The sequence below is a fragment of the Methanoregula sp. genome, assembly GCF_041645475.1.
Classification (GTDB): domain Archaea; phylum Halobacteriota; class Methanomicrobia; order Methanomicrobiales; family Methanospirillaceae; genus Methanoregula.
Genome location: NZ_JBAZQA010000005.1, coordinates 1 through 56,651 on the forward strand (window position 1 = coordinate 1; position 56,651 = coordinate 56,651).

The following is a 56,651-nucleotide window of genomic DNA, read 5'->3' on the forward strand; positions in this document are numbered from 1 at the left end:
TGAGTCAAAACGCTCGATCCATCGATCAGCTACTTCTCGCTTTATTGCTTCTCCGGCGTTCTAAACAGATTCTTTTTAGCAATTATGAAGTGATGATTCTCTCTTGAACCGGATTCAACCGCGTAAGTCCTAAATTGATTACAATTTCCTCTGTCGCCTCTGAAAAGACGCTCCCGCGGCGGCTTCAACAACGAAAAAACCACCCTACCCTGCCGAACTCCTGAGTGGCCAGGAGGTGGGGACCCCTCCCAACGAATTGCCATTTCACCTTTTTTGATTACTGGAATTATGAACCAATTCTTATCAGATTTTGGGAAATCCATTCCACGAAAATCATGTTCCAACCCACTCAAAAAAAATCGCGATCGCTCTTGCGCCAAAAAATTTTCAATCGACCCCTCACCCCCTGCCTGAAATTTTTCAATCGACCCTTGGTGGTGATTTACGGCCCCTCACACCGGAGAACCAGAAATTTTGTCGCTTGTACATACATTTTGTCGGATAATTATCCGATAATCGCCTCATCAACTGACACCTCAGGATCGCGATTGAAATTTTCCGGCAGGGTCTGACCAAAAAAAATTCTGGAAAAAAGAAAATTTTGGCAGAAAATTGTGTACCAGAAATGCACAAAAAAGTGATATCGAATCCCCCTCAGGAACGCTCCAGCATGCTCCTGACCAAAGAGCTGGTGGCCGGATCGGAAAAGAACCGGAAGGCAATCTCTCCGGCTTCTGTAATCCGGTAGGTCTTCTCTTTTCGGTTGCCCTCGGGATTTTCCTCTTCAATAAGTCCGGCATCGCGGAGGTTACCCATAAACCCGGAGAAGGTCTGATGGGACAGTTCTGGTGCCGGTTTCTCACCCTTTTTGGTGGGTATGACCGGCTTTTTTGGATCCCCGGGTTTTTCCTTCTTTGTCCGGGAGGGGACATAGAACGGCCGGAGCTGCTGGTACAGGTACTGCCGGGGCACCCATAATGTCGGGGTTGTTGGACCGGTTGAAACCACATCTCTGGCAGCTCCCTTTGCGGCCCCCGTTTTCATATCCCTCCGGTTGAGGAGGATCGCAAGGATCATCTGGTGATTGGGATTGGCAAGCAGGGAACTGATGGTGCGGTCCGGCAGCGGGACCCGGCGGGCTGTCTTCTCGTCAAAGGCTGCATAGACCTCCCCGCCAAGCCAGGGCGCAAGGGCAAAGAGTGCCAGGCAGAGTTCTTTTGAGCCGCCGGAGAGATCGAACGTGAAGCGGGCAATCGGAAACTCCCGCCGGATTTTTGCAAGCGCAGACCGGGCCGACGTGTAGGCCGGTGGATGAATCACCACCCGGGTGAAGGGTATGGCGAGCGATGCGGAAATTTCCTGGACCGCCGAGACCGCATTCCGGACCGCGAGCCGTTGCCTCTCCGTTACCGGATCCGGTGATCCCTCGTGAACCGTGCTGTCGGTAAACACGATAGTCCGGGAGATGGCCGGGAGTTCCCGGAACATTGCCGGATACGCAATGGCGATCTTCTCACCGGCGCTGATGATAAGGACGTGTTCTTTCCGATCCATAGATCCATCCCGGGTATGGGGGGTTACATGGTTGTTTGTCGAATATTCTTGCGTTTCAGATTGTTTTCCGGCCGCATTCCGGGCAGAATTTTGCACCGGGGGTGAGGGGTGAACTGCACCCGGGGCAGAGCTGGGTGATTTTTGCCCCGCAGGTTGTACAGAATTTTGCACCGGGTTTTGCCGGCGTGTTGCAGACCAGGCAGGTGTTCTTTGGGGATTCTTTTTCCGGCCCTTTTTCCGGCACAGCCGTGTGCTCTTCACTGTTTTTTATTGTTGAAGACGTAATGACGCTGTCGCTGATCGAAATCCCGGTATCCGGTGCAGCATTGTTTCCTTCGGTTTTGATCGTGGATTTTGTGATAACGGAATCTTTTACCGTGGTGCTCCCGCCACCGGCCGATTCGATGGTTGAACCGGTCACTACTGCATCCTTGACGATATTTCCTGCCCCGAGATTGATGGCAGCATCGTTCCCCGCATTGATGATGATGGTCTGCGGAGCCCTGGGTTCAGCCTCTTTCTGGTCGGGCGTCATACCCGAAAACCAGTCAAGGTCTACCTCCGCACCTGCAATGGCATCCCCGATCTTTTTTGTGCTCTCGTTCCACTGTTTCTTCAGGTAACTGCGGATGGTGTCCCGGATTCCTTCATCCGCGAGGATATCGTCCATCTGTTTTTTCATGGACACCGAATATTCCCGGATCAGGGAGAGGGTTTTTTCGTCCTTGTTCCGGATCTTTTTTGCAATCTCGCTTTTCGAGAGGATCCGGAAATACCCGTACCGCTCAATGGTGTCGTACGCCTCGATCTCCCTCCCGCTGAAGTACGTTGATTCCTCGAAGGGTTCGCTGTTCTGCCGGAACGCCCTGGCAAGAAGGAGGAGGGAGGTGTCGAACCGGGCCAGGAAAACCGTGTGCAGGTCTTCGAGGAATGTGCCGCACTCCCCGCTCTTATAGCGCCCGGCATTGGTTTTTATTTCCTGCCACAGGGCAACCCGCGTGTCATACGGTTCATTCCGGATCGCGGCGCCCGTGTCAAGGACATGTTTGGATGGTTTGATGAGCCGGTCAATACACTCGCGATTCCCTTCTTTGAACATTGATCTGCCCTCCTGTCATCGGTATCCGCTGCCGGTGGGATGTACAGGAAAAATATACTGATGAAAATACTATTGAAAGTTTATAAATATAGGTTCTTTGGCGGGTTGAATGTTGTCCCTTGCGGGAACCCCGCAATAACTTTGTCCCGGATTAGGCCTCTGTCCCTGCGGAATTTCCTGTTCAGGCCGGGCCGGAACCTGGATAAAAAAAACAATCTTTTTACCTGCCGACCGGGAAAAGATACGTTGAAAATCCATGAGATTGTACTGGATCGTCTTACTGTTCGTCCTCCTCGCTGTCGGTGTCTTTGTCGTCCTGCCAGCGTTCGCCCCGCAGGTTACTTCGCAGGAGATCATCAGGTCTTCGGAAGTTACCGTCGGTGACACCCTCTGTCTTGTCAACCAGTCCGAGCTTGCCCTTCCTTTTTATGAGTACGCCCTCCAGGTAAACTCCACCGATCCTGTGGTCCTGAAAAAGAAAGGAGAAGCGCTCATCAAATGTGGAAAGATCGGCGATGCCAACGTGGTGTATACCCAGATCCTTTCCCAGAACAAGGACGATACCGATGCCCTGGTCCGGCAGGGGGATATCCTGGTGAAGTCCGGGGATCTCAACGGCGGGGTGCAATATTATGATGCAGCTCTCGCGGTAAACCCCAGGAATGCCCCGGTCTGGCTCAAGAAAGGAGATGCACTGCTGGTCATGTCCATGCTGGAGACCGAAAAACTCAAGGCCTCTGCAAAGACTCTTGCCCTGCAACCCGGTTCCGCGAACTACAAGGCATCGTCAAATGATCAGCTCGTGACCATGGATTCCTATAAAAAAGCCGTTGAAAGTTACCAGAAAGCACAGGAGCTGGATCCCAAACTCGCGCTCATCGTCTCGACGAGGTTGCTGAGTGCCACACAGAACCAGATCCAGAGTTACCAGGATATTCTCCAGAGTTTTTAATCCTTTTTTTAATGCATCCCCAAATGGGTTCATCCGTTTTTTTTCGGAACGCATAAAAAAGCGTGAATTTTTTAGAGGCCGATTACGGCCGCGGTGCAGCCCTGATGACGATAATCGTGGTGTTATCCCGTTTTACCCGGAGGGAACGCCCTATAAGGTTTTCACAGATCCGGTTCACATCCGTATCTCTCATTTCCGATGAGATCTCTTCTGCGGAGAGTGCATCGGTGAGCCCGTCCGTGCAGAGCAGGAGCGTGTTTTTCTCAAGCCCGAACTCCGTGATATCCGGGCTTACGGGAATTTCGCTGACAACCCGGGTCACGATATGCTTGTCCGGGTGCAGTTCCGCCGCATCGGTTGTGATAACGCCCCGCCGGACAAGTTCCTGTACGAGCGAATGGTCTTTTGTTACCTGGACCAGTTCGTTTCCGTAACAGTAGGCCCGGCTGTCCCCCGCATACGCAATAACCACGTCGAAGGAATCATTGATGAGCGCTGCAACGAGCGTTGTTGCCATTCCTGCGTGCTCAGGACTGGCTGAAACGTCCTGTGCGATCGCCACCGATGCTGCCTGGAAGCCCTTGTTCAGGATCTCTCTCATCTGGCCGGGTGAGCAGGACGTGTCTCCCGGCGCCAGTCTGCGGATGGTCTCCATCAGGGAAGAGACCGCGATCCGGCTTGCAACTTCGCCGGCCGGCTGCCCTCCGAGACCGTCTGCCACGGTAAAGGCAGCAAGGGCTCCGGTCACCTGCTCCATAGCAAAGGCATCCTCGTTCTTGGCTCTCCCGCAGATATGCGTCCTGCCGCAATACGTGAGGTTCATGGTTCTTTTTTTATTAATTGTTGATCTCAGGCCCTGTTTCGGCTGGGATGTGCCCCGGTAAGGGCCGTTTTTTGTCACGGCCCCTCACATTGTCGTGAGTCCCATCCCGATCTTATGGGCGATAAGCTCTGCTGCTTCAATGATCTCTTCCGGTACTTCGTCCACGTCATTGTCCAGGCGGATGCGGATCTGTGCCGAGAGTTCTTTTACCGAATCCCTGATCTCACCTTCAGTGTAATTGACCAGATCCGTTGCATACTTGTAGGCTTCCTTAAGGTCGCCGCTCTTCAGGTTGGCGAGGAGCAGCTTGTTGCAGTATTCCGCGGATTGCCGGTTGTTTTTTGCCCCGACACTCATCCGGAGCGACTCTTTGTAATCGATCTTGAGGAACTCTGCTAAGTCTTTCTGCAGCGCGATCACCGACTGGTAGCGTTTTGCCGGGTCTTTTTCCATGCACTTTAGGATAATTCCCTCAATGGGTTTTGCTTCCGGGTTGATATCCCCCGGGTACCGGGGCTCTTTTGTCGGGATGCTTGCTATGATGTCGATCATGCTCTCCCCGGTGAACGGGAGCTCCCCGGTCACGAGCTCGTACAGGATGATCCCGACCTGCCAGATATCCGTCCGCTGGTCCTTGGTCTTGTTGGTCACCTGCTCGGGGGCTGCATAGTACGGGGTGAACGATGACGTGGTGATCGATGAGATATCGGTGACGATCTTGGAGAGCCCCCAGTCCGAGATCTTGGGAATGCCGTTTTTCAAGAGGATGTTCTGGGGCTTGAGATCGCGGTGGATGATATTGAGGGAGTGGGCATACTTGAGCCCCTCGCAGATGTTGAATACAACCCATGCGGCCTGCGCTATCCCCATGGGCTTTTTGAGTTTGTCAAGGCCGCTGTCGCAGAGTTCCTCCTCGAAATACGGAAACGGCATGATGTTGTAATCATAAATTTTCACGATATTTGGATGGCTGAGTTTCGTCCAGTTCTGCATCTCGGCAATAAAGGATTTCCCGGTTGACTCATCGAGATCGATGGGCACTTTTACCGCAACGTACTGCCCGTCTTTCCGCTTTGCCTTGAAGACCCGGGCAAACCCGCCTTTCCCAAGGAACAGTGAATCAGCATATTTTGCCGACATCTCCGGAGGAAGCGTGCGCATGGTGACGGGTCCCTCCGACAGGGAAACCGGCGGGGTCTTCGGGGTTCCCCCACGATTCTGGGTCTTTGGGATCTCTTCTTCCGGGTCGAAGAGGTGGGGCGTGCTGGACTGGGGCCTGACATCGATCCAGAATTCACTGGCTATGGTGTAATTGCGGCTGTTGCCATCCTTGTACTGCAGGGTGACTTCGATGGGAATATTCCCCTGGGTCTTTGGCAGGATCCCGATCTCAACGATCTCGGTGCTTCCTGCACTGACCGTTACGGGTTTGATCCTGCGGGTTTCAAAATCATTTGAGAAGCTGAGCGTAACGAAAAATGCATGGGCTTTTCCGGTATTGGTGATCTGGATCTCCATCTTGTGCCAGGTGGCAAGATTGAGGACCATGGGGCTGATGGAGATGGTGAGATCGGGTGCTGCGGTTTCCAGGAATTTCTCCATCGAGGTAACGGTTTTCTGGAGTGCGGCTGCATGGTATGTTGTCACATCGGCATTCGGGAGATCCGGCATTGCCCCGAACCGCGGGATCTGCTTCATGAGCTGCTGGGCTTTTTCAACAAGGACAGAATCTATCCCGGGCGTGGCGCTCTCCTGGGTCATCACCCTCCCGCACCCGTTGCAGAATTTCGCATTTTTGCTGATGACTGCACCGCAGGTGGGACACTTCCGGGATTCAAGGAGCGGAGCCCCGCAGCTCCTGCAGAACTCCGGGTTGCCGGTGATCGGGATATTGCACTTCGGGCATTTTCGCGAAGGGACGAGCGTCTTTCCACAGTTCCTGCAGAACTCCGGATCCCCCTGGATGGGCTCATTGCAGTGGGGACAGGTCCGCGTTGCCATCTTTGTGCCGCAGTTCACGCAGAACTGCATGGTCGAGAGTACGTCGGTTCCGCAGGATGGGCACTTCCGGTATTTTACGGTGGATGTATAATTTGGATCCATGCAAGTGTCCCCGTTGTTCTTTTCAATCATAGTGTTGATCGGGAGTTAATAATGCTAACGAATGGTGGGATGCGGATGAAAATAACGCGTAAAAAAACGCGTGAAAAATGTTCCGGAAAAAACCGGTGAGGGCTCAGAACGTAAACAATACTGTCAGGTCTTCAGGTCCAGACGGTGAAAAACTTTTTTTCCCCCAAAAACCGGATTCTCCGTCGTGATCTCAAAATCCGGCCACAGGCTGCGTGTACGGGCCTTTGACCCCCTGCCCCCTCATAATCTGTGGGGCTGGAATTAAGTGCCAGCAGAAGCCCGCTATATTGCAGGTCTAAACTCTCTAAAATTTGACTATTTCGACGAAATAATCGCATATTGCGGGATTTCTCCGTACGGTGGACAAAACGGGTCATAAAAAACCAGAAACACGATCCGGCGCTGGCAATCCGGGTGTAAAATGAGCTCGGAATACCTCCTCCCGGGATCGGCCGCGATCCCCATGAAACCGGTCCTGATCACGGGTGGCGTTCGGACTATCGGACCCGGGCGGGTAACGGATGCCGGAACCCCCTGGGACCATCTGCCTGAAAATTCAGGATCCTGGCGCCCTCTCCCCTCCCACCAGCGCGGCATTGATATCTTCCAAGAACACTAAGGAAATTTACAACTGGACAAAGAGGGTTTTTCTGTAAAGATGTCGCGGACGTATACCGGTCTGGTGATCGTGGGCACAGTTGTCCTTATTGCGGTGATCGCGGGTGCCGTTTTCCTGGGTGTAGCGTACGATCTCGTACCCTGGATCCTCCAGAACCGGATACCCGTTCTCATTGCCTGCGCAATTCTTGCAGTCGTATACCTCGTTGTCTCGGGAAAGATCGGATCCCTGCGGAAAAAGTACCGGGATGTGCAGCTCGAAGATCGCAAAGCCCGGATCAAGAATGGTATCAATACCATCTCAAAGCAGGTCCACGCCCATCCCGATCACGTGAATGCTGAAGAGGCGATCCGGCTCACCTACGAATCCTACCGGTACCTGGACAGCGGGGATTTTAAAAAGGCCATCGAATCCATCAAAAAAGCCAGAGAGCTCGTGGAAGTCACTGCCGATCGCGTATCTGCCAGAGCAAAGGCGCTCGAAGTACGTGCCGAGGCCCAGTTCAAAGCGAAAAAATATACCAGTGCGCAAAAACTCTGGAACCAGAGCCTGGCGATCTACGCGGATGCAGAGAAAATTGCACAGCATGCAAAGGACAACGAGCTCATCGCGAAGATTGCAAAAACAAAAGAGGCTATCCAAAAACAGGTCATTGTATGCGAAGTTGCGCTCGACCGGCAGGAGCTCGCAAAGTCAACCGAAGCCGGCGACCTGAAGGTTGCATCCGCTGATAAAAAATTCCGGGCACAGAAGTTTGACGAAGCCCGGAACAATTACGAGGGGGCAAAAGAGCACTTTGCCCGGGCTCTCGCGTTTGCCGACAAGAAAGGGCTGACCGGGGACCAGCCGGGAATCCACGACCGGATCGCCCGCGTGGATGCCGGCCTTGTATCCGTTATTCTCGGCAAGACCCGGGGGCTTATCAGCGAAGCAGCCGGTTGTTCTGAAAAGAGGAATTTTGTTGTTGCAGAGAATTACCATGCGCTTGCGATACGGTTCTTAGAAGAAAATCCCGTAACGAGCAGCGATGCAACCTCCCTCATGAAGGACGCACAGATGGGCCTCGTCACCGCCCGGCTTGAACAGGGCAAGGAAAAGATGCGGAATGCCGACACGCTCTATGCAAAGATGCGCTATCTGGAAGCAAAAAAAGAGTACGAATCGGCAAAGGATTACCTGAAAGAGACGGGCGAAATCGCATTGCGGTATAACCTCTCAACCCTGCATGCCTTACTTGTCCGGCTGGGTGAGACCTGCACCGAGAATTCCGAGGTGGCAGCTGCCATGTTCATGGATGCAAGTCTCCTCTCCCCCCCGATAGTACCGGTTGACTCCCTTGAGCAGGGACAGCAGCCTGCTCCTGCCCGGCTTGCCCGGACGCCTCCGGTTCTTCCTGCAGCGAGGCCCGCACAAAGGACAAGTATCGATACACTGCCCCCGGAGCTCGCGGCGATCTATCCCGAGTGGACGTATCTTGGGAAAGGGGGGTTTGCCCGGGTCTTCAAGGCAAGGCGGACGGATGGGAAAAACGTGGCCGTGAAAATTCCCCTCTATCTGGATACCCGGACCGGCAAGACGTTCATCGCAGAGATGCAGACCTGGAAAAAACTGAATCATCCCAATATCGTGAAACTGTACGACTTCAACATCATGCCCATGCCGTACCTTGAGGAAGAGCTCTGCGACAGCAGACTGGAGGATATAAAAAAGCCGGCGGATCCCGAAGAGGCGGCATGGATCCTTTTCAACATCTGCGAGGGGCTCAAATTTGCCCATGCCCAGAAGATTGTCCACCGGGATCTCAAGCCCGGAAACATTCTTCTCAAGGAGGGCGTCCCCAAGATCTCGGACTGGGGGCTCTCGCGGATTCTCACCGAGATGACCACCGCGACTTCGATGGCCTTCACCCTGACCTATGCTGCCCCGGAACAGATCCACGGCGGCATGAAGGATGAACGGACGGATATCTGGCAGCTCGGGGTGATCCTCTACGAGCTCCTGACCGGCACCCTGCCGTTTGATGGCGAAAACATGATGAGTATCCGGAAAAGTATCGCCACAAAAGACCCGAAATTGCCCGGTGACATCATCCCCGATGCAAAAGTTCTGGACCCGGTTGTGATGAAATGCCTTGCAAAGGAGCCGAAAAACCGGTACCCCTCGGTCCTTCTTCTCCAGAATGCCCTTGCAGAGTTCCTCCGGATCACGTACACGGAATCCCTGAAACTGAGCACAAGCGAAGGCGATCAATCGCGCTCCGCATACCTGACCGGGGCGCTCGTCTTAACCCACCTGAGAACCGGGGACCCCGCAACTGCCCATACCTATCTTCTCGATCTCATTCACTATGCAGAGGGCGATGTGAAGGATGAGGCCGTTGATTTATCCGAACAGCTCCGCAACCGGATCGAATTTGGCATCACCGAGATTCCGGACGAACTTCTCCAGAAAGCCGACATCATTGTCCGCAGCGTGGGACCCGGGGCCGTAGCCCGGAAATAACGGAAAAGAAATACTTCATTATCCTTTAAAAACGCTGTTTTGAATAAGTATTTATGGTTGGATTCATAATATCGAGGTGAGGAACCATATAATGGGAATTTTTGACTTTATCCGAGGAAATTCCGTTGACCGGCTGGATACCCGCGAGCTGAAAGAAGAGGAGATGCGGCTCCAGAACCACATCGAGCTTGCAAGGAAAGACATCCAGAAGATCGAGAAGCAGAAGAAGGATCTCTTCAAGCAGGGCGTTGGCGCCGACATGATCAAGAAGAAGATGCTGGCCCAGCAGCTCAAGCACCTCGACATGCAGGCCCAGCTGAAGATCAAGCAGTTCATGACAATGCACAAGCAGTTCATGTTTGTCTCCAACCTTGTGATAGTCAAGCAGTACGAAAAAGAGCTCAAGCAGAACAAGATCTGGTCGAAGATCACCAACATCGAGCCCTCGAAATTCGAGAACGCACTCATCAACGTGAACCTCAAGGGCAAGAGTTTCGAGGAAGTGCTCAACAACCTCAACAATGTCTTTGAGATGTCGCTCACCGACTCCGATCTCGAACAGTCCACGGACGATACCGAGAAACAGCTCCTTGATGCCTGGAGCGGGGTCGAGACGGGTGCGATCGATGTCGAGGCTGCCCAGAAACTGATCTCCATGGAAAAACAGTTAGAGAACAAGGACACTGAGGGGAGTTAACGTGGGATTTTTATCCTCTCTTTTCGGGGGAGGAAATCCTGTCGATACGTTCACTCTTGACGAGCTTAAGGTCACCGAGATCCAGCTGAACAAGAAGATCGAGACTATCCATACAGAAGTCCGGCGTATCGACCAGGAAGTCCAGCGCACGTACGAGGCGGCAAAAGCGGCCACTTCGAAGTCAGAGGAAGTGAGCTATGCACGGCAGATCAAGACCCTTCTCCAGAAAAAGGAGATGAAGCTCTCCTCGCTTGCCCAGATCGACAAGGATCTCAGAGCTGTTTCCAATATCCTCATCCTCAAGGAACGCGAGAAGGATCTCCCGGCAGACGTGATCCGGAAACTCAAAACGATCGATCCTGCGAAGATGGAGAGTTTCTTAATTAAGAAAAAGCTTGACACCATGAACGATGATGCACAGATCAGTGCAATCATCGATATGACGTCCGGCACCATGGAAGTCGGGGTGGAGGAGGAAGACGATCTCAGTGATATCCTCGATACCATCCGGTCAGGAAAAGAGGGATCGTCAACCGCCGCTCCCGAACCGGCAAACATCAGGAAAACCGAACTCGAATAATTTTTTTGTCCTGCGGGATCTCTCTCTCCAGGAATTGAAGCGATATTGTAATATCAATTGCCATATATTCAGATAATAGGTATAATGAGTACGGTGAGGAGGAGTCCATGAATATTGATCTATCCGGTGTCCTGTATTCGCAGCTCAAGGAAGCTGAGGGAAAGTACAAAGCCGCACTTGCGAAGAACGATCTTGAGAATACCAAGAAATATGCAAAGATCTGTGCCAATGTCGAACGGCAGCTGGCCCAGAAAGTGCCGGATCAGATGAAGGCCCATCTTGAGAAGGCAAAGCGGTGGGATGAAGCCGACAAGACCGCCGGTACCGCTCCGCCCAAAAAGACGATGGTGGAGAAGGGAGGCAACGGGGCCGGGGAGGAAGATGATTTCAGCAGTTTCGGGGAGAGCCTGATCCAGACCTCCACCGTGACCTGGAAAGACATCGGCGGCCTTGCGGAGACAAAAAACCTCATCATGGAGACCGTGGTCATCGCGGGGCTCAACAAGCCGGAATCCATCAAGCCCGACAAAGGTATTCTCCTCTTTGGCCCGCCCGGTACCGGAAAAACCCTCCTTGCCGCAGCAGCTGCCGGGAGCCTCAAAGCCACCTTCTTCAACGTAAAAACAAGCAGCGTGATGTCGAAATATTTCGGCGAGTCATCAAAACTCATCACCGCACTCTATGAGTCTGCCCGCAAACACGCCCCGTCCATTGTTTTCATTGACGAGCTCGATTCGATTACCATGTCCCGTGACGGTGACCAGGGCGAGGCATCCCGGAAAGTGCTCGCAACCCTCCTTGCAGAGCTGGACGGCTTCCAGGACAAGAAGAGCGACAAGCTCATCCTCACCCTGTCGGCAACGAACACGCCGTGGAGCCTGGACGATGCAGTCCTATCCCGGTTCCCAAAGCGGATCTATATCCCGCTCCCCGACAAGAAAGCCTGCCAGGATATCATCCGGATCCAGACCAAAGGGCTCGATATATCGGGAGTGGATATGGAACAGATCGGGGATCTCTGTGTATCCAACCATTACTCCGGCCGGGACCTCCAGAACATCTGCCGGGATGCAATGAAAAGCATGACCCGGAGGGTGAACAAGGATATCTTCGACAATATTGCAGATATGGCCGAGTTACCGTTTGAGGAGCTCCAGAAAAAGACCTTGAAGACCGGCCCGCTCACGATGGAGGATTTCACCCGGTCCATTGCACGGGTAAAATCCCCCCTGACCCCCGCCGATCTCAAACGGCATGAAGACTGGAGCCGACAGTTTGGAGCCACCTGATATCCGGAATCTCATAATATCCCCTCATTTTTCCGATGACCTGCCATGAAGACCGAATCTCCTGCGGATATCCTCAAAAAGATCAACGGGAATACCAAAGCGGTTTCATCGGCAATGGCAGCCGGGGACTACCCGGCCGCCGGCATCCTTGCAGAGGAGAACCGTTTGCTCTTCCTGCGGCTGGCACGAAAAGTTCCGCTCCGGGACCAGCACTACCGCGAACAGGCAAAGGTATGGCTGACGAAGGCAGAGGAGATTGCCGGAGCCGGTCGCGGGGGATCCGTGATTCCCCCCGCAGATTTTATTAACGATGAGGTGGCGACTCAGCCCGGTGAAAATTCCTCTGCCCGGCTGCCGGGAAGAACGAGTGCGGACCAACCTGCACACCGGGTGTTTATCAGCTATTCAAAACCCGATCAGGTCCTGGCCCAGGAGATCTGTTCGTACCTGGAGTCCGACGGGATTTCCTGTTGGATTGCACCACGGAATGTCCGCCCCGGGCTGGATTTTCCCGGTTCGATCATCGATGCGATTGACACCTGCAGTGTTGTCGTGCTGGTATTCTCCGCGAGTTCGAACAATTCTCCCCACGTTGTCCGCGAGCTGACCCGGGCCGTAACACGGAATCTTCCCATCATCCCGTTCCGGACCGAAGACGTAACCCCGACAAAAAATATGGATTATCTCATCAACGTACCCCACTGGCTGGATGCATTTCCTGCTCCGGCACAGGAGTACTTCATGAATCTGGCCGACACCATCCGGATGCACCTGGCAGATGTCCCATCTGATGATCTGTCGCACAACAAAACGGAGCGTTAAGGAATCATGGACTCACCCGACATGTATATGGCTCTCCAGGCGCTGCTTGCCATATTTGGTTCATCGCTTGCCATCTTCATCACGCTTCCTGCAATAAAAGAGGCCCTGGGTTCCAACTCCGATCTCCTCCGCATCGTTGCCGGTGCCTTTGCCGGCTCAGGTTCCGCTGCCATTCTCTACCATTATCTCAAGGAAAAGCTCAGCACCATGCCGCTCTTGTTCAAGAGGGGGCATGTGATCATCTGCGGCCTGAATTATCACACGTCGCTTATCATCCGTGACCTCGTCCGCAGGAAGATCAAACCCGTCATCATCGAGAGCGATGCCGAGAATACCTATATCGAATCCTGTACCACGATGGGGCTCATCACCCTGATCGGTGAACCATCCGATCCCGTGATGCTGAAACGGGCGAACGTGAAAAAGGCGGGAAATGTCCTGTCCCTAAGCGATGTGGATGAGGACAACGCCGAGGTTGCCCTGACCGTCATGCAGATGGTGCCGGCAACCGGGCAATCCCCGCTGACCTGTACCATCCAGGTGCTCAACCCGCAGCTCTACGGGATCATAAGGAAACATGCTTTCTCCTCCCGGAAGGATTCATCCGTCCGGATCGAGTTCTTCAACCAGTATGCCCTGGGCGCACGGATGCTCCTTGAACGGCATCCGCCATTCCCGTTGCACCAACCCCCGGCGGATCCCCCGACCGTCCTGATCATCGGAGCCGGCCGGCTGGGAGACAGCCTCATGACCCGGATCGCCCGGATCTGGTACGAGGAGCATAAAGCGGACGGGTCCCGGCTCCGCCTCACCCTGCTCGATGTCCAGGCCGGGCAGATCCGGGCCGGGCTGCTTCTCCAGTCCCCGAAGATCGCAGAGGCCTGCGATCTCGTTGCCCTCCCGCTGGATGTCCGGTCCGCGGAATTCAGGACCGGGGCCTTCTTGCAGGATCCCCGGTTCCAGAAGGATTTCACTGCCTATGTCTGCCTCGATGACGACTCCCTCGGCCTGTATGCCGCCCTTACCCTTCATCCCCACACTGCGGGCAGGAATGTCCGGTTTGTTGTCCGCATGGATCACAATACCAGTGTTGCAAAACTTATTGCCGATGAGCAGGTAGGGCTGAAAAGTATCCGGGATATCCTGCCGGTCAATATGTATGAGCTCACGGCGAACAGCCAGCTCATCCTTGCCGGCGAGGAGGAGATCCTTGCACGGGCCATCCATGAAAATTATTGCAGCCGTGAACGTCTCAAAAGGGAGACGAAGGAGAGCAACCGGCTGATCGTCTCATGGGATGAACTTGGGACCCTGACCGCAAGAAAAGATGGCATCGACGGGAAAAAATACCAGGAATCCAACCGGCGCCAGGCAAATTTCATCTGGACCAAACTGTCGCTTGTCGGGTGCAGCATCGGCCCGGTTACCGACTGGGATGCACCGGATACCTTCCGGTTTTCATCCGATGAGATCGAGAGCCTTGCCCGGCTCGAGCATGAGCGCTGGATGGATGAGAAGACAAAAAGCGGGTGGCAGTACGGGAACATTAGGGATGATGCCCGGAAACTGCATCCATCGATCATCTCCTATGACCAGCTCTCGGAGCCGGAGAAGGAGAAAGACCGGGATACCATACGGCAGATCCCCGGGCTGCTCTCGCGGATCGATTTCCAGGTGAACCGGGAAGCCGGAGTGCCGCATGGGGCAGGGTAAAATTCCCCGTGATGAGATCCATATTATGAGCCAGGAGATCCCCGAATCAGTTTTTTCGCATCCATAGTCCCCGGTCCTGGCCGGTTCTCCAATGGCGGCGGTGAATATTCCGGGCTCTCCTCGTACGGTATCCAGCTTAACGGCCAGTCCCTGGATCAGGACCTGAATGCAACACTGGGATCCCGCGTTGTTATCAACGGGTCGAACGGGAAGGTTCATGTTTTTGTCCGGGGCTGCTGAGTATGGGGCGCCTGCCAGACGTTCCTGGACACGGTCGTGTGATCCGGCGTTTGACCGGCCGTGGGGATACCTGCATTTTTCCTCTCAATCCCAGGAAAAAGGTGGGCATAAATATTCCGGATGACCATTTCAGAGTGTTATGTTTTGGAAATGTCACCCAGGAGAGGCCCTTTCAAAAGAGGATTATGAGGCGGTAATAGACGGCCTGCGGGATCGGATCGGGGTTCTCCAGCGTGAATTCCGGGACCGGAAAATCCCGGTCATCATCGTTTTTGAGGGCTGGAGGTTCTCCGGCATATCGGATACCATCAACCGTCTCACCTATGCCCTCGACCCTCGGGGATGCCGGGTGCATATGACCCGCGGGCCAAACGATCTGGAGCGTGCCCACGTTCCTCTCTGGCGGTTCTGGGCAGATACTCCCGCCCGCGGACAGATGGTGATCTTCGACCGCAGTTGGTACACGGACACCGTGCTCCGCAATTCCCGCGGAAAAAAAGGGCTGAAGATTCCCCGGCAGGATCTTGCCGATATCATCACGATGGAGGAGCAGCTCTCTGATGACGGGACCGTCATCATCAAGTTTTTTTTGCATATCAGTAAGAAAGAGCAGAAAAACCGGGTGCAGGCAATCAAAAAAGAACACCCGGAACTTGTCAGCAATAATCCCACCCTCAAGAACCTGCAGGACGATCCCGGGGCGGTATCAGAACTTGAGCGGATGCTCACGGAGACGAGTACACCAAAGGCGCCCTGGGCAATCGTTGAAGCAACCGACCGTCGCTTTACCATCGTTACGGTGTTTACCACCATCATCACCAGCATGGAAGCCCGGCTGAAAGATGCGGCCTCAACCGGCAAAACCGTCTCCGGAAAAGGAAAGAAGGCCCGGCCTGTAGATAAGGAAACTCCTGTTATCGATGCCATGAACCTCTCCCTTGCCCTTACCGAAGAGGATTATACCCGGCGGTTTGCCCGCTGTGAAGAACGGCTGCACGAACTCCAGTACTCGATCCACAAGAACCGGATCCCGGTTGTCCTGGTCTTCGAAGGCTGCGATGCTGCCGGCAAAGGCGGGGCAATCATCCGGGTTGACCGGGCGCTCAACCCCCGGTGCAGCGTTGTCGAACCCGTGGCAGCCCCGACACCGGATGAGAAGAGCCACCACTATCTCTGGCGCTTTATCCGGAACCTGCCAAAGGCCGGCAACATCACGATCTTTGACCGGTCCTGGTATGGCAGGGTTCTCGTGGAGCGGGTGGAGGGGTTCTGTACGGAACCCGAGTGGCGTCGTGCGTATGGTGAAATCAACGCCATGGAGGATTACCTGGTGAGATCCGGTATGGTTGTTATGAAATTCTGGCTGCAGATCGACCAGGATACGCAGCTCGAGCGGTTTTTGGAACGGGAGAAGGATCCCTTAAAAAAGTACAAGATCACCGATGAAGACTGGAGGAACCGGGAAAAATGGGATCAGTACCGGATCGCAATCGAAGAGATGCTTATGAGAACAAACACCCCGACCGCCCCGTGGACACTCGTTGAATCAAACAACAAATATTATGCCCGGATCAAGATCATGGACGCGGTCGTAGCAGGAATTGAGATGGCAGTTTCCCATGCCGGAAAGAAGAACCGGAAACGATCCTGATCGGTTCTCGTTCCCCGCTCTCCCGTTTTATTTACCCGTGGATCCCGGCCTTTCATCCGGTCGACGCAGATTAGTGAACTTTTTATATATCTTAACCAATATGGCTCTCATGGCCAAACAGGAAACCCAGAACAAGAGAATCCTCGTTGTGCTTCTTCTCATCTCGCTCTGCCTGCTCGTTCCGGCTGCTGCTGCTGAAACGTACCAGTTTGTAAAGATGTGGGGCGTGAATGGCAGTGGGGACAATCAATTGTATGCCCCGACCGGGATCAGTGTCGATCCTTCGGGGAACGTGTATGTCAGTGACAACTGGCTGAACCGGATCCAGAAATTTGATTCACAGGGAAATTTTCTGAATAAATGGGGGATAAATGCCCGCGAATCAAAAACTCCTTCTCCCGGAGAGTTCAGTAGCGCCTTTGCAATCCATATCGATGCTTCAGGCAATGCGTATGTGACGGATATGGGTGCCGGGACAACTTCCCGGATCCAGAAATTCACCCCGAATGGAAAATTTATCACCAGCTGGGGTGACTATGGGTCCGGCCCCGGGCAGTTCAATTTTCCCTGGGAGACTGCAACGGATTCCAAGGGAAATGTCTACGTAGCTGATTCCGGCAACAACCGGATCCAGAAGTTCACTGCCAGCGGTACGTATCTTTCTTCCTGGGGCTCGGCCGGCAGCGGAACGGGAGAGTTCAACCGCCTCCTGGGGATTGCCGTCGATCCTTCTGATAATGTCTTTGTTGTGGATGCGGGCAACAACCGGATCCAGAAATTTACCTCCGAGGGAAAATTTTTGAAAACCATGGGATCGTACGGGTCCGGAAACGGCCAGCTCAACAGCCCTGCGGGGATTGCCACCGATGCCTCAGGCAATGTATTTGTCGTGGACACTGGCAACTATCGCGTCCAGGAGTTCTCAAATGACGGGACGTTCCTGACCGCCTGGGGAGAAAAAGGAACGAACGGCGGGCAGTTCATCTCGCCCTTCAAGGTAACGGTCGATGCGAATGGCGTTGTCTATGTTCTCGATTATGATCAGTACAATCCTGACAATCCACCCGGCTATGTCAAGGGCACAAACGTGAAAAGGGTTCAGAAGTTCGCCCCTCTCCAGACCATTGCACCCCCGTCCCTCTCATACCCTAATCTTATCCTAACCTCGAATCCGACCGGGGCAGATGTTTTCGTTGACGGGGTGGCGCAGGGAATAACCCCGCAATTCCTCCCGGGAATCTCCCCGGGTACGCACACGCTCGCCGTGGCAAAAATCGGGTACCTCGGGAACTATTCTTCTGTCTCGCTGTCCATGGGCCAGACCGCAACGGTCAATGTAAACCTGGTGCCCCTGGACACGGGAACCGGGGTTGTCTCTGTCCGCTCAAATCCCCCGGGAGCAAGCATCATGCTTGACAGTAAAAGCACCGGGAAAAATACCCCGTATGATTTCACGGTAGCACCGGGCACTCACACGGTTGACGTGACCCTTGTAGGATACACCACCTACTCGAAGACCGTTAACGTGAAATCCGGAGAAACCGTTGTTGTCACAACCCCGTGGACCTATACGACCCCCGATGCAGTGGTCTTCTTCAACTCTGTGCCTGACGGGGCAACGGTATACATTGATGAGGTGGCCAAAGGGACCACTCCCATGAGCCTCCACTTCAAGCAGGACACCTACATCGTAAAGATGACAAAGGATGGGTATAAGGACGATATTTCTTCGATCACGGTTACCTCCGGAGATGTGAGAGAGGTCCGCCGGGCACTTGAGACGCCCGGCTTTGCCGGTCTCCTTGCGCTGGCTGCCCTTGTCGCCGTAGTCCTGTTTGCGAGAAAAAGAGGGTAATCCCCCCTCCCAGCCCGGTTTTATCGCCCGAATGGATGAGCATCCGATGAAGACCGGCCCCTTTTTCCGAATATATTTTTAATAGATAGCATTGTATACAGTTCAGTATCAACACGAGGAGATCCAATGTATTGTGGGCACTGCGGTCAACAAATTCCTGCCAATTCCCGTTTCTGTGAGCAATGCGGAAAACCTGTTGTTCAACCTGCCGCCCCGATTCCGGCCGGTCCGGCTCCGGTAACCCCGCCGGCCCGGGGCTTTTTCGGGCTCACCCGGGCGCCGGCGCAGCGCTGCAAATCGCCCGATTATTCCCGTATCGTACTCTGGGTCCAGGGGAGGTACGGCTCGCATTTTAACCCGGGAATGGATGTCGGCCAGGTACGGGTGCAGCTGGAGGCGATCCTTGCGAGCGAGCAGGCACGCGGGATCCCGGTAAAAGCGCTGAAAGGATTCCGTTCCTTCATCGCCAGTCAGCACTCCCTGGAATTACTCCAGGTTCGGCGCTGAAACGCAGATGACCGACCCGATCCGGCATTTTTACCAGACTGCCCCGCTGGATCTCAGCTGCCTTTCTGATCTTCCGCACCGGCATTTCCGCTTGTTCCTGCAAAACGGGCGTTTCTTAAAAATCGATGAACGGGTACGCGATGAGATGCGGCTCCGCAAATGGCTGGTACGGTTTGCTCCGTCCGATGTCTATTATTCCGTGAGCTGCTGGTTGAACCCGGAACGGCTTGGCAGCAGGTATGGTACACCGCTCTCCAGCAATATTCTCATCTCCTCCGATCTCGTCTTTGATATCGACCGGTCGCCGTTTACGGTACGTAATCTTGAATCTGCGAAAGATGATACAATACGGCTGCTTGCATTTCTCCGCGAAAATGACTACCGGATCCGCTACTGTGCGTTCAGCGGGAGCAAAGGCTTCCACGTTGTTGCCGAGGATAAGGAACGGTATCCCTGCCCCAGCCCGTACGACCGTGAAGATCTTGCGAAACGAGCAAGATTACGGCTCCTGGACCGTGTTACCACTGAAGGGATCGAAGTAGACCGGAAAGTGACTTTGGATACCCGGCGGATCCTGCGCCTTCCCGGGACCATTAACTCGAAGACCGGCTATATCTGCACGGTTCTCGATGATACCCTGCTCCACCGGCCGGTAAAAGAAATCTTAAAGACCATCCCCCGCGTAAATCTTCCTGCCCCAAGGATCCCTTCATCGGGAGATGACACACCACTTCGTGGTTCCCGTATCCTCGAATGGCTCCTCAACCGGTTCGGGGTAAGGTTGGGAGCCCCAGCTTATTCGTATGCGAGTTACCTGTCGAGCCGGGTTCCCGGCATCCGGCGCCTGATCCCGTTTTTTGAATTCCCCCCGTGGATTAGCCTTGCCCGTGCAGAAGAAAATCTCCGCACTGTCCAGCAGGACTACAACCTGCCGGACATTTACCTGTTCACTTCAGCGTCCGGCATATCCGCACTTTCCCTCGGGACCTTCCAGTACCGCCGGGCAGCAAAGATTGTCAGGGCATCAGGATCAGGGGATTATAACTCCTTTATCAGGTACCGGCACCAGTTCTTCCGCGTGGGGAGCCGGGTTGACAGTGCCGGGCGCCTGATAGAACCAGCCCCGGCGTTTGTGAAGACACTTCCCGGTGAGGAACCGAAAAACCTTCAGCCGGTCAGCCGGCCTCACGGGGTTTTTCTCCGTACCTTCAATGTGCCGGTCCGGGCATACCCGAATGCGCACGGAGAGGGGGATGTGATGATAACCCATACGATCCGGGAACATTAACCGCGGGGCGCTCACAATACCGGTTTTATACGAGCGATATTCTTATTCCCCTCGTCGCCCTATCCCTCTGTACGTAATGGACTTCCATGTCACGCCACCGGCATATGCTTTCAAAACAGGCGGGCCTGCCGCCCGGAACCCTCCCGGTGACGGGCGGACCCACTGACGTACCGGTCCCTATCACCGTCATCGATTACGATGCCAACCATTTCCAGGAAAAGACCGTCAGTCAGATCAGCGAATGTTTTCCGTTCCGGGACACCGAAACGGTGACCTGGATCAATGTCGATGGCCTGGGAAACCAGAAACTCATCGAAGATCTCGGGAAGTGCTTCACCATTCACCCGCTCATCCTTGAAGATATCTTCAACACCGAGCAGCGTCCGAAGATGGAGGATCTGGACCAGTATATTTACCTGAACTTAAAGATGCTCACGTTCCAGAGCACAGAGAAGACCATCAAGATTGAGCACATCAGTATGGTCTTTGGGAAGAATTTCCTGATCTCGTTCCAGGAGGATATCGGGGATATTTTTGACCCTGTGCGGGAAAGAATCCGCAAAGATGGCCGGATCCGGAAATTCGGCCCGGATTATCTTGCCTATGGGCTCATCGACAGTATTGTTGATAATTATTTTTCCGTTATGGAGAATCTCGAGGCGCAGGTCGAGGACTTGGAGGAGGAGCTGGTGGTCAACCCTACGCAGGCATCCCTCCAGAAGATCAACCAGCTCAAAAAGGATATGATATTCCTCCGGAAATCGGTCTGGCCGCTCCGGGAGATGATCAACAACCTTGAGCGGTCTGAATCAATGCTCATCCAGGAATCCACCCGGATTTACCTGCGGGATGTCTACGATCACACGATCCAGGTCATCGATACCCTGGAGACGTTCCGTGACATGGTCTCGGGCATGATCGACATCTACCTTTCGGGCCTGAGCTACAAAATGAACGAGATCATGAAGGTGCTCACGCTCATTGCTACCATCTTCATCCCGCTCACCTTCGTTGTCGGACTTTACGGGATGAATTTTAAGAATATGCCCGAGATTGAGTGGGAATTTGGGTATTATTCGGTTCTGATCGTGATGGTCATCATGGTCGTGGGAATGCTTACCTACTTCCGGAGAAAAAAGTGGATCTGAGTGTGGTTCGGGAACCTGCTTCTCCAGCTGCAGGGTAACCGCCTCTTTGTCCTTCTGACGTCCCGCACATCTTCATGGTATGGCGGAAAGATAGTTTTTAATGCAGCCCTTCGAGAAATAACTGTATGAAAAAAGCCGGGTCAACCAAAATGCTGTGGAAATCAGGATTTCTCATGGCGACAATCCTGATCATTACCATACTTGCCGCGTTTTCAGGATGTGTGTTTCTTGGTACCGGAGAACTGACCAACCCGGACTCAGCGGCACCTGTACAGGTTCAGGTTATCCCGAAGACCACGGCAACCATTCCCCAGACCACATCTCAAAATCCTTCGATCATTTTTACTTCCGTGCCGAAGATAGGAAGCAAGGACATTATTCAGGGCCGTGTTGCTGCAGTTGATCCCGCTGATTACAAAGTTGTTATATATATCTATGTTGATGGGTGGTGGGGGCCCAAACCGCTCTGGGACCAACCGCTGACAACGATCAAAAGCGACAGCACGTGGTCATGCAATATCGTGACGACACCAACTGATGCCCTGGCAACAAAGGTAGTGGCATACATTGTTCCGAATGGGTATGCCCCACCACAGTTAAACGGCCAGCAGGAGTTGCCGGCAGAGATGGCAATGATCCCCCATACCATGGTAACCCGTTAACTTTTTGCTGTTACCTCACCGCATGAAAACCATGCCAACGCCCTGGACAAATTTTATCCTGCCGGCTTTCTCCCGCTCAAGCTCGTAGAACGCCAGCTGGATGATGAACCGGTCCTCTTTTGTCGTCTCCAGAATCTTCTCAAACTCCAGGTATTCCACCGGTTCAAATTCCGCCCGGATCACCGCTTTGATCGTATCGACCCGTTCCCGGTCAAACTCGTGCCGGAAATAATCGACGTAACTCAGGATCCGGTTATCATTCCTGTTGTAATAGATCTCCCCGATGACCGAATCGATGAGGCAGACGGCAACATTACGGCTGGCATACGATGCGCCCCCGTCTCCGCCCGTTGCCCAGGCAATCACGCCCTCGTCCCACCCGGTGGGCGAGGCGATCCCGAGGACATGGTAATAATCCCCGGCTTCGGCCTGGTGGATGATCGGATGCAGCACGCCCATGAGTGCGGGGAGGGTCACCGGCCGGGTATCAAACCCGAGATCGGCATAGTCCGAGAGGTTGCAGTACGAGAATGCTTCGGCAATCACCTTCGGGCGGGATCTTCCCAGGTACTTGAGATCCCGGTGTTCGATGGCGTACACCGAACCCGCGTTCACCGGAAGAGCTGTTGCGGGAATGGCCCCCCCGGCTGAAGATGCCTGCCCGGCATCGTAATGGTTGTGACGGTTCCAGCTTGTCACGGTATACGTCATCCCTTCATGGGGCGAGAAGATCTTGACCGGGTACGCGTTCATCTTCATGTCGAAGCGGGCAAGAAAGTTGAGCTCGCTTGCCCGTGCATTCTCGGCCGAGACATAGCGGGTTCTCTTCTGCCCGATCACATCTTCTACGAGAGAGAAGGATTCGGCGAGTTCCTCCTTTCTTGTGAATATCATGCCCTTCTCCTCGACAAGGGATGCCCGCTTTTTCTTCAGGCTCTCCCTGAGCCCCGCGATCTCCTTTAACTCCCCCTCGGCAAGCCACTTGACTTCCATGTGGAGCGCGGAATGGTACTGGTCCCGCTGCCGTGCGAGAAGTGCCTCCCTCTCATCAAGAGAGACCAGTTCGGCATCGATATTCTTCATCTGGCCGTCAAGGAGCTCCACCATCCCGGCATATTTAGCCTGGAGCGATTCGCGTTCCTGTGCCAGGTTCAGAAGAGCTGCCTTCGCCTCTTCCGGTGACAGTTCTCCTTTGAGAAGTTTCACCCGCAGCTGGTGGATCTTGATCCGGTATTCATTGCTTTGGGCATTGATGGTGTCATATTCAATGAATTTCCCGGTCAGCTGCTTCATCCGCTCTTCGGTGACCGATGCCACCCGGGCCCGGTTCTCCCGGGAGAGGCGTGTCTGCTCGACAATCTGTTTTGCCACTTCGAAGACATCACCCATTGCCCCCTCATCTTTGAAAAACAGCGGTTCCTTTGCCATAACTCCTCACCGCTTCATAAAGTAATCGGACCGGTCAGAGAAGGTGTTCTTCATAAGATCCAGCTCCTTTTTCAGTTTCCTTACCTGCATGATGATATCGGAAGTCTCCCCTTTGAGGACATGATCATAAATGAGCTCCGAGGTTTTGGTGACAACTTCCAGCTGCATGACGAGCTGGCGGTCGAACTCGATCATATGATCGATATCCTCATCGGAGACCCTGTCATTTTTGAACAGGGGCGACTGGCCGAACGGGGCATCCTCAATCTCGACAACGAACAGGTCAACAGCCTTGAGGACATCCTTGATGTGATCGACAACCTCGCGTCTTCCATCCCGGTACGCGAGATCACTCACCTCCTTTAAATTCACGGCAGACTTTCGTAGCTCGCGTGCAAGTTTCTCCCGCACCGATCGATCTGTGTTCAGCCTGCTCATCTTGGCCCGATAATCGTATCCGGGAACCAGTTTTCCCAGGAACTCAAGAACCGATGAAGTAGTCACCATGCAGAATCATTGCCTCGCTAGTGGCGGAATATGTTTTTTCAAGTATTAAAATGGGATCGATTACGAACAGGAAATGAAAAACAAAAAAATTAGTAGTAGTAACTGGGGGTGCTTCCCATAATGATCGCCATCAGGAACAGGAAGAACACAACTGCAATAATTATCTCAACAATGATGAACCCAATCAATGTTCCGGTACTGGTTGCGAGGAAGGGAATCTCACCCTTGTTCATCTTCTGGGCGGTTGTATAGGCATCGTATATTCCGTAAATCCAGACAATGATCGGCACTATCGGAATCCACGATGTGACAATAAGCCCGATAAGGAATCCGATACCTTTCCCGAGCTGACCATTGTAGACCTGCCCGGCGCCTGCAAAAACGAACGACAGGATCGCAGCTGCAGCGAGATTTTTCTCGGTCTTCGGGGCAGCGGGCTGCTGCGTATACACCGGCTGGGCTGCCGGTGGCGCCTGCTGGAACGTCTGGGTTGTCTGGACTGATGCTCCACAATGCTCACAGAATTTACCTTCTGGAGTGTTTTTTCCACAATTCGGGCAAATGACGATAGTAAACACCACCTTTGGATAGAGGTAATTTATCCGGGTAAGATTTATTAATCTTTTGCTTTTCCCAATAGTTTGCCACGGAATGCCCGGCGGGTTTTTAAAAAAGGGCTTGAATTTATTCCTCATCTATAAATAACAGTTCGTAATTATGTAAGATACAGGGATGGGCAACGCATATGTTTGATACGATTAAATGCCGCTCCTGCGGGGCAGAAAATAAAAAAAACAGCAAGTTTTGTTCACAATGTGGCCAGATGGTCTCCGGGCAGATCTGCACGAAATGCGGTCAGCCGGTGCGATCCGGGGCTGCATTCTGTTCGGGCTGTGGTGCGAAAGTTGAATCCTCGGCAAATTTCTCAAGCGCCACCTATCCTGAAGAATTCCCGGATTTGAGCAAGTCCAATGTCTGGCAGAGGCGCCCGAATGACCTGGCACACCGGTTCGAAGTCAGCGACCTGAACTCCTACTTCGGGGGATTCACGAAAAAGATCACGGTGATGCAGGGCACCAAGGCCATATTTTTACAGGGCGGGAAATACCAGGGAGACCTGCCACCGGGAACTTATACTGCCGACAGTGTAATCGAATTCTTAAAAACCCTGAACTTTTACGAGAAAACCACCATCATCCTTGTCGATGATGGCGATGTTCCGGTAGACTTCTCCATAGGGGGTCTCCGGACCCGCGAGAACTTTGATGCCGGTGTCAAGGGCAAGATGGTTGTCAAGATCGACAAGCCAATCCTCTTCTTTGACAACCTGATGAAGTCCCGCCCCCACCTTGAGGTTATCGATCTCCTCTCCACGATCAGAAATGAACTTCTCAATGTCCTCCAGTCAAAGATCAAGGGATACTCCTTTGAGGATCTCTATGGCAACCTGGAACTGAGAAAGGAGCTGCAGCAGGACTTCGAGTTCAACCTTACCACAACCCTTTCCCGGCTGGGGCTCCAGCTGGTCCATCTGCCCTACTTTGATTATGATGAGACGTACTGGCAGGACATCATCCAGCAGCGCGGGACGATGTCGCACGATCTTCTGGAGAAACGCGAGAAGATGCGTGAAGAGGCCAATATCAAGCTCTCCGAGTACGAACAGGCCGTCGAGACTAAGGTCAGGAAGACCGAGGTCGACCGGGCCGAGGAGATGGTCGACAAGGAGCGCGAGACCCTCGAGCGCAAGCGGTTTGACGAGATCACAAAGATGATCCGGGAACGGCTCACCGATGACAAGATGAACGAGTTCAAGAACGCCGAGGATCTGGAAAAATACCTGTACAGCATCGACACAAACCGGGTTATCCGCACTAATGACATGACGGGCTTAAAGATCCTGTTTGAGAACAACCGGCAGGACAAGGCCACGGCCCGCAAGCTCATGCTCGAACGCATGTACCAGCGCCACCAGCTCGACATGCAGGGTGAAGTGATCGAGGAGGGTGTCAAGGGACGGCGAGTTGTTGATGATTACGACCTTGAAAAGCGTGGAAAGGTCAGCGGCCAGGATGTGAAAGAGGCGGAGGCCGGCATCGAACTTCTGCGCAAGATGAAAGCCGCAAAGCGCGAGGATGCTACCGGCTACCAGGCACTGGAACTTGAGAAAGCGCAGAAGGCCGCAGATATCGAAGCCGAACGCCTCCGGGCCCGCTCGGCTGCAACCGACGAGGCCCAGATCTCGATGGCTGAAGGAAAGGCCGGTGAGCAGCTCTCCGAGATTGCCCGGATGAAACAGGCAAAGGCCCTCTCCGAAGAGCAACTGATGGCGCTCTCGGCCAAGGACAGTGCCGCAGTTGCTGCTGCGCTCAAGGAAAAATACGGCTCTGATCAGGTCAAGGCCATGTACGAACAGCGGATGAAGGACCAGGAGGCTTATGTCCAGCGCATGCAGCAGATGGAGGAACGCACGATGGACCACATGGAACGCGTGCATACCAAGTCGCTTGAAGAGATGGGACAGACCGCTTCAACCCGGGCTACCGCCGGCTCGTCCGGAGGCACAACCGTTGTTGCGCCGGGTGGTTTTGGCGGTGCACCAGTCATTGTCGGGAGCGGCGCAGTTCCGGCCCAACCTGTTCCTGCCCCCGGCCCAAAGAAGATCCTCTGCCGGAAATGCAATGCCGAGCTTGATCCCACTGAGCGGTTCTGTAATACCTGCGGTGAAAAAGTCCAGCCATAATCCCCTCCCTGCTCCATTTTCCCTCCTTTTTTATCACACTTTTTTAGGTGCGTTCTCGCTGTTATTTTCCGGTATCCAAAAAATCATTCTCTCATGGCGTGGAAAAAGAAAGGCATTATATAACTGAAAAATTATAGGACAGATATCTACCTGTGTCACATACCTGGGGAGATTGTCGATGCAACTACGAAGCCTGAGTCTTGGAATTGTGCTGTTTCTTATCGTGGGAATCCAGATCGCTGCCGGTGTCACGGTATCGGACCCTGTAATCAACCCAACGGGAGACCTCACCGCAGGAACCAATGTCAGTGTGTCGTTCAAGATTGATATGACACCTTCCGGAAGCGATACGTTTCCCAAAGATAACACCCTCCAGATCTTCACTGATCTGAATAATGCAAAATGGGTTGTTACTATGGTCCGGGATGGAATTGAGCATCCGGTGCCCCAGGAATTCGGGCGCAGCGTTTACCTTTCGGGATGGGTCCTTTCGTACCCGTCATCTGTATCGGAGTCTCTCAGGGTATCCCTTGAAGGATCCGTGCCATCGGTAACAAAAACAATGAACAAGACCATCATCCTCGTCCAGGAACTTGACGGTAACAACGCGGTCATACCTACAACGATCAACACTCGTCAGAGGACGATCGTCAACCCTACTGATATAACCCAGAATATTGCCGTACGCGAAGCTGACCTGCAGACGTTCCGGACTCATATCGACAACAAGACCCAGATGGGGGTAAACACGACCGCTGCTGAGCAGAGATATGCCGCGGCACAAGCTGCTGTCCTGTCCGCAAAGAGCGCAAATTACGCCGCAGCCCAGGTCGCTCTTGGGACCTCCACGAGCCTGATTGAGGATGGAGAAAAACTCCTTGACAAAGCCTGGTCTGATAAAGAGATCGAGAATGCCGCAACTCCCATTGCCAAAACCAACGAACTCATTGTGTATTTTCAGGTGAACAAGAGCATCACTTCGGATCCACGCCTTTCGATTGTGGTTGCCAAAAAAGAGAGTGCTGAACAGTACCTCTCATCGGCAAAAGATCTCAATGCTCTTGGGAACTATGCCTTTTCCCGAATTAAGGCCAAAGATGCATTTGCTAAAGGGAATGAATCGCTGACCGATGCTGTCAACTTCAAAATGGACCTGATGAAGACCAGCACTGGCGGAGGTATCAGCTGGCTGAATACGACAACCCTGGGAATCATTGCCGTAGTTATTGTAATCGTGGCAATTGCCGGCTATTTCCTCCTGCGGAAGAAAAACCGGTGGGAGAATTACTAACTTTTTTTGACTTTTTCGTTCTCTACTGCTATCCGGGCTTGTCTCTTGGAAGAAACTATTACTTTCACCCCGCCCGGTCCCGGGTTTAAACGTGTCCTGCTGCAACAAGGTATGCGGGGAGAACGAAAACCCTCTCAGGACGAGTCAGGTGCTCAAATGATTCGCACGTCTCTTCCCGCCCTCTCAAAAAAATGGAATTGTCCTGCGATTGCCGAAACTAACCCCTCCGGCATCAGGGAAAAACCAAATCCCTCGTCAGACCTTAAATCCCTCAATTATTCTTTTCTTTCCCCATGTAAACCTGCAAGGAATTGCAGCGGGATCATTCCTGTACATAATCCTAATATATTTTTACGTCGTTGTTCTAATGTCTGCTATGGCTCTTCGCTCCCTCAATCTTCCCGGTGTTGGAACAAAATACGAATTTGAGACCGACAAGGGTGATACCGTTGCGATCTTTTTTACGAAGACCGGCACGATCCAGATGTACACACTCCAGAAAGGCTGTCACACCCCGAGTGCTGCGGAGATGACTCCTGTGGAGGCCCGGCGGCTCGGCAACATCCTGACCGGTGCGATCATTGAAGCTGACCAGGAAAGCGTTGAAATTGCATTCTCGGCGCTTGCCGATCTGAGGGTCACTATCCATACATTCTATATTCCCAAGTCCGTTGCCGGGAAAACAATCGAGGATCTCCAGATCCGGGCCAAGACCGGTGCAACGGTGATAGCGGTCTGCCGTCAGGACAAGAACATCATCAACCCTCCCCCAGCATTTACGTTTGAAACAGGGGATGCTGCGCTGGTCATTGGTGAGAGCGACCAGATAAAACAGTTCGAGCGCGAAATTATGGTGGATTAATGGAAGGGATAGTACTCGCGCTTTTTCTCTGCCTGCTGCTCGCGCTTGTAACAAAATACCTGTCCCTGCCGGCCATCCCGTTCTATATTCTCGCGGGGGTACTCCTGGGGCAAGCCGGGCTTGGGATGGTCCAGGCCGATGAGATAAGCAAGTTCTTCTCTGAGATGGGGCTGCTCTTTTTGCTCTTCTTCATGGGCCTCGGTATCAAGCCGGAACGGATCATGTCAAACCGCTCCGCTGTACTGACCAGCGGGGTAATCGATCTCAATGTCAACATGATCATCGGTTTCATTGCTGCGTACATGCTCGGCTTCTCGCTCTCGGAATCCCTCATTGTTGCCTCGGCATTCTATATCTCAAGCACTGCCATGGCAGTCACGTCCCTCATCGAGAACCGGAAACTTATGCTCAAGGAGTCGGAGACGGTTATCTGGCTGATGGTTTTTGAGGATCTGATCCTGATCGTCGTGATGGCCCTGATATCGGCGGGAAACCAGAACCTGATCATCTTCTTTGTCAAGATCCTGTGCGTTCTTGGTGTGCTCTATGCACTTGCCCACTACGGTAAGGAGTTCCTCGTTTCCATACTTGACCGGGACGATGAACTCCCTATCATCTTCACGTTTGCGGCGGTCCTGATCACCGCCTCGTTCTCGATGTTCCTTGGTGTCCCGGAAACAATGATGGTGATTGCCCTGGGGGTTGCTTTTGCGACAACGGATCCCGATGCATTCGAACAGCACGCCCGTCCCTTCAAAGATGTTTTCCTGGTGGTCTTCTTTGTCTTCTTTGGTGTCACCATCGACTTTTCCGGGGGAGTCAACTGGTTTGTGATCGCTGTCATCTCCATTCTTGCCGTAGTCAGCAAGCTCATATCCGGCATCCTCACGGGAATATTCATTCACGGTTCGGCCATGTCAGGCCTTGAGATCTGGGCGAACACCATCGCTAGGGGTGAGTTCTCGATAGCCCTTGCCGTCCTCTACGGCACTCCGCTTGTAGGAACCACTATTGCGGTCATGGTTATCGTGACCTCGATTATCGGCTCCTTTGCGGCAAAATACAGTACATTCCTGCGCAGGGGAATCACGCATATGGGGCGGCGGAGCGGCCCCTCACGGCGTGTGCATTCCGGGCGATGACCGGTCCTAATGGATCAACCTGTCAGGCTCCACCCCCCCGATACCATTCTTTATTCTACGGGGGATTCGTTAAACAAAAATGAGTGTCCGGTTCAACGGAGCTGGTTATCGCTGCACCGTTTATCGAGAATGCGCTGGACAACGAGGCGGGAACTGCAGAGATCCCCGTCTGCGTACTTTCCGATCCGGACAACCCGTGCCGGAAGACCTCTCTCTGCCAGCTGGGATGCAAGATTCTCTTCGCTGAACCTCTGGTTGAACCCGACGGTGATGACATCCGGCTGGATCTCCCTGATTGGCCGGAACATATCGGTTTTATCACCCAGCATTGCATGGTCCACGGGTTTGAGGGCAGCAACCATCTCAAGACGCTGGTCTTCTGGGATGATCGGGCACGGCTTGTGTTTAACGTTGGCATCCCGGGCGACAATGACGAAGAGTTCATCCCCGAGTTTCCTGGATTCTTCCAGGTAGTAGACATGGCCCGGATGGAGGATGTCGAACGTACCGGTAGCTACAACGCGCCGGACGCTCATGAGATCACGTCCAGACTGCAGGGCTCGCCATCGGCAGTGAAACATTTCCAGTTATCCTTCCCGTACGGGTAACCGATGATGATGTGGTAACGGCCGGTGCGGGGAAAAAAATTCACATCCGCCAGCGAAGGCTGAATCACCCCGTTGGGATGGCTGTGGGCGCTCCCGGCAACATGGGTATCGAGCGGCATCATATCATAGAACAGGGAGGCTGAGTTCTCGCGACCTACGGTTCCGGGAAGCAGGTCGATCTCGTTCAGGATGCCATTTCGCTCCTTCAGTACCCCGACAAACTCGTTCGGGTGGCTTTCGCGCCCCATCTCCAGAAGAAGAGAGATGAGTTCCTGCCTGATACCGCGGATATTCATGGTATTCTGCCTGTGTTGTACTGAATTAGGTTCTCTCTCTAGAAAAAACGTCGGGAAAAAAGTTATTTTTCAACCCTGGCAAGTTCTTTACTTAAGTCCTGGGAGAGATCGATACCGGTGAAATCGCCGCTCGTCGGAAGTGCCATGGCAAATCCCGGTGTAATGTCATATTCAACGGTTGTACCTGACGGAACGGTGAGGTCCAGGATGTGGCCGCCTTTTGTATGGTCATCACTGATATAATGAATATGATAGCCCGGAACATTGATGCCCTTGACAAAGACCGGGGTATAGAACCCGACAATCGTGCCCGTAGTATCCACGTAGGTATAGACGGACTGGTTCTTTATCGCTTCAGGTAGCGTTGGGTAAGGTTTCTTCTGAACTGGTATCGACCGGACTTTTATGGTGGGGAACGTCCCGTGCATGCGCACGGCATAGATCATGTTTCCGGATGGAAGTTGTTTTTCCATCTCCGATGTGAAGACGGTCATGTTCATCGGCACTCCGGTTGTGACGGAATGGTCCCGTGAAAAGTATGTTACCGTGGCAAACGGGGTGGTCTGATTGTCTGCAACCGTGTAGATCTGCCCATCGGCTTTGGCCTGGTAGACGACGCCGTCCAGCACGGTCATCTCGCCGTCCAGTGCATGGAACGTGCCGATGCCAAAGTCCCCGTGGTGTTTCAGCTCACCTACGGTCTGGACCCCCCCGAACACCCCCTGTAGCAGGGCATCGATGGTCGAGACCTGGTAGAGTACGTCGCGATCGGAAGAATCCGGTGTATTTTTCTGGATATGGGTGTAGACTGCGGATGCGGCAAAAATAATCACGACCGCAAGACCGATACCGAGAAAAAATTTCAGGTTGTCCATATTCGCAGTTCCAGGCTGTAAAAAGAGAATCAATCTTTTCCCGTCACTTTGATGACATGGTACCCGAACTGGGTCTTGATTGGCCCCACAACCTTGCCAACATCCTCTTCGAACGCAACCTTCTCGAACTCCGGGACCATCTGGCCCTTCGTGAACCATCCGAGGTCGCCGCCATTTTTACCTGAGGGGCAGCCGGAGAACCGCTTTGCAACCGCAGCAAATTCTTCACCGTCAGCAAGGCGCTTCATGATCTGGGTTGCCTGCTGCTCGGTTTTTACCAGAATGTGGGATGCACGTGCCTTTGTTGTCATGCTGTACAGGTGTTTTTTTTAGGGAAATAAAAGGTTGGTAGGGATGATCAGAACGCCCCGTCCTGCTCAAAGCTCCGCCCGAACCGGATCGCAAGTTCTGCCTTGTAGAGCTCCCGCCCGAGATAGCCGGCATGGTCAAGCAGGGAGACATCACCGGAATCCAGGATCGTATAGAGGACATCCTGCCAGCGCTTCCCGAAGACCGCTTTTCCATGGATGACCGCTACAATATTTTCTCCCTCGATACCAATCCGGAAATTTCCTTTCGGATCGTATTCAAGGTCTTCAGGCACCTTTTTCGCCGTAACTTTCGTCTCATATTCGAGCGGAGGTTCGCGGCGCCGGCGTTTCTCCTTGAGGATGAGGAGATCGATCCCGAGATCCTTGGGATAGGGGCGATCCCGCGCAAGTGCCATCATCTCGGTTGCCCGCCGCATCTCGCGGACTGATCCCCGGGTCTTGTCGGAATGTTCGCTTGTGAAGATAACTGCCGCCCCCACCTCCATTGCCATTGCAGCGAGCAGGGCATTGGCCCCGGGCGAGTCCGCGTCCAGAAGCTCGGCAACATTCCCCGCTCCGAAAAAAAGCGGGTATGCAGATTTTTTAAAATTTTTCAGGGAGGAAAGAAGGCCCGACCCTGCCGGCTGGAGGAGCGGGTCGGCAATGACGCAGTTAATCCCCGCCCGCTTTGCAAGGGCGATGTTCTTTGTAAGTGTACTCCCGCCCGGTACAACGACTGCTGCGGCACCGGCGCGTGCCACATCTTCACCTATGATCGGTATGTTCTGCTCCTGCAGGCTAAGCACGATGTCCGCCCGCACGAGTCCTGCGCGGATCAGCGCCGGATCCTGGGTATCAATAGCAAGGGGCTTGTCGATTCCTTCGAGTTCCGATAAGACCCGTGCAACATCTGTCGGGACTGCATCGAACCCGAACCCCAGGTCCACGATATCCGCACCTGCAAAGAAACATGTCTCCACCCTGTCGCGGATATCCTCCCGCCGGTGTGCGTCCATGATCTCGGCCAGAACTTTCATCCGCGATCCTCCTCCGATCTTCATCCCCCGGATGCAGAAATCACCCTCCGCCACCTGTTCGTAGTGTTCAACCCGCTTCATGGCTTCATCAGCTCTTTTTGTTGAGAGGAGTTCATCTGCGGGAATGGTCCGTGAGAGCGGAATCGATCCGATAAGGGGCAGGATCAGGGAGAGATCCGCAGCGTGGCGGGGTCCTCGACAGATCGGCACACCGCTCTCGCGCTCTGCCTGTTCAAAGGATGCGGTGCACATGCCGGGAACAAGGACCAGGTCGAACTGCTCTGATTTGAGGATCTCACGGAGCCGGTGCGGTGTTAAAAAGGATGCAATCTCCCCGGTGACAACAACGCGTGCGTCAAAACCTGCCGCCGCTTCTTTCACGGTTTTTTCCGTTGCAGCACCGGTGGGGAGAAGGATGCGCATAAGTTCCCTTAATATCAGAGAGATAAAAACACTATGATCAGATGCTGACCTGCGATCTGCACGTGCATACCAACTATTCCAAGGACGGTGAGAGCAGCGTCGAGGAGATCCTCCGGCGGGCCGAGGAGGCCGGGCTGGATGCGATCGCCATAACCGATCACGATACCGTGGACGGGGCAAAAAAAGCCCTGACTATTGCCTCAAGTGTTCTCGTAATCCCGGGCATCGAGGTCTCGACCAAGCAGGGCCACCTCCTTGTCCTCGGGGTAACGGAAGTCATCCCCTCCGGGCTCGATGTGGTATCGACTGTTGATATTGCCCGCAGGATGGGAGCGCTTCTCATCCTTCCCCACCCGTACCATGTCTGGCGGCACGGTGTCGCACGACGCAGGAATGCGGGCATGGCCGTTGTCGATGCCGTAGAGTCCTTCAACAGCAGGTACATTGTCGGGTCTGCGAACAAGAAAGCGGCCCGCATTGCAAAACGGCTGGGCAAACCCTGCGTGGGCGGGAGCGATGCCCACAATGCCCGCTTTGTCGGGTTTGGCAGGACCTATGTCGAATCTGAGAAGAATGTCCCGGCCATCCTTGCTGCTATCCGGACCGGAAACGTCACCTGCGGTGGAAAACAGACCCCGCTGCGCACCTACACCCGCCAGTCGATCAACAACACATGGAAGAAGATCAAACGGATCACCCGGCACGTACATCTCCGGTGAGACTTGCATTCCGGGTATCGTACCTGGGTGGCAGGTTCTTCGGCTCCCAGATGCAGGCCTCCGAACGGACGGTTGAAGGAGAGTTTGTGGCAGCCTGCCAGAGGCTCTCCCTCTTCGATGACTGGCGGAAGGCCGGGTTTTCGTTTGCAGGCCGGACTGATCGCGGGGTTCATGCCCGCGGGCAGGTGGCTGCGTTCACGACAACGGCACCGGGCCGGGCAATCACCGTTATCAACACCCAGCTCCCTCCCGACTGCTGGTGTACCGGGTATGCCGAAGTATCCCTGCAGTTCCATCCCCGTTTTGATGCCCGCTCGCGGACGTACCGCTATTTTTTTGCCGAGGTTCCGGAACATATCGCGGCAATGGACCGGGCGGCAGGCCTGTTTCTGGGAACGCATAATTTCTCGAATTTCGCCCGGGTAGAGGATAAGAACCCAAACCGAACGATCCTCTCTGCTCATGTTACCGAGGAACATGGATTTGTCTCTCTCGAAGTAACGGCGGAGAGTTTTCTCTGGCACCAGGTCCGCTGCATGGCTTCTGCGCTCCTCCGGATTGGGAATGGCGATGACGTAAATTTAATAGCCCGTCTTCTCACTTCGGATGCCGAACGCCCCCTGCAGCCGGCACCAGCCGAAGGTCTCATACTCTGGGATACCAACTGCGATCTTGCATGGCAACCCCTCCCGGTGGGCGAACGGAGCAGGACATATCTGGATCACCTCTGCCGGCACCATGCCCTTATGGAGACCGTATGCCGTAAGATAAAACCATAACGGCAGTCGTGCAGATGGATCCGGACACAATACGCAAGCCTTTTTAGAAGCGTTTCAGATAATCATACGTAGGTGCGCTGATGTCAATCATCAAAAGTGTTGATATTATTTCATGGGCAAAAATCCAGGCCCTCTTTGGTATCGTGTTTGGACTTTTTTACGGGGTTCTCTTCGCGATAATGGGAAGTGTAATCGGGTTCAGCAAGGGAATGCCCGGTCTCGAAGCGTTCGGTTTCATGACCATCATCATCTTCCCGATCACGTTTGCCATCATGGGCTTTATCTGTGGTGCGATCATGGCCTTTCTCTATAATGTCTTCGCGAGCAAGATTGGCGGCATACGGATCGAACTCGAATAATTTTTCCTTTTTATCTCATTCAATCGTGCGGGCACACCCGCTTGCTACTGCCGCTTCGCGAACCGCCTTTGCTACCGTACTCACGACATTCCGGTTGAGAATCTTGGGAAGGAGCCGGTCTTTTCTGGGGTGTTTGACGTACGCTGCAAGGGCATGTGCCGCTGCCACTTTCATCTCGTCGGAGATCCTTAAAGCAGAGACATCCAGAGCTCCGCGGAAGATCCCGGGAAATGCAAGGGCGTAGTTGATCTGGTTGGGATACTCTGCTCTTCCCGTGCCGACAATCGAGGCCCCGGCTTCGAATGCATCGTGGGGGAGGATCTCCGGCATCGGGCTTGCGAGGGCAAAGATGATGGGATCGGCATTCATGGACCGCACCATCTGCTGCGTGATGATCCCCGGTACCGATACCCCGATGCAGACATCCGCTCCCTCCATGGCATCGGCAAGTGTCCCTGTCCGCCCGGTGCGGTTCGTTTCATCGCCGATGATGAACTTGTACTTGTTTCCATACAGTCCCGGTCGCTGGCGGTGAATGATGCCCTCACGGTCGCAGACGATGATATTGTGAACCGTGCTGCAGATATCGGGATTATACCCGATACACTTCAGCATCCGTATGATGGCAAACCCGGCTGCTCCCGCCCCGCACACTACCACGTTCAGATCCTCGAAACGCTTTTTTGTGACCCGGCAGGCATTCAGGAGTGCTGCAAGGACCACGACGGCAGTTCCGTGCTGGTCATCGTGCATTACCGGAATACCGATGCCCTGCAGGGACTCCTCCAGCTCGAAACATTTGGGGGCGGCGATGTCCTCCAGGGCAATTCCGCCAAAAACCGGTGCTATGTTCTTTATACTGTTTGCAAACTGGGTGTTGTAACTCTCAAAACAGATGGGGAATGCGTCGATACCGGCCAGTTTCTTGAAGAGGAGGGCTTTTCCCTCCATGACCGGGATGGCGGCATATCCCCCGATGTTCCCGAGAGAGAGAACCCGGGAGCCATCACTCACGATCGCGATCGTATTGGCCTTCAGTGTATACTTGTAGGCCAGGTTCTTATCCCTTGCAATCTCCCGGCAGACCTCGGCAACCCCCGGCGTGTAGGCCAGGGAAAGATCCCTCCGGTCGGCAAGGGCAACCTTGGAGTGGACCTCAATCTTTCCCTGGTATTTCTCGTGGAGGGCGAGCGATTCCGCGTAGATATCTATCTTCCTTGCTCCGGCCATGACCTGTACTTCCTTTTTGAATCATGGCGATAAGATCCTATCAATCTTCTTGTGGCCAGGCGACTTCGAGGAGTCGCCGTAGTGGAAAACCGGGAACCGGTTATCCGCGATACCCAATTACACCGTCTTTTGTGCTCCGAACTCATCGTCAATCCATGCAGCCATGGCGTCCCGGACCGACCGGTAGGCCCCGGCAATATCCTCCGATGATCCCTGGACTGTGTGGGGATCCAGGAAACCATAGTGAACCGTTTTTTTGGCAAAGGGGATGACCGGACAGACCTGGTGCGCCCGGTCACAGACCGTTACTGCGATATCCATGGACTGCCCGGTAAATTCGTCCAGGGTCTTGGAGCGGTGATGCGAGATATCGATCCCGATCTCCCGCATTGCTGCGATCGCATGCGGGCTCACCGTTGATTGTCGTGTTCCGGCGCTGAAAACCTCATACCTGTCTCCATACCGTGCCCGGAGCAGTCCTTCTGCCATCTGCGATCTGGCCGCATTGGCTGTGCAGACGAAGAGGACCCGGATCTTTTTTGTCGTCATTTCTCCCCGCCACCGCAACAGGTGTTGTTATCTCCGCCGCAGCTGCACTCCCCGCTGTCCAGGTCTTTTCCTCTGAGCGCAGCTCCTATCATGGCCCAGGCACAGCCAACCCCGCTCTGGACCTCTACTGCCTGAACCGGACAGTTCTTCTGGCACGCTCCGCATTCCATGCAGTCCGCTGGTCGGGCGATGGTGACCGTCTCCTTTCCCGCAGCAAAGACCGCGTGGGGACAAACCTCCGTGCAGCGCCTGCAGTTAATGCAGCGATCCTCATGAAGCACGAGCGTGGTTTCCGTGTAGGAATCGAACATCAGATCCACCCCAGAAGCCGGCTCACGCCAAGAACGATCCCGAGGATCGCTCCTGAAGCGGCCATAAGCGTCATGACCGGTATATACCGGAATATCTCTTTCTTTACTCCGGTCCGTGACGTGAACGTGGTCGATCCCGTAAAGTTGAGCGCAAGGTACGCGGTGACTGCGGGCATGATGAGGAGCGGGGTGAGCGCTCCTGCAGCCTGCGACCACAGCGGCAGGCCCGGTGCACTTATCCACTGGAACGCGAAAGGGAGTGCGACAACAATCCCGAGGATGAGACCTTTCGTTGAGAAGTCCTGCGTGGGTATGAGTGGGAGCAGGATGGGGAAGAGGACGGTTCCCGCAAGCACTGCGGCAACTGCGGCAAAGCCGGCTGCGGGTCCCGCGAGGAACCAGAGAGCGAGCGCTGCCACAATTGTTGGGAGCGCTACGTGGACGAGTTCTACGGGAATGAGGACCATGCGATCCCACAGCGGAAAAGTAACCTGGCGCATCTCCCGGGTTGCGGTATGCGATTTGAGGTATTCGGGAAGATCGCGTGCCCGGACCGGGCCGTACTCAACGCGAAAACCGGTTCTCTTCATGACCTCCGGCCATGATACACCCGGTGCTCCCAGCTGGGGGAGGATGATCTTCCTGTGCCCGACAATGCCAACAAGGCCGGTGAGTTCGATCCTCTGCACGAGTTCGTCTGTCCCGAATGTCCCCTTTCCCGCAGCACACCAGACATTGATCCCCTTCGTATCAAGGACGAGAATATACCCGTCGTTACCGTTCAGTGCGGACCGGAGGGCATCGAAACTCAGTGTATAGTTGGCCGAAGCAAAGACCGGTGACTCCGGTGTCGGGTTCCCGAGCCGGTACAGGCCGGGTTCCACCCGGTGGTTTCCCCTCCTGACGCCCCAGCGGGCAAGGACATGATCGAGCCGGTTTGCCGCTGTTATCGTGCTGGTCACGGACCGGATCTCCTGCGGTGAAGTTACGGTGCCCGTGCAGGCACTGATCGGTGCCGGTGTGCCGGATGAACAACTGCAGGTTTTTGGTTGGTTTTTCAGATCCATATTTTCCTTCCTACACAAGTGGTGGTGAGAATGTTGCGCGGATGAGGAGGCCGCTCTTTCCGGCAGTAATCCGGTGTACCCTGTCTGCCGGCATAACGCCCATCGATCCCGGAGAATACGGAATTTCCACATTTTCGAGGATACATGTCCCGGCTCCGGCGATCACATCGTGGATCTCCACCATGCCCGGGTGGGTATGGTCGCCAATGACACAGCCGGGATCGATCCGGACATGGTGGACGGAGAGCCGGCCACCCGTGTCGCTCCCGGTGACCAGGTGCTTCAAGAAAACTCCCTGGAATTTCGCGTGGGGATTCCATGCCAGCGTATCCGAGTCGCGTTCCTGGCCCGTGAGGGTTATTCTCTGGTGAGTCATAATCGCATCATCATTTCAAATTTTATTGAAACAACCTGTGGCGGAGAAGGTGATATACTTTTCTATTTCATAAAATTTTGAAATGCCTGCAGGATTCATGACGTGCCCTTTCAGACCGGTCATGCACTGAAAATCAGAAAAAGAGATTTGATTATTTTACCGGAACGGTCGTGTTGGCTGCAACGGCTGCCATGGTGGTTGTTGCAACGGTCACACCGGCTTTGCATCCCTCTCCACGGAAGAGCGCCCACTCCTCGCAGGAAGTTCCGTTGGGGAAGTTGCAGACACCGTACTGGCTGCCGTCAGCATTCGTCTTGATCTCGGATTTTGCTCCTACCTTACCGCAGTTGACCGATGCGGGATTTGCCATGCCAACTGATGCGGGAGCTGCAGTTGTGTTGGTTGTTGCAACCGTCACGCCTGCTTTGCATCCTTCTCCGCGGAAGAGTGCCCATTCCTCGCAGGAAGTTCCGTTGGGGAAGTTGCAGACTCCGTACTGGCTACCGTCAGCATTTGTCTTGATCTCTGACTTTGCTCCTACCTTACCGCAGTTGACCGATGCGGGATTTGCCATGCCTTCTACGGGTGCTGTGGTAGTCACTACCGCTGTTGCGGCCGTGGTGGGTGCTGTGGTTGTTGCCGGTGATGTGGTCGTCTGGGTACATCCGGAGATGAACAGGGCTCCGACAACACAGGCTGCCAGGAGAATGAAGATACTGGTTTTTGACATCATGATACTATCAGGATACTTTTATCGTACCCTCATAAAAATATGAGCGGAATGATCTTCAGACCCGACAATCAGTAACTATGGCCGCTTTCATGCTTGCGACATAGTGCCTGAGCGCATCTTCCATGACTTTTGGATCGCCGGAGTTTTTGCCAACGATATCCACGATAGCGCTGCCGACGATGATCCCATCTGCCCCCTGTTCAGCACAGGTCTTCGCATGTTGTGGTGTGGAGATCCCAAAGCCCAGCGCGAGCGGAAGATCCGTGTGCTTCCGGACGCGTTTCAGGAGTGTAATGGCCTCGTCTGATACAGTCTCACGGACCCCGGTAACCCCAAGAACGGCGACAAGGTAGAGATACCCCCGGGCCCTGGAGGCGATCTTTTTGATCCGGGCGTCCGTGGTTGTCTGGGTGATGAGCATGATGGGATCGATCCCGAACTCCGTTGCCGCGTCCGTCACCGCATCCGATTCTTCAAAGGGCATGTCAGCGATCAGGATACCGTCCACTCCAGCTTCCTGCGCCTCGCGGTAGAAACTCCTGATCCCGCGCCGGTAGACTATGTTGTAGTACGTGAGGAAGACTATCGGGACTTCCGAACTCTTGCGAAGCTCGCGGACGATTGCAAAGACCATGTCCGGTGTTGTTCCCGCTAAAAGTGCCCGTTCGTCCGCTTTCTGGATGGTTGGGCCGTCTGCCACCGGGTCCGAGAACGGGATACCGAGTTCGAGAATGTCCGTCCCTCCGTCAATGAGAGCCCTGGCCGCACGGATGCAGGTCTCCTTACCCGGGTCCCCGGCAACCGTGAATCCGATAAACAATGGCGAATTCCGGCTCCGGAATGTATCAGCAATTCGTCCCATCAGTGTGCCTCCTGAAGTTTTGCTATCTCGGCCACGTCCTTGTCCCCACGCCCGGAGAGGTTGATTATGACGATGTCGTCCCGGTCGAAACGGTCCGCATTTTTTATGACATACGCGACCGCGTGGGCGGATTCGAGCGCCGGGATGATCCCCTCTTTCCTCGAGAGGAAACGGAAGGCATCGATAACGTCCGGGTCATTGACTGCGGCATACGTGACGCGGTCGGCGTCCTTGAGCATCGCGTGCTCGGGCCCAACCCCCGGGTAATCGAGACCTGCCGAGATGCTGTGCGTTGGCAGCACCTGGCCGTTCCGGTCCTGGAGCAGGTACGAGAATGCCCCGTGCAGAACCCCGCCTTCGCCGGCGCAGAGCGTTGCGCTGTGTTCACCGGTTTCGATCCCCTTTCCACCTGCCTCGACCCCGACAAGTTCTACGTCATCGTCAAGGAACGGGTAGAAGATACCCATTGCGTTTGAGCCTCCACCTACGCAGGCAACAATGCAGTCCGGCAGGCGCCCCTCTTTTTTCACCACCTGCATACGTGCCTCCCTGCCAATCACCGACTGGAAGTCCCGCACCATCCCGGGATACGGGTGCGGGCCGACAACCGAGCCTATCAGGTAATATGTGTCCCGCACGTTCGCCACCCAGTCCCGGAACGCTTCGCTTGTTGCGTCCTTGAGCGTGCGGGTGCCGGATTTGACCGGGATAACCTTTGCGCCCATTAGTTCCATGCGGAAGACATTGAGCGCCTGCCTCTTCGTGTCTATCTCCCCCATATACACTTCAACCGGGAGGCCGAGTGCCGCTCCGACAATTGCGGTTGCAACGCCGTGCTGGCCGGCGCCGGTTTCGGCGATCAGCCTCTTCTTGCCCATGTATTTTGCGACCAGCGCCTGGCCGAGGGTGTTGTTGAGTTTATGGGAACCTCCGTGCACGAGATCCTCGCGTTTCAGGTAGACTTTGCATCCGAGCTCTTCCGAGATGTTTGGACAAAACGTCAGGGGTGTCTCCCGCCCTGCATACTCTTTCTGGTACGCGTCAAGGTTATGGATGAATGATGGATCGTTCCGGATGTTCTCATACGCGATCTCCAGTTCCTGCAGTGCGTTCATCATCGTCTCCGGCACGTACTGGCCGCCGTATTTCCCGAACCGTCCTTTTTTCCCTGCTGTATTCATGGTATGCACTCCTTGCTTGCCTGGATGAATGCTCTCATCTTCTCCACATCCTTGATCCCCGGTGATGTTTCCACACCGGTTGCCACGTCCACGGCATACGGGTGGACTGCGGCAATGGCATCTGCCACGTTTTCCATGGTAAGCCCGCCCGCGAGGATGACCGGAACCTTTGCTCTCTCTACAACACACCGGGCTCGTGAGAGATCCACGGCTCTCCCTTTCCCATGGCTTTCGTCCACGATGATTGCACTGCAATCCCCGGGCAGGGTCTCTCCAGCTCCTATCGCCCGGATTATCCGAGGGCCGGGTGATTTCATGAAACGGAACGGGTGGAAGATCTGTACCGCGTGCGGGTGGATGGCGAAGATCTGCTCCAGATCCTCACGGGACCGGGTATGGGTCACGGCTACCGTGGTGGTGAACGGGCCCACGGCATCGAAGATCTCCCTCGCCCGCTCCAGTGAAACGGACCGGGGGGATTCCGAGCAGAGCACTACGCCTATCGCATCGGCCCCCAGTTGTTCGGCCCGCCGAGCATCCTCCGGGCGGGTTATCCCGCAGATTTTTACGCGCATACAAACTCCTCCAGTTTCTTTCTTGGATGTTGGCTTGCCATGATAGATGAACCGATCAGGAATGCGTCACAGTACTTTTTCAGTTCGCGCACATCGTCTGCAGACCTCATGCCGCTCTCGGATACGACGAGCCTTCCCTCATCCGGTACCTGCTCCGAGAGAAGCCGGGTGGTCGAACGGTCGATGGTCATTGTCGAGAGATTGCGGTTGTTGATCCCGATGAGTTCGGCATCCGTGGCAAGCGCAGCCTCCACTTCCGCACCGTTATGGGTTTCCACGAGCGGTTCAAGGCCATATTCCTGCGCAAGACTGACGAATGTTGTCAGTCTTTTTTCGAGCACTGCGGCGATCAGGAGAATCGCATCAGCCCCAAGGGCTCTCGATTCGGCGATCTGGCGCTCATCGACGATGAAATCCTTGCGGAGAACCGGCAGGGTCACTGCCGACTTCACGCGGGCGATATCCTGGCCGGAACCCCCGAAGAAGTACGGCTCGGTCAGGACCGAGATGGCCGTGCACCCCCCGTCTTTGAGGACTCCTGCCATCATCGCCATGTCCACGTTGCGCCGGATTACTCCGCTGCTCGGGGACGCGCACTTGATCTCGGCGATGACGGCGTTTTTCCCGTTCCTGCTGTGGATAGCACCTGCAAGGCTTACCCTGGGCCGTGATAAGGATTCCGGGAATGTTGCCGGGAGGAGGGCAACCCGTTTCTCCGTGCGCCGGATGATTTCATCGAGGATCATTCTGCCCCCCGGGTTGCGTTGATCAGGGCATCGAGCCGGGCCTGGGCACTTCCCGAATCAATGGACCTGGCTGCCTGCACAATTCCCTCGTGGAGGTTTCCGGCCATTCCTCCGACATAGATGGCAGCACCGGCGTTCATCAGGACGATATCGCGCCCGGCCCCCTGCTCCCCGCTGAGGATGTCGCGGGTGATCCGGGCATTGGTATCCGCATTGCCACCGGCAAGATCTGCGAGGCTCGCGGATGCGATCCCAAACATTGCCGGGTTCAGCGAATACGTCCGGATTGTCCCCCGGTACAGTTCCGATACGGTTGTATCCCCGGTGGTGGTGATCTCGTCCAGCCCGCTGCCGTGAACGACCATCGCACGGGTGAGCCCGATAAGCCGGAGCACTTCTGCCATGGTACGGGTCAGGGATTCATCATATACACCGAGCACCTGTGCCTCCGCACCCCCCGGGTTCGTGAGCGGCCCGAGGAGGTTGAAGACCGTCCGGCAGCCAATCTCCTGGCGGGCCGCCATAACGTGGTGCATAGCCGGGTGGTGCTGGGGTGCGAAGAGGAATGCTATCCCCGCCTGCTCAACGATCTGCGCCTGGAGCCGTGGGTCCACGTCAAGGTTGACCCCGAGTGCGGCAAGGACGTCGGCCGAACCGCACCGGCTTGACACGCTCCGGTTCCCGTGTTTTACCACAGGAACTCCTGCTCCAGCAGCAACGAACGCTGAGGTTGTACTGATGTTGAACGTCCGGGCTCCGTCGCCACCGGTGCCGCAGGTGTCCACCAGGATCTTGCCGGTCACGGGTTTCACCGAGACCGCGTACCTGCGCATTACCCCCGCAAAGGCGGCTATCTCTTCGGAGGTCTCCCCCTTGAGCCTGAGCGCGGTGAGGAATGCCCCGATCTGGGCCTGCGAGGCTCCCCCCTCCATGATGGTACTCATGATCTCCGCCGCTTCCGGGCCGGTGAGATCCTGCCTGTCCACGAGCCTGCCGATGGCGTTTTTCAGCATCATCGTGCCATCCCCGTACCGGCAAGGAAATTCCCGATGATCCGGTCCCCGCACGCGGAGAGAATGCTTTCCGGGTGGAACTGCACCCCCTCTATCGGGTACTGCCGGTGCCGCACACCCATGATATACCCGTCATCGAGACTGGTAGCGGTGATGGCGAGATCTTCCGGGAGCGTATCCTCCTTCGCAACCAGCGAGTGGTAGCGGGTTGCAACGAACGGTTCGGTAAGCCCCGAGAAGAGCCCTTTTCCGTCGTGGCGTATTTCTGAGGTTTTCCCGTGCATAAGGTGGCCCGCCCGCCCAACTTCGCCCCCGAAGGCGGTGCATATTGCCTGGTGACCGAGACATACGCCGAGTGTCGGGATCGTCTTACTCATGGTGTTCAGGATCTCAAGACATACGCCGGCGTCCTCCGGGGTTCCCGGGCCAGGTGAGAGGATGATCCGGTCGCAGGAGACATTCCGGATACGCCTGAGGGGGGTGTCGCAGGTGAGGACCATCGGCTCTCCCCCGAGTTTTCCCACCTGCTGGTACAGGTTGAACGTGAAACTGTCATAGCAGTCAACGATCAGCACTTTCATGGGCAGGCCCCCGACTGTTCAATGGCCCGGATCATTGCCGCAGCCTTGTTCTCGGTCTCTTTCCATTCCAAGGCCGGTACCGAATCTGCAACAATCCCGGCCCCGACCTGCACGGAGGCCCGTCCGTTCTGTACAAGGACCGTCCGGATAGCGATGGCAAAATCAAGGTTCCGGTCAAACCCGATATAACCTACCGCACCTGCGTATATCCCCCGTGAACACGGCTCCTGTTCCCCGATGATCTGCATTGCCCGGATCTTGGGCGCTCCTGAGACCGTGCCTGCCGGGAAACAGGACCGGAAGGCATCATAGCAGTCGAGGTTATCGCGGAGGACACCGGTCACGGTCGAGACTATGTGCTGGACGTGCGAGAACTTCTCGATGTTCATGAATTCCGTTACTTCAACGGACCCGAACCGGCAGACGCGTCCGAGATCGTTTCTTGCAAGGTCCACGAGCATCGTATGCTCTGCCCGCTCTTTTGTATCGCGGAGGAGATCGCTTGCCAGTGCTTCATCCTCCGCAGGAGTCTTGCCGCGGGGCCGGGTGCCTGCTATCGGGACGGTGGTCACCCTGCGTTTTTCTACCCGGACAAGCATCTCGGGGCTTGCCCCGATAACCTGCTCATTGCCGAAATCAAGGTAATACATGTACGGGCTCGGGTTGATCTTCCTGAGCGCAGTATACAGGCTGAATGGGTCTCCGGCAATCTTGCACTCCATCTTTCGTGAAAGTACGGCCTGGAAAATATCCCCTGCAACGATATGCACCTTGATCTGCTCTACCGCCTGTTCGTACTGCTCCTGCGAACCGGCAGGGATGACCGGTGGGGCCTGAACCGCGGGAGTGCATGGTTCAGCCGGGGGGATGCCCCCGCTCCCGAGTGCGGTGATAAGATCTGCAAGCAACTGGATCTTCCTGATACTCTTCCGGTATTCTTCGGCAAGGTCGGACTCGTAGGTCAGGTGCGGGCTTGAGAAGATGTAGAGGATCCGATCCCGGTGGTCGAGGACTATACAGTCCTTGGTGAGCATGAACCGTGCGTCAGGTCCGCGTCCTTCCCTGCTGTTCTTTTTCCCCATCCCGACCTTCTCAAAGAGGGAGTAGACGCAGTCGTAGGCAAAATATCCGACCATGCCGCCAAAGAAACGGGGAGCTTTCACGTTTACGTAGTGGAAGCGGGAGAGGATCGATTTGATCCGGTCCACGGGGTCCCTGCCATCGGGATCCCGGGCAATCGAGATGAATGGTTCATTGCCCTCAACTTCAACGGTCTCCCCGACAGATGCCACGAACTCCGGATCGAGCCCGATGAACGAGTAGCGGGCGAGCTTCTCGCTGCCTTCCATCGATTCCAGTAAGAACCCGCAGCCTGCACGGGTGCTCAGGTAGATGTCCAGCGGGCAGAGGTTCCCAAGCGGCAGTTCTGCGCAGAGCGGGATGATGAGCGGCTTTGGCTGGTTGTTGACCGCGGTGATGAATTCCTCAAGTTCAAGATTGAAGGTAAGTTCGTTCTTCATATTGCATTCCTGTAATTCCGTATTCCGGCAGGGAGCCGTTTTTTCTCTATGTCCAGGAGATCCTCTGGATTTGCGGGGATCTCCCTGTGTTGAGATGAGCCCGTTTTCCTGGGGACTGGTTGTAGTAAAACGTGGTCTTTGTACATATTTATACATTGTTGTAATTATTTGGCCATTGATGCAGATATTATTGCAGCGTGCTGACTGGGACGAGGTGTATTCCAGACTCGCTGTTGCTGGTTCAAGCAGAAAAATGGGGGTAGATAGTTCTGATGAGATTCTGTCGGGAGATCTGACCGGTTCAGCGGAAAAAAAGTATTCTGTTACAGGCTGCCGTTATCACCAGGGCTACCCGATCTTTACGCCGCGTTCCCTGAGCTGCTCGGTTTTTTTCTTCGAACACTCCTCGCACCGGAACTCCGGCTCATGGTCATGCGTCTTGTCGTAATCCCCGGCCTTCACAAGCCGGTACCCTCTCGCTAACTTCCCGCAGTCAACGCAGGTGATGTTCTCCTTAACCTCCCACTGTGCTGCGAGACTCTGGGAGGTGAAGATGAACTGGTCCACCCAGAAGAAGATAAGGCCCCCAATCAGGTTTGCTATGATGGCAGCTACGATCTGCCCCATGGACGCGAGAATAATGCCGACCCCGGCAAGGATCGGGGTACTTGCCTGCCACCGAAGCAGGTAGAGCCCGTAACGCTTGTAGTTGACCTGCATACCAGATGATCCCGTGCCCGGATGATACATCTTGTGCTGGCAGCAGTACGGGAACCTATTTACCTATCACCACAAATTCTGTATAACATTTTTGGAGGCACCACAATGTGGCCGTGTCGCGACAAGTCATTGAGCTGGGTTTTTGTTTCCCGTATGACCGGGATCATCTGCTTCCTTATCGTAGTGGTGCTAGTTAATATCCTCAAGGAGTTCATCAGGAATCCGGTCCTTCTCTCGGGGATCGATTTCCTGAACACCAACTTCTGGCTGCTCCTCGTTATCGGGATCATCATCTTTGTCGCCGATATCTTCTCTGCGTTCCCGTTCCCGCTCAACCTGCCCTTCCCGGTGATCAAGGCTATCGGCAGCGTCTTCATCGTCGCCTTCGTACTACGGATCTTTGAGTGGGTTGACCTTCTCACCAAGAATAACCTGTACCACTACTTCTGGCTTCTCTCGTTTGTGATCGTTCCGCTTGTCTTCATCGTCGTCCTTGTCAGCGGCTACTTCGAGATCCTGCGGGAACTCTGGTGGCAGCCCAAACCGGAAGGTGACGGGCAGGTTGTGAGGGAGCCTGTTCCTGTCGGGGATGTCCCATCGGTAACCGATGTCAAGTCCTGGGATGAGATTGGGGATGAGTTCCGTCTCATGCTCTACGATCTCGTCCACCGTTTCCGGGATGAGATCCGGAGAAAATAACGGTTTTTTCTGTTCAGCAGGAGGTTACCAGTCCGGGTTCTCCTCCCGGAATTCTCTTTCTTTTGCCTCAAGCTCTTCTGCGCTCAGGTGGGCCGGCATACAGATGCAGCGGTGCTCGACAAACACCCCTTCCCTGAAAACTCCCTGCTGCTCACCCTTTCTGCATGCCCCGAAACAGTCGGCATCGCAGTCGTGATAGACCTGCGGGAGGCCCGCCTTTTCGGCCTCCCTCTTTGCCTCTTCCCATGAACCGGTCATGTGACGGTATTTGAGAACGTATTACAAGAGTGTTTCGGCGAAAAGCATCCGCCCGGCGAGTAGGATATTGTTCACAGAACCGGGTGTAAAGAGAAAAAGATTATGAAATCAGAACCGGGGTTTCCGGTGCTTGGGCAGGCAGTCCCTGCAGTAGACCGGCCTTCCTTCCGTTGGCTTGAAGGGGACTTCGCACTCTTTTCCACAGTCTGAGCAGACTGTCTTTGTCATTTCTCTGGGACCGAAGTTTCTCGGGCCACCAAAATTCTTTCTCTCCATTGCTCTTACTCGTGCAGTTTTGATCTGCATATATACATCTAACGGTTCAATATAAATACAGCTGTCCGATTTTGCACCAATGTCATTACCGGCACTATTTAAAACAGCCTGTATTATCAGGGAATTATTTCGCAGCCGTTGAATTTTTCATGCGCGAAATCCTTTCGGGCAATGGTATTGCCTGCAATAAGATTTTGCACCCGCGGGAGAGCGGATACAAGTGCATTGCGGAGATTCTCAACGGTGCCGCAGACCAGCTGCCGCTGTTCCGGGCTCCATGGCCGGGTGATGTTGGAGTAGAGGCACCGGCCCCCGCAGAAATCCCGTATGTGGCAGGTAGTGCACTCCCCGCCAACCTCTATCCGGTCAAGGGAACAGGGGTCAGCGTCAGCGATGTGCCCTACATAGTACGGTGTCATGCCGATCATCACCGGGCAGGGCGCGATGTGGCCGTCGGTCATGATGCTGTAATTTGCATAGCCCGAGCCGCACCGGAGCCGGCTCGATCTCCCCTGCAGGAGGTCGTCCATGGGGTCGAGGAACGGGTACCACCGCAGGACCTTCCCATCCGTCTCCATGCAGTCGACCCAGCGGGTGACCAGCTCGCGGATGCCCGGGTTGTAACTGGTGAGGGCCCAGTCAGCGAACCGTCGCCTGGTAAAATCTCCGGCAAAGTCTGCGTCCAGCTGCCAGTGGATGGATGCGAACGGGTTGTCCGGGTTCCTGGCAAGCCAGCTGACCGCGTCCACGATATCTGTCTGTTCGGTCACGGTCATGCGGGCGATCAGTTCACCGCTGTAACCGTTTGCGCGGATTTTTTTAACCTGATCCATCACCCTGCGGTACACCCCTTTGCCCCGGTTCCGGTCTGTACTCTCCTCCCGACCGTCAAGCGAGATGAGGATTGTTGTGAACCGGTTCACAATCTCCGGGGCGAGCCGGTCGAGAAGGAGACCATTGGTCTGCATCATGAACTGCTCCACCGGTGCTTCGCGTACGATCCGGTCGATGAGATCCGCCCGGAGGAGCGGCTCCCCACCGTAGAACGTGATCGTTGCGGAAGGATCCTTTGCAAGGAATTCATAGAGGATCCGGAGATCGTAATCCAGTTCCAGGGGAAGGTCCGGATCGATCTCAACCGTTTTCCCCTCGCAGGAACCCTCTTCCAGCTCCTCGAATGCCTTTGCCCGGCAGTAGCTGCAGCAGAGGTTGCAGTTGTCCGTGAGGATGAGATGGAAGTACATGGAATTGTCTGTACATCTTCAACCGTCCAGACAATAAATTGAGGGCATCAGCCGGTGTTGCCCCCGCCTATCAGGGTGAACCGTTACTATTTGGAGGATGATCCTGTGAGGTTGTTGGTTCTATCCCCTTCACTCCCCCGGAACGGGTCTGGATGGCAGGGAAAAACAGGCGTGAACGTGCTCTTCTCCTGTCGCAACCTATAAACAATATCTCCTGCAATTCTCTGTCATGCCCGGGGAATCCTGCTTCTCACCGGAAATTGAGACTATGGATCGGAGTAGTCTCAATTCCCTTATCGATGAGAGGGTCCGGTATACTATCCGGTACGCGGCTGACCATTCCCCTTTTTACCGGCACTGGTTTCGTGAAAACGGGATCAATCCACTGGAGATCCGCGTCCACGAGGACCTGCTGGAGCTCCCGATCATATCGGGAAAAACCATACGGGAGCACCAGCCACCGGTAACTTCGGAGTTCGAATTCCTCTCAACGGGGTGGGAGAATGTCTTCTCCATCCAGGAGACCAGCGGGACGAGTGGCACACCCAAGGGGTTCTTCCTGACCTGGGATGACTGGAAGCGGTACGCAGAGAAATACGCGAGGAGTTTTGTCTCGCAGGGATTCTCCAAAAAGGACCGGATCGTGGTCTGTGCATCCTATGGTATGAATGTGGGCGCCAACACCATGACGATCGCCGCACAGCGCATCGGCATGGGGATCATCCCCATCGGCAAGTGCTCGTTTGAATCGCGGATCCTGAAAAGCTACAAGCCGACAGCAATAGTCGGCAGCGTCTTCAAGCTCCTCCACCTTGTCCGGAGGCTCAGGGCCGAAGGTCTCTCTCCTTTAGACACCTCGATCGACAAGCTGGTGGCGGGAGGCGAGAGTTTTGCCGATGAGTCCCGGGAGTACCTGGCCGGACTGTGGGGCTGCCCGGTGTACAATACCTATGGCAGTACTGAAGGTACTATGTGTGGGGAGTGCACACAGGTTGCAGGATTACATGTACCAGAAGATCTGGTGCACCTGGATGTCTATGATCCCCGGATGGCGTCGTTTGTCAATGACGGTGAATGTGGCAGGGGTGTTCTCACTACTCTGCTGCCGGTCGGGGGAAAGGCGGGGATGCTCCTGCTGAACTACGATACCGAGGATACGACGGTCGTCCTCTCCCGGGACCGGTGTGCCTGCGGCAGGACCCACATGCGGATCCACAACCCTCAGCGCGAGGCAGAAACCGCATGGATCTTCCAGAACTCCTTAAACCGCGTTGATATTGAAGCAGCGGTCTTCCAGCCGGGCAACATGGACTACCTGACCGGCGAATACGAGGCATTCATTCACCCTGGGGAGAACCCCGGTGAAACGGTTCTCAAGGTCAGCGTGGAAGCCCTCGATCCGGAGCAGTGCGATAGAAAAGGCATAGAAGATATCTTCGTGAACCGTTTCCTAAAATACAAGCCCGGCCTTGCACAACATTATCATGACGGGGATTTACGGATCCAGCTGACCCTCACCCGGACCGGCGGGCTTGAACTCCATACGCTCAAGGGGCGGCCAAAACGGCTGATCGACAGGAGAAACCACTGATATGATCCGAAAAAACCATGCCAATGAGAACGGCCTCACGGGGCTGGAACTGATTGTGATTTTCATTGTCCTCATCGTGATCGGCCATGTAGCCATCACCGCCCTTGCCCAGGGGTTCAAAAACCCGTCGGAGGGGATGATCGGGACATTTGCCGGGGAATCCGGGTACGCGGTGCGGCACGTTGGACCAGTTACCGGCTTTTCCGCCGTGAACGGGAACCACTCGGATGTCACGGTCCAGTATGTGAAGCAGGATGCCGGCAACCTGGGTGCCGTCCAGATGAATGTGGCGCTCTTTATCGGGGATATGGGTGGGGTTGATTTTGACAAGGTGAACCTCTATGTGGTGACTGCGGACGGGGTGGAAAAACTCTCCCGGAAAACCGGGCAGCCCCTTGTCTGCCCTGGCTGGATGATCACCAACCGTTTTGACGTTCCACAACCGTCACCGACAGCCCCCGGGAAGCTTCCGAAGAATATCCCCGCGGCCAAAGGGACCGGGGGTAAATCCGCGGTCTCGTCCCTGACCGGGGCCGATATCCTGTACCCCGATGAACAGTTCGAGATCATGCTCTGCCCGACCAACACCACCCCACCGTACCAGCAGTTCACCGTAACTGTGAACCCCCCCGGGAGTTCCCAGCCGCCGGTAGCCCTGATCAGCGTACCCATGGATGTCCAGCCGGTTATGTCCCTGGGTTCGGAGTGATACGGTGGCAGGTCACCGTTGCGGGGAAGATGCCTTCACGGGTCTTGAAGCGGTGATCCTGATCCTTGTACTCCTGTTTGTCGCCGGTGCCTTTTTCCTAATCACCAACCCGGGGGAAACTACCGGATGGGCCCGGACGTTCCCCGGAGGTATGGTGGCCGAGAGCGTGTACGTATCCGGGGACAATATGCAGCCCGTCGGATCCCTGTACGGCTTTCCTGCGGTCAGCCGGATGACCAACAAGCCCCTCATGAATGTTCCACGGCCGGATTCCAAACGGCTCGGGGCGGTCCAGGTCATGGTATCCCTCTTTCTCGGGCACACCGGTGCTATTGATATGGATCAGGTTCGTGTCAGCTGGGCTGGAAATGGTTCCATGGTGCAGATCCCAAAAACTGATATCCAGCCTCTGGTCTGCCCGAACTGGACGGTTACCGGGAAATACAATATGCTCCCCGGTCACATGGCAGATGCCGACAACTGGATGGAACCGGAGGAGGAGTTCGAGATCCTGGTCTGCACCTCCCGCGGGGCACGGCCGGATGAACGCTTCACCGTGACCCTCATCCCGGAAGGAACTGCAATGCCGCTTTCCCTCACCCGGACGGTTCCCGGGCGGATAGAGACCGTCATGAGGCTTGGATGATGTCCCCCTGCGGCACCCCTGTTCAACCGTCATGAAAACCATTGCGCAGAATGCGCTTTCACTTCCGGTCCCCCCGGCCGCACAAACCCGCATTTAGGCCATATTTAACTCTCTAATGCCAGAACGGGGCATTTTAAACGGGTTTTTAATCGGCGTGATTAGTGGGTCTGAATACCCAAAATACCCCCAGAAAATTCTTAAAAAATGAGACTTCGACGGGCTTTCGACGGAAACCTTTTATATTATCAGGCGTCACCATTCATTATCAAAACCCAATCGTGGTTTTGAGGTGTTTAAATGGGAACCAAAATTGGAAAAGAAAAGATCCAGCGCGAAAAGGGCTACCTCTACTTTATCGGCAAGGATGGATACGTCTGGGCAGCCCCGATGAAGCACAACAAGACCGGCAAGAAGAAGAAAGTCGGTACTGAAAAGATCGCCAAGGAAAAGGGCTTCATGTACTACATTGGCAAAGACGGATTCGTCGCAAAAGCCAAGATGAAGAACGCATAATCTTACTTTTTCCTTTTGCACGCGGTTGTCCGCCGGCCGGCACAGTCCGGCCGGCGCTCCCGCTCAATAGTTTTCCCCCCGACGGTGTCGTTTCTCGTTTTCAAATCTGCAATCCCGGTTTTTACTGTACCCGTTATTATCGGGTAATGGATCCTGTTACGGATTTTGGCATATGATCCTGCGACAGTGACCCGGAGATCGCGTGTTTTATCGTCCCGGCCTGCGAGTCCGTATAAAGGATCGGAATGCCATCTCTTGTCAACAGGAAATACCGCGAATGGACTGAGGGTCTGGATACACACCAGAGTATGATCTCCATCTTTGAACATATCCGCGATATTCCGTACTCACTTGCCATCCCCTGTCACGATCCCGTCACCGGGCCCGAAGAGATGCTCCGGGCCGGGAAGGGGTACTGCACACCCAAGCATTACCTGCTTGCGGCAATGTTCCGGAAACTGAACCTCAGTGTGGTATATGCCACGGTTGCGTTCCTGTGGAATGATCCGGGCCTCAACTATCCGGCCGCTCTCCGGGAACTGGCCGCGGGAATGCCGGTAGCCCACCACCTTGCCTGCCGGGTGCAGATCGGCTGCCGCTGGGCGCTTGTGGATGCAACCTGGGACTCCCCGCTTGCAAAAGCCGGGTTCCCGGTCAACGATCACTGGGACGGGTATGCGGATACGAGGTGGGCGGTCAGGCCGTTCCGGTCACCGGTCCGGACTGCGTACTGCCGGACGCTGACAAACGAGCCGTGCCGGACATCCGGGGAGGCCGAATTGTCTCCGGTTGATGGTGAGAAAGATCACTGGGATGAGGATGACCAGTCCCGGTATTTCGCCCAGAAAGTTTCACTGCGGACCCCGGAAGACCGTGAACGAATCGCGAAGTTTTACCGGGAATTTGATCTGTGGCTGGAGACCGTGAGACGGTCATGCTGACGATCGTTACCTGTCACTTTTAAAGCCAGAATTCCTATATACCAGTTTTATGGTATCATCTCCCTGGCAGGACCGGACGTTACTCCGGCTGATTGTCCTGTTGTTGCTCTGCGCCGGCATGGCAATCATCGCATCCGCGTTGGTATCTCATCCGCTCACGCCACCTGGACCTGCATCCGAACTCCCATTCCTTTCAGGGAGTGCTGTTACCGGCAGCTCCTGTCTGTCAACGGGTAATGCGGAGCGTACGGCAGGGAGTGGCCCGATCAGTGTGAAGATCCTCGCCGTCAATGATTTCCATGGGCAGATGCCGGCAGGGCAGACAACGAACAAACGCCCGGTCGGGAGTGCCCCGGTTCTCGCCTCGTACCTGAAAGCGGCAACGGACGTATTTGGGCCGGCCAACACCTTCCTTGTCTTTCCGGGCGATGTCATCGGGGCATCGCCGCCCCAGTCCGGGCTCCTTTACGATGAACCGAGCCAGATCTTCTTCAATGAATTCGCCAATCCCTGCTGCACGGGAAAAAACGATCCGGCTGAATCCGGGTGCAACCTGGTGATGACCCCCGGAAACCACGAGTTCGATCGCGGGACCGGCGAACTCCTGCGCCAGGTGTACGGGGGCAATGGCAACGCATCGATCACCCACCTCGCCAATCCCTATCCCGGCACCCGCTCATCCTATACCTGTTCCAACGTGGTCTGGAAAGAGAACGGCACCACGATCTTCCCTCCCTATGTCATACGGAATATCAGCGGGATATCCGTCGCGTTTATCGGGGCCGACACAATAACCACTCCCGAGCGGCTGGCACCCCACCGGGCGGATGATATTCTGTTCCTCAATGAGACGGAGTCCATCAACCGGTATGTTGCAGAAGTCAAGAAGAACGGCATACATGCCATTGTTGTCCTGCTCCACGAAGGCGGGGAACAACAGGCCTATGAGGGGTGGACGCGGACCGGGACCAATGTGACCGGCCGGGTGACCGGCATCGTTGCCGGTCTCGATGGCGACGTGGATGTCGTTCTCTCGGGCCATTCCCACCAGTTCACGAATGCATACCTTCCCAATGCAGCCGGAAATCCTGTCCTGGTTACGCAGGCGTACAGCTACAGCAAGGGATATGCAGACGTGAACCTGACCCTTGACCCGGTTACCCGGGATATTGTGAGCAAGTCTGCGCAGGTAGTCCTTGCGTATGCTGACCAGCCGCCCGGCTCAACCCCGGATCCTGAATCTGCGGAGCTTCTTTCCCTGGATGAGCAGGCAGTTGCTCCCGTAATCGGGCGGCAGATCGCAGTTGCCTCCCATGATGTTACCCGGGACGAGAGTGCAGCCGGGGAATCGGCACTCGGGGATCTCCTGGCCGACTCCCAGCGATCCGTCATGGGGACGGATGTGGCGTTTATTACCACCGGGACCATGCGGTCCGACATCAAAGCAGGGAATGTTACCTGGGGAGACCTCTTCTCCGTCCAGCCATTTTCAGGAACCGTTGTCTCGATGAAGCTGACCGGGCAGCAGATCCGGCATGCGCTTGAGCGCCAGTGGCAGGAGCCGCAGCCCCCGCATACGCTTGGCGTGTCCGGCCTCACCTATACGTACAATGTGATACGGCCTGCCGGTAACCGGGTGCAGGACGTATTTGTCGGCGGTGTCCCGCTCGACCCGGCGGCAACGTATACCGCGGCCATGATGGACTACCTCTCCATCGGTGGTGATGGCTACACGATATTCACGAACGGGACCTTTATTGCGAGCGGGCCTTCGGATGTCGATACCCTTGCATCGTACCTGGGATCGCTCCCCCAGCCGGTGAATGTAACGGCTGACGGGAGGATCCGGAAAATCCCTTAAAACCCCTCTCCGGGTCAGGCCGGGCGGGTGGCAAGCAGGTCCGGGACTTCCCGGGCCCGGAGGTTTGCCGCAAACGTGCGGGCAAGCAGGGGATTTACCGCTTGCGGGGGGAGCCCGAGGGCAGCAGCAGTTTTTCTGGTAATTTCCATGAGGTCGGGGTTTCCTTCGCTGGCTGATGTGAGCACGGCTTTGTGGATCGTATTGATGTAAGCGAGCGCCTGATCCATCATCCCGCAGGCCTCCCCGCCACTCCAAGGCTCGTCCCAGGCTGACAGGAGGTGGCGGATCCCCCGGACCGATCGGAGCAGCCGGATTGACCGGATGGATTGTTCTGCGTCATCGTAGACCGGGAGATCTCCCGGTACCGGGATGGCATCCCCGGTAAAGAGTGCCCCCTCGCCCTGCAGGAAGAGCGAGATCGAACCGGCGGAATGGCCCGGCGTGTGTATAACCTGGATCTCGTATTCGGTTGTCCCGTCAGTGTCGATGGTGCAGCCTGCTTCGAGTTCGAAATCAAGTGTTACCGGCCCGCCAACCAGCGTGTCGAATCCCGGGACCGGGCGCTCCCGGTTCTGGCGCTCCACATCCTCGATCCAGACCCGTTCGGCAGCGTGTGCCGCTGTTGTGCACCAGGTAGCCTCCTGAATAGCCCGGGCCGCCCCGATGTGGTCTGGATGGGAGTGGGTCAGGACAATGAGCGATATCTCCCGAGGGTCGCGGCCGATAGACCGGATATAATCGAAGATCTCTGTCTCGCAGCCCTTAACGCCCGTATCGATGAGCGTGATCGTCTCTCCTGCAATGAGGTACGAGTACACGAAACGGTCGAGCGTGAGGCCGGGTGCAACCGGGACCCGGAACGGGTGCCTGAGCGCATGGATAGCGGGGGTGATCTGCATGGGGATTTCCTGTGCCGGAATATGGGGCGGGGAAGG

The 56,651-nt window shown here is 55.0% G+C and carries 58 protein-coding genes; 28 read left to right on the forward strand and 30 right to left on the reverse strand.

What is annotated here, in order from left to right; all coding sequences use genetic code 11:
* Positions 1-654: 654 nt before the first annotated feature.
* Positions 655-1,554 (reverse strand): hypothetical protein, encoded by a 900-nt coding sequence (locus WC598_RS05740; RefSeq protein WP_372960526.1) that lies wholly within the window; start codon positions 1,552-1,554, stop codon positions 655-657.
* Positions 1,555-1,609: 55 nt separating this feature from the next.
* Positions 1,610-2,653 (reverse strand): zinc ribbon domain-containing protein, encoded by a 1,044-nt coding sequence (locus WC598_RS05745; protein ID WP_372960527.1) that lies wholly within the window; start codon positions 2,651-2,653, stop codon positions 1,610-1,612.
* Between the two features lie 256 nt (positions 2,654-2,909).
* Between WC598_RS05745 and WC598_RS05750 the strand changes: the two genes are divergently transcribed.
* On the forward strand, positions 2,910-3,605 hold the full coding sequence (locus tag WC598_RS05750; RefSeq protein ID WP_372960528.1) for a tetratricopeptide repeat protein: 696 nt from the start codon (positions 2,910-2,912) through the stop codon (positions 3,603-3,605).
* Positions 3,606-3,687: 82 nt separating this feature from the next.
* Here the strand turns inward: WC598_RS05750 and WC598_RS05755 are convergent, their stop codons facing one another.
* A complete protein-coding gene (locus tag WC598_RS05755) occupies positions 3,688-4,428 on the reverse strand; it encodes a PP2C family serine/threonine-protein phosphatase (protein WP_372960529.1) in 741 nt (246 codons plus the stop codon).
* A gap of 84 nt (positions 4,429-4,512) precedes the next feature.
* Positions 4,513-6,531, reverse strand: coding sequence for a serine/threonine-protein kinase (locus tag WC598_RS05760; RefSeq protein ID WP_372960530.1), 2,019 nt, complete (start codon positions 6,529-6,531; stop codon positions 4,513-4,515).
* A 451-nt stretch (positions 6,532-6,982) separates the two neighbouring features.
* On the opposite strand from WC598_RS05760, the gene WC598_RS05765 reads away from it, so the two are divergent.
* From WC598_RS05765 to WC598_RS05825, 13 genes are all read left to right on the forward strand, one after another.
* Positions 6,983-7,180: a hypothetical protein gene (locus WC598_RS05765; RefSeq protein WP_372960531.1), complete on the forward strand. Its 198-nt coding sequence runs from the start codon at positions 6,983-6,985 to the stop codon at positions 7,178-7,180.
* A gap of 39 nt (positions 7,181-7,219) precedes the next feature.
* A complete protein-coding gene (locus tag WC598_RS05770) occupies positions 7,220-9,682 on the forward strand; it encodes a serine/threonine-protein kinase (RefSeq protein WP_372960532.1) in 2,463 nt (820 codons plus the stop codon).
* A gap of 91 nt (positions 9,683-9,773) precedes the next feature.
* On the forward strand, positions 9,774-10,379 hold the full coding sequence (locus WC598_RS05775) for a chromosome assembly protein (RefSeq protein ID WP_372960533.1): 606 nt from the start codon (positions 9,774-9,776) through the stop codon (positions 10,377-10,379).
* A gap of 1 nt (position 10,380) precedes the next feature.
* Positions 10,381-10,959, forward strand: a complete 579-nt coding sequence (locus tag WC598_RS05780; RefSeq protein WP_372960534.1) for a hypothetical protein — start codon at positions 10,381-10,383, stop codon at positions 10,957-10,959.
* 107 nt (positions 10,960-11,066) lie between these two features.
* Entirely contained in the window at positions 11,067-12,248 is a 1,182-nt protein-coding gene (locus WC598_RS05785) for an AAA family ATPase (protein WP_372960535.1), read from the forward strand.
* 45 nt (positions 12,249-12,293) lie between these two features.
* Positions 12,294-13,070 (forward strand): toll/interleukin-1 receptor domain-containing protein, encoded by a 777-nt coding sequence (locus tag WC598_RS05790; RefSeq protein ID WP_372960536.1) that lies wholly within the window; start codon positions 12,294-12,296, stop codon positions 13,068-13,070.
* A 6-nt stretch (positions 13,071-13,076) separates the two neighbouring features.
* Positions 13,077-14,783 carry a RyR domain-containing protein gene (locus WC598_RS05795; RefSeq protein ID WP_372960537.1) on the forward strand — a complete coding sequence of 569 codons (1,707 nt, stop codon included), beginning with the start codon at positions 13,077-13,079 and terminating at the stop codon, positions 14,781-14,783.
* A gap of 379 nt (positions 14,784-15,162) precedes the next feature.
* Positions 15,163-16,674, forward strand: coding sequence for a polyphosphate:AMP phosphotransferase (pap, locus tag WC598_RS05800; protein ID WP_372960538.1), 1,512 nt, complete (start codon positions 15,163-15,165; stop codon positions 16,672-16,674).
* 109 nt (positions 16,675-16,783) lie between these two features.
* The gene (locus WC598_RS05805) at positions 16,784-18,529 is read left to right on the forward strand and encodes a PEGA domain-containing protein (protein WP_372960539.1); all 1,746 of its coding nucleotides are present in this window, start codon (positions 16,784-16,786) and stop codon (positions 18,527-18,529) included.
* Positions 18,530-18,655: 126 nt separating this feature from the next.
* Complete coding sequence (locus WC598_RS05810; RefSeq protein ID WP_372960540.1) at positions 18,656-19,036, forward strand: zinc-ribbon domain-containing protein; 381 nt, start codon at positions 18,656-18,658, stop codon at positions 19,034-19,036.
* Between the two features lie 7 nt (positions 19,037-19,043).
* On the forward strand, positions 19,044-20,324 hold the full coding sequence (locus WC598_RS05815; RefSeq protein ID WP_372960541.1) for a hypothetical protein: 1,281 nt from the start codon (positions 19,044-19,046) through the stop codon (positions 20,322-20,324).
* 146 nt (positions 20,325-20,470) lie between these two features.
* Entirely contained in the window at positions 20,471-21,472 is a 1,002-nt protein-coding gene (gene corA, locus WC598_RS05820) for a magnesium/cobalt transporter CorA (RefSeq protein ID WP_372960542.1), read from the forward strand.
* A gap of 173 nt (positions 21,473-21,645) precedes the next feature.
* Complete coding sequence (locus WC598_RS05825) at positions 21,646-22,134, forward strand: hypothetical protein (protein ID WP_372960543.1); 489 nt, start codon at positions 21,646-21,648, stop codon at positions 22,132-22,134.
* A gap of 15 nt (positions 22,135-22,149) precedes the next feature.
* Here the strand turns inward: WC598_RS05825 and WC598_RS05830 are convergent, their stop codons facing one another.
* The 3 genes from WC598_RS05830 to WC598_RS05840 all read right to left on the reverse strand — a co-directional run bounded on the left by WC598_RS05830 (position 22,150) and on the right by WC598_RS05840 (position 24,647).
* A complete protein-coding gene (locus WC598_RS05830) occupies positions 22,150-23,562 on the reverse strand; it encodes a hypothetical protein (RefSeq protein WP_372960544.1) in 1,413 nt (470 codons plus the stop codon).
* 6 nt (positions 23,563-23,568) lie between these two features.
* On the reverse strand, positions 23,569-24,069 hold the full coding sequence (locus WC598_RS05835) for a hypothetical protein (RefSeq protein ID WP_372960545.1): 501 nt from the start codon (positions 24,067-24,069) through the stop codon (positions 23,569-23,571).
* Between the two features lie 89 nt (positions 24,070-24,158).
* A complete protein-coding gene (locus tag WC598_RS05840) occupies positions 24,159-24,647 on the reverse strand; it encodes a hypothetical protein (RefSeq protein ID WP_372960546.1) in 489 nt (162 codons plus the stop codon).
* A gap of 167 nt (positions 24,648-24,814) precedes the next feature.
* Here WC598_RS05840 and WC598_RS05845 point away from each other — a divergent pair, with 167 nt between their 5' ends.
* The 4 genes from WC598_RS05845 (at position 24,815) to WC598_RS05860 (ending at position 30,107) form a co-directional block, all read left to right on the forward strand.
* A complete protein-coding gene (locus WC598_RS05845; protein WP_372960547.1) occupies positions 24,815-26,812 on the forward strand; it encodes a zinc-ribbon domain-containing protein in 1,998 nt (665 codons plus the stop codon).
* A 178-nt stretch (positions 26,813-26,990) separates the two neighbouring features.
* The gene (locus WC598_RS05850) at positions 26,991-28,103 is read left to right on the forward strand and encodes a hypothetical protein (protein WP_372960548.1); all 1,113 of its coding nucleotides are present in this window, start codon (positions 26,991-26,993) and stop codon (positions 28,101-28,103) included.
* Positions 28,104-28,479: 376 nt separating this feature from the next.
* Positions 28,480-28,965, forward strand: coding sequence for a cation:proton antiporter regulatory subunit (locus WC598_RS05855; protein ID WP_372960549.1), 486 nt, complete (start codon positions 28,480-28,482; stop codon positions 28,963-28,965).
* On the forward strand, positions 28,965-30,107 hold the full coding sequence (locus tag WC598_RS05860) for a cation:proton antiporter (RefSeq protein WP_372960550.1): 1,143 nt from the start codon (positions 28,965-28,967) through the stop codon (positions 30,105-30,107). The genes WC598_RS05855 and WC598_RS05860 overlap by 1 nt, the downstream gene beginning before the upstream one ends.
* 92 nt (positions 30,108-30,199) lie before the next feature.
* Here WC598_RS05860 and WC598_RS05865 read toward each other — a convergent pair whose 3' ends face one another.
* From WC598_RS05865 to WC598_RS05885, 5 genes are all read right to left on the reverse strand, one after another.
* Positions 30,200-30,643, reverse strand: a complete 444-nt coding sequence (locus WC598_RS05865; protein WP_372960551.1) for an adenylyltransferase/cytidyltransferase family protein — start codon at positions 30,641-30,643, stop codon at positions 30,200-30,202.
* On the reverse strand, positions 30,640-31,011 hold the full coding sequence (locus tag WC598_RS05870; protein ID WP_372960552.1) for a Mov34/MPN/PAD-1 family protein: 372 nt from the start codon (positions 31,009-31,011) through the stop codon (positions 30,640-30,642). The genes WC598_RS05865 and WC598_RS05870 overlap by 4 nt, the downstream gene beginning before the upstream one ends.
* A gap of 62 nt (positions 31,012-31,073) precedes the next feature.
* The gene (gene budA, locus WC598_RS05875) at positions 31,074-31,886 is read right to left on the reverse strand and encodes an acetolactate decarboxylase (protein ID WP_372960553.1); all 813 of its coding nucleotides are present in this window, start codon (positions 31,884-31,886) and stop codon (positions 31,074-31,076) included.
* A gap of 29 nt (positions 31,887-31,915) precedes the next feature.
* A complete protein-coding gene (locus WC598_RS05880) occupies positions 31,916-32,197 on the reverse strand; it encodes a peptidylprolyl isomerase (RefSeq protein ID WP_372960554.1) in 282 nt (93 codons plus the stop codon).
* 47 nt (positions 32,198-32,244) lie between these two features.
* Positions 32,245-33,657, reverse strand: coding sequence for a dihydropteroate synthase-like protein (locus WC598_RS05885; protein WP_372960555.1), 1,413 nt, complete (start codon positions 33,655-33,657; stop codon positions 32,245-32,247).
* Between the two features lie 41 nt (positions 33,658-33,698).
* Between WC598_RS05885 and WC598_RS05890 the strand changes: the two genes are divergently transcribed.
* The 3 genes from WC598_RS05890 to WC598_RS05900 all read left to right on the forward strand — a co-directional run bounded on the left by WC598_RS05890 (position 33,699) and on the right by WC598_RS05900 (position 35,514).
* The gene (locus tag WC598_RS05890; protein ID WP_372960556.1) at positions 33,699-34,376 is read left to right on the forward strand and encodes a CehA/McbA family metallohydrolase; all 678 of its coding nucleotides are present in this window, start codon (positions 33,699-33,701) and stop codon (positions 34,374-34,376) included.
* The gene (gene truA / locus WC598_RS05895; protein ID WP_372960557.1) at positions 34,331-35,155 is read left to right on the forward strand and encodes a tRNA pseudouridine(38-40) synthase TruA; all 825 of its coding nucleotides are present in this window, start codon (positions 34,331-34,333) and stop codon (positions 35,153-35,155) included. Before WC598_RS05890 ends, truA begins: the two co-directional genes overlap by 46 nt.
* A gap of 80 nt (positions 35,156-35,235) precedes the next feature.
* Positions 35,236-35,514 (forward strand): hypothetical protein, encoded by a 279-nt coding sequence (locus tag WC598_RS05900; protein WP_372960558.1) that lies wholly within the window; start codon positions 35,236-35,238, stop codon positions 35,512-35,514.
* A gap of 15 nt (positions 35,515-35,529) precedes the next feature.
* On the opposite strand, the gene WC598_RS05905 is transcribed toward WC598_RS05900, so the two are convergent.
* The 14 genes from WC598_RS05905 to WC598_RS05970 all read right to left on the reverse strand — a co-directional run bounded on the left by WC598_RS05905 (position 35,530) and on the right by WC598_RS05970 (position 46,978).
* Positions 35,530-36,744 (reverse strand): NADP-dependent malic enzyme, encoded by a 1,215-nt coding sequence (locus WC598_RS05905; protein WP_372960559.1) that lies wholly within the window; start codon positions 36,742-36,744, stop codon positions 35,530-35,532.
* 117 nt (positions 36,745-36,861) lie between these two features.
* Positions 36,862-37,293, reverse strand: a complete 432-nt coding sequence (locus WC598_RS05910; RefSeq protein ID WP_372960560.1) for an arsenate reductase ArsC — start codon at positions 37,291-37,293, stop codon at positions 36,862-36,864.
* Positions 37,290-37,604: a mercury methylation ferredoxin HgcB gene (gene hgcB, locus WC598_RS05915; protein ID WP_372960561.1), complete on the reverse strand. Its 315-nt coding sequence runs from the start codon at positions 37,602-37,604 to the stop codon at positions 37,290-37,292. Before hgcB ends, WC598_RS05910 begins: the two co-directional genes overlap by 4 nt.
* Complete coding sequence (gene hgcA / locus WC598_RS05920) at positions 37,604-38,671, reverse strand: mercury methylation corrinoid protein HgcA (RefSeq protein WP_372960562.1); 1,068 nt, start codon at positions 38,669-38,671, stop codon at positions 37,604-37,606. Before hgcA ends, hgcB begins: the two co-directional genes overlap by 1 nt.
* A 10-nt stretch (positions 38,672-38,681) precedes the next feature.
* Positions 38,682-39,047 carry a cupin domain-containing protein gene (locus WC598_RS05925; protein WP_372960563.1) on the reverse strand — a complete coding sequence of 122 codons (366 nt, stop codon included), beginning with the start codon at positions 39,045-39,047 and terminating at the stop codon, positions 38,682-38,684.
* A gap of 151 nt (positions 39,048-39,198) precedes the next feature.
* Entirely contained in the window at positions 39,199-39,780 is a 582-nt protein-coding gene (locus WC598_RS05930; RefSeq protein ID WP_372960564.1) for a DUF333 domain-containing protein, read from the reverse strand.
* 55 nt (positions 39,781-39,835) lie between these two features.
* Positions 39,836-40,642 (reverse strand): tryptophan synthase subunit alpha, encoded by an 807-nt coding sequence (gene trpA / locus WC598_RS05935; protein WP_372960565.1) that lies wholly within the window; start codon positions 40,640-40,642, stop codon positions 39,836-39,838.
* Positions 40,642-41,823: a tryptophan synthase subunit beta gene (gene trpB / locus WC598_RS05940; RefSeq protein WP_372960566.1), complete on the reverse strand. Its 1,182-nt coding sequence runs from the start codon at positions 41,821-41,823 to the stop codon at positions 40,642-40,644. The genes trpA and trpB overlap by 1 nt, the downstream gene beginning before the upstream one ends.
* A complete protein-coding gene (locus tag WC598_RS05945; protein ID WP_372960567.1) occupies positions 41,820-42,398 on the reverse strand; it encodes a phosphoribosylanthranilate isomerase in 579 nt (192 codons plus the stop codon). The genes trpB and WC598_RS05945 overlap by 4 nt, the downstream gene beginning before the upstream one ends.
* Complete coding sequence (locus tag WC598_RS05950) at positions 42,389-43,144, reverse strand: indole-3-glycerol-phosphate synthase (RefSeq protein ID WP_372960568.1); 756 nt, start codon at positions 43,142-43,144, stop codon at positions 42,389-42,391. Before WC598_RS05950 ends, WC598_RS05945 begins: the two co-directional genes overlap by 10 nt.
* The gene (gene trpD / locus WC598_RS05955) at positions 43,141-44,157 is read right to left on the reverse strand and encodes an anthranilate phosphoribosyltransferase (protein WP_372960684.1); all 1,017 of its coding nucleotides are present in this window, start codon (positions 44,155-44,157) and stop codon (positions 43,141-43,143) included. The genes WC598_RS05950 and trpD overlap by 4 nt, the downstream gene beginning before the upstream one ends.
* Complete coding sequence (locus tag WC598_RS05960) at positions 44,157-44,738, reverse strand: aminodeoxychorismate/anthranilate synthase component II (protein ID WP_372960569.1); 582 nt, start codon at positions 44,736-44,738, stop codon at positions 44,157-44,159. The genes trpD and WC598_RS05960 overlap by 1 nt, the downstream gene beginning before the upstream one ends.
* Positions 44,735-46,258, reverse strand: coding sequence for an anthranilate synthase component I (gene trpE, locus WC598_RS05965; RefSeq protein ID WP_372960570.1), 1,524 nt, complete (start codon positions 46,256-46,258; stop codon positions 44,735-44,737). Before trpE ends, WC598_RS05960 begins: the two co-directional genes overlap by 4 nt.
* Before the next feature lie 348 nt (positions 46,259-46,606).
* Positions 46,607-46,978: a hypothetical protein gene (locus WC598_RS05970; protein WP_372960571.1), complete on the reverse strand. Its 372-nt coding sequence runs from the start codon at positions 46,976-46,978 to the stop codon at positions 46,607-46,609.
* 105 nt (positions 46,979-47,083) lie between these two features.
* Here WC598_RS05970 and WC598_RS05975 point away from each other — a divergent pair, with 105 nt between their 5' ends.
* Positions 47,084-47,677, forward strand: coding sequence for a hypothetical protein (locus WC598_RS05975; RefSeq protein ID WP_372960572.1), 594 nt, complete (start codon positions 47,084-47,086; stop codon positions 47,675-47,677).
* A 24-nt stretch (positions 47,678-47,701) separates the two neighbouring features.
* Here WC598_RS05975 and WC598_RS05980 read toward each other — a convergent pair whose 3' ends face one another.
* From WC598_RS05980 to WC598_RS05990, 3 genes are all read right to left on the reverse strand, one after another.
* Positions 47,702-47,935: a hypothetical protein gene (locus tag WC598_RS05980; protein WP_372960573.1), complete on the reverse strand. Its 234-nt coding sequence runs from the start codon at positions 47,933-47,935 to the stop codon at positions 47,702-47,704.
* A gap of 108 nt (positions 47,936-48,043) precedes the next feature.
* Entirely contained in the window at positions 48,044-48,211 is a 168-nt protein-coding gene (locus WC598_RS05985; RefSeq protein WP_372960574.1) for a CxxC-x17-CxxC domain-containing protein, read from the reverse strand.
* 116 nt (positions 48,212-48,327) lie between these two features.
* Positions 48,328-49,455 carry a TIGR04084 family radical SAM/SPASM domain-containing protein gene (locus WC598_RS05990; protein WP_372960575.1) on the reverse strand — a complete coding sequence of 376 codons (1,128 nt, stop codon included), beginning with the start codon at positions 49,453-49,455 and terminating at the stop codon, positions 48,328-48,330.
* Positions 49,456-49,684: 229 nt separating this feature from the next.
* Between WC598_RS05990 and ftsA the strand changes: the two genes are divergently transcribed.
* The 6 genes from ftsA (at position 49,685) to WC598_RS06020 (ending at position 55,716) form a co-directional block, all read left to right on the forward strand.
* A complete protein-coding gene (ftsA, locus tag WC598_RS05995; protein WP_372960576.1) occupies positions 49,685-51,046 on the forward strand; it encodes a coenzyme F390 synthetase in 1,362 nt (453 codons plus the stop codon).
* 1 nt (position 51,047) lies between these two features.
* On the forward strand, positions 51,048-51,755 hold the full coding sequence (locus WC598_RS06000; protein WP_372960577.1) for a hypothetical protein: 708 nt from the start codon (positions 51,048-51,050) through the stop codon (positions 51,753-51,755).
* Between the two features lie 4 nt (positions 51,756-51,759).
* On the forward strand, positions 51,760-52,401 hold the full coding sequence (locus WC598_RS06005) for a hypothetical protein (RefSeq protein WP_372960578.1): 642 nt from the start codon (positions 51,760-51,762) through the stop codon (positions 52,399-52,401).
* Positions 52,402-52,698: 297 nt separating this feature from the next.
* Positions 52,699-52,914, forward strand: a complete 216-nt coding sequence (locus WC598_RS06010; protein WP_299968050.1) for a hypothetical protein — start codon at positions 52,699-52,701, stop codon at positions 52,912-52,914.
* 245 nt (positions 52,915-53,159) lie between these two features.
* Positions 53,160-53,855 (forward strand): hypothetical protein, encoded by a 696-nt coding sequence (locus tag WC598_RS06015; protein WP_372960579.1) that lies wholly within the window; start codon positions 53,160-53,162, stop codon positions 53,853-53,855.
* A 49-nt stretch (positions 53,856-53,904) separates the two neighbouring features.
* Positions 53,905-55,716, forward strand: a complete 1,812-nt coding sequence (locus tag WC598_RS06020) for a bifunctional UDP-sugar hydrolase/5'-nucleotidase (protein ID WP_372960580.1) — start codon at positions 53,905-53,907, stop codon at positions 55,714-55,716.
* A gap of 14 nt (positions 55,717-55,730) precedes the next feature.
* Here the strand turns inward: WC598_RS06020 and WC598_RS06025 are convergent, their stop codons facing one another.
* On the reverse strand, positions 55,731-56,615 hold the full coding sequence (locus WC598_RS06025) for an MBL fold metallo-hydrolase (protein ID WP_372960581.1): 885 nt from the start codon (positions 56,613-56,615) through the stop codon (positions 55,731-55,733).
* Positions 56,616-56,651: the final 36 nt, after the last annotated feature.

Excerpts from the sequence above, each read along its gene's own strand:
- WC598_RS05740 (WP_372960526.1), bottom strand. The coding sequence starts at position 1,554 with ATGGATCGGAAAGAACACGTCCTTATCATCAGCGCCGGTGAGAAGATC.
- WC598_RS05745 (WP_372960527.1), bottom strand. The coding sequence starts at position 2,653 with ATGTTCAAAGAAGGGAATCGCGAGTGTATTGACCGGCTCATCAAACCA.
- WC598_RS05750 (WP_372960528.1), top strand. The coding sequence starts at position 2,910 with ATGAGATTGTACTGGATCGTCTTACTGTTCGTCCTCCTCGCTGTCGGT.
- WC598_RS05755 (WP_372960529.1), bottom strand. The coding sequence starts at position 4,428 with ATGAACCTCACGTATTGCGGCAGGACGCATATCTGCGGGAGAGCCAAG.
- WC598_RS05760 (WP_372960530.1), bottom strand. The coding sequence starts at position 6,531 with ATGGATCCAAATTATACATCCACCGTAAAATACCGGAAGTGCCCATCC.
- WC598_RS05765 (WP_372960531.1), top strand. The coding sequence starts at position 6,983 with ATGAGCTCGGAATACCTCCTCCCGGGATCGGCCGCGATCCCCATGAAA.
- WC598_RS05770 (WP_372960532.1), top strand. The coding sequence starts at position 7,220 with ATGTCGCGGACGTATACCGGTCTGGTGATCGTGGGCACAGTTGTCCTT.
- WC598_RS05775 (WP_372960533.1), top strand. The coding sequence starts at position 9,774 with ATGGGAATTTTTGACTTTATCCGAGGAAATTCCGTTGACCGGCTGGAT.
- WC598_RS05785 (WP_372960535.1), top strand. The coding sequence starts at position 11,067 with ATGAATATTGATCTATCCGGTGTCCTGTATTCGCAGCTCAAGGAAGCT.
- WC598_RS05790 (WP_372960536.1), top strand. The coding sequence starts at position 12,294 with ATGAAGACCGAATCTCCTGCGGATATCCTCAAAAAGATCAACGGGAAT.
- WC598_RS05795 (WP_372960537.1), top strand. The coding sequence starts at position 13,077 with ATGGACTCACCCGACATGTATATGGCTCTCCAGGCGCTGCTTGCCATA.
- pap (WP_372960538.1), top strand. The coding sequence starts at position 15,163 with ATGTTTTGGAAATGTCACCCAGGAGAGGCCCTTTCAAAAGAGGATTAT.
- WC598_RS05805 (WP_372960539.1), top strand. The coding sequence starts at position 16,784 with ATGGCCAAACAGGAAACCCAGAACAAGAGAATCCTCGTTGTGCTTCTT.
- WC598_RS05810 (WP_372960540.1), top strand. The coding sequence starts at position 18,656 with ATGTATTGTGGGCACTGCGGTCAACAAATTCCTGCCAATTCCCGTTTC.
- WC598_RS05815 (WP_372960541.1), top strand. The coding sequence starts at position 19,044 with ATGACCGACCCGATCCGGCATTTTTACCAGACTGCCCCGCTGGATCTC.
- WC598_RS05825 (WP_372960543.1), top strand. The coding sequence starts at position 21,646 with ATGGCGACAATCCTGATCATTACCATACTTGCCGCGTTTTCAGGATGT.
- WC598_RS05830 (WP_372960544.1), bottom strand. The coding sequence starts at position 23,562 with ATGGCAAAGGAACCGCTGTTTTTCAAAGATGAGGGGGCAATGGGTGAT.
- WC598_RS05835 (WP_372960545.1), bottom strand. The coding sequence starts at position 24,069 with ATGGTGACTACTTCATCGGTTCTTGAGTTCCTGGGAAAACTGGTTCCC.
- WC598_RS05845 (WP_372960547.1), top strand. The coding sequence starts at position 24,815 with ATGTTTGATACGATTAAATGCCGCTCCTGCGGGGCAGAAAATAAAAAA.
- WC598_RS05850 (WP_372960548.1), top strand. The coding sequence starts at position 26,991 with ATGCAACTACGAAGCCTGAGTCTTGGAATTGTGCTGTTTCTTATCGTG.
- WC598_RS05855 (WP_372960549.1), top strand. The coding sequence starts at position 28,480 with ATGGCTCTTCGCTCCCTCAATCTTCCCGGTGTTGGAACAAAATACGAA.
- WC598_RS05860 (WP_372960550.1), top strand. The coding sequence starts at position 28,965 with ATGGAAGGGATAGTACTCGCGCTTTTTCTCTGCCTGCTGCTCGCGCTT.
- WC598_RS05865 (WP_372960551.1), bottom strand. The coding sequence starts at position 30,643 with ATGAGCGTCCGGCGCGTTGTAGCTACCGGTACGTTCGACATCCTCCAT.
- WC598_RS05870 (WP_372960552.1), bottom strand. The coding sequence starts at position 31,011 with ATGAATATCCGCGGTATCAGGCAGGAACTCATCTCTCTTCTTCTGGAG.
- budA (WP_372960553.1), bottom strand. The coding sequence starts at position 31,886 with ATGGACAACCTGAAATTTTTTCTCGGTATCGGTCTTGCGGTCGTGATT.
- WC598_RS05880 (WP_372960554.1), bottom strand. The coding sequence starts at position 32,197 with ATGACAACAAAGGCACGTGCATCCCACATTCTGGTAAAAACCGAGCAG.
- WC598_RS05885 (WP_372960555.1), bottom strand. The coding sequence starts at position 33,657 with ATGCGCATCCTTCTCCCCACCGGTGCTGCAACGGAAAAAACCGTGAAA.
- WC598_RS05890 (WP_372960556.1), top strand. The coding sequence starts at position 33,699 with ATGCTGACCTGCGATCTGCACGTGCATACCAACTATTCCAAGGACGGT.
- truA (WP_372960557.1), top strand. The coding sequence starts at position 34,331 with ATGGAAGAAGATCAAACGGATCACCCGGCACGTACATCTCCGGTGAGA.
- WC598_RS05900 (WP_372960558.1), top strand. The coding sequence starts at position 35,236 with ATGTCAATCATCAAAAGTGTTGATATTATTTCATGGGCAAAAATCCAG.
- WC598_RS05905 (WP_372960559.1), bottom strand. The coding sequence starts at position 36,744 with ATGGCCGGAGCAAGGAAGATAGATATCTACGCGGAATCGCTCGCCCTC.
- WC598_RS05910 (WP_372960560.1), bottom strand. The coding sequence starts at position 37,293 with ATGACGACAAAAAAGATCCGGGTCCTCTTCGTCTGCACAGCCAATGCG.
- hgcB (WP_372960561.1), bottom strand. The coding sequence starts at position 37,604 with ATGTTCGATTCCTACACGGAAACCACGCTCGTGCTTCATGAGGATCGC.
- hgcA (WP_372960562.1), bottom strand. The coding sequence starts at position 38,671 with ATGGATCTGAAAAACCAACCAAAAACCTGCAGTTGTTCATCCGGCACA.
- WC598_RS05925 (WP_372960563.1), bottom strand. The coding sequence starts at position 39,047 with ATGACTCACCAGAGAATAACCCTCACGGGCCAGGAACGCGACTCGGAT.
- WC598_RS05930 (WP_372960564.1), bottom strand. The coding sequence starts at position 39,780 with ATGATGTCAAAAACCAGTATCTTCATTCTCCTGGCAGCCTGTGTTGTC.
- trpA (WP_372960565.1), bottom strand. The coding sequence starts at position 40,642 with ATGGGACGAATTGCTGATACATTCCGGAGCCGGAATTCGCCATTGTTT.
- trpB (WP_372960566.1), bottom strand. The coding sequence starts at position 41,823 with ATGAATACAGCAGGGAAAAAAGGACGGTTCGGGAAATACGGCGGCCAG.
- WC598_RS05945 (WP_372960567.1), bottom strand. The coding sequence starts at position 42,398 with ATGCGCGTAAAAATCTGCGGGATAACCCGCCCGGAGGATGCTCGGCGG.
- WC598_RS05950 (WP_372960568.1), bottom strand. The coding sequence starts at position 43,144 with ATGATCCTCGATGAAATCATCCGGCGCACGGAGAAACGGGTTGCCCTC.
- trpD (WP_372960684.1), bottom strand. The coding sequence starts at position 44,157 with ATGCTGAAAAACGCCATCGGCAGGCTCGTGGACAGGCAGGATCTCACC.
- WC598_RS05960 (WP_372960569.1), bottom strand. The coding sequence starts at position 44,738 with ATGAAAGTGCTGATCGTTGACTGCTATGACAGTTTCACGTTCAACCTG.
- trpE (WP_372960570.1), bottom strand. The coding sequence starts at position 46,258 with ATGAAGAACGAACTTACCTTCAATCTTGAACTTGAGGAATTCATCACC.
- WC598_RS05970 (WP_372960571.1), bottom strand. The coding sequence starts at position 46,978 with ATGCAGGTCAACTACAAGCGTTACGGGCTCTACCTGCTTCGGTGGCAG.
- WC598_RS05975 (WP_372960572.1), top strand. The coding sequence starts at position 47,084 with ATGTGGCCGTGTCGCGACAAGTCATTGAGCTGGGTTTTTGTTTCCCGT.
- WC598_RS05980 (WP_372960573.1), bottom strand. The coding sequence starts at position 47,935 with ATGACCGGTTCATGGGAAGAGGCAAAGAGGGAGGCCGAAAAGGCGGGC.
- WC598_RS05985 (WP_372960574.1), bottom strand. The coding sequence starts at position 48,211 with ATGGAGAGAAAGAATTTTGGTGGCCCGAGAAACTTCGGTCCCAGAGAA.
- WC598_RS05990 (WP_372960575.1), bottom strand. The coding sequence starts at position 49,455 with ATGTACTTCCATCTCATCCTCACGGACAACTGCAACCTCTGCTGCAGC.
- ftsA (WP_372960576.1), top strand. The coding sequence starts at position 49,685 with ATGCCCGGGGAATCCTGCTTCTCACCGGAAATTGAGACTATGGATCGG.
- WC598_RS06000 (WP_372960577.1), top strand. The coding sequence starts at position 51,048 with ATGATCCGAAAAAACCATGCCAATGAGAACGGCCTCACGGGGCTGGAA.
- WC598_RS06010 (WP_299968050.1), top strand. The coding sequence starts at position 52,699 with ATGGGAACCAAAATTGGAAAAGAAAAGATCCAGCGCGAAAAGGGCTAC.
- WC598_RS06015 (WP_372960579.1), top strand. The coding sequence starts at position 53,160 with ATGCCATCTCTTGTCAACAGGAAATACCGCGAATGGACTGAGGGTCTG.
- WC598_RS06020 (WP_372960580.1), top strand. The coding sequence starts at position 53,905 with ATGGTATCATCTCCCTGGCAGGACCGGACGTTACTCCGGCTGATTGTC.
- WC598_RS06025 (WP_372960581.1), bottom strand. The coding sequence starts at position 56,615 with ATGCAGATCACCCCCGCTATCCATGCGCTCAGGCACCCGTTCCGGGTC.